Source organism: Actinomadura sp. KC345, assembly GCF_004348515.1.
Lineage (GTDB): Bacteria > Actinomycetota > Actinomycetes > Streptosporangiales > Streptosporangiaceae > Spirillospora.
Genome location: NZ_SMKH01000022.1, coordinates 1 through 47406, shown reverse-complemented (window position 1 = coordinate 47406; position 47406 = coordinate 1). Strand labels below are relative to the sequence as shown.

Sequence of the window (47406 nt, the reverse complement as noted above, 5' to 3'; positions counted from 1 at the left end):
GGCCAGTACGCCGCGCGGCCGAACAGGGCCAGCACCGCGGGCAGGTAGGTGAGCGCGCTCAGCAGCGCGCAGGCGATGCCGAGGGCTCCGACCGGTCCGAGGGCCCGGTTGTTGGACAGGTCGCTGAGGAGCAGGGCGAGCAGGCCGAGGGCCACGGTTCCGCCGCTGGCGACGATGGCGCCGGCGGACCGCCGCCACGCGGTCTGCACGGCCGCCAGCCGGTCGGTCCCGAGGGCGAGTTCCTCCCGGAACCGGGCCGACAGCAGCAGCGCGTAGTCGGTGGTGGCGCCGATCACCAGGATCGACAGGATGCCCTGCACCTGGCCGTCCACCGTCACCAGGTCGTTCCTGGCCAGGTGGTAGGCGATCGCGCTGGCGAACCCCAGGGCGAACACCGCGCCGAGGATGATCAGCAGGGGGAGGAGCACGCTGCGGTAGACCAGCAGCAGGATCACCAGCACGACGCTGAGGGCGACGAGGACGAGCATGGTGTCGATGCCGGCGAAGGCGTCGGAGAAGTCCGCCTGGGTGGCGGCGGGCCCGCCCACATGAGCGCTGGCCCCCGGCACCTGCTCCGCCGTCTCGCGGATGCGGTCCACGATTTCGGGGCTTTCCTCGCCGGCCTCGGAACCGACCTGCACGACACCGCTCAGCGCCGCCCCGTCCTGCGACGGAATGACCGGGGAGGGGGGACCCGAGATGAACGGGTCGCCCTGGAGCGAGGCCAGCGCGCGGCCCGCCGCCTCCCGCTGGTCCGGTGAGATGCGGCCGTCGCGGGCCTCCCACACGACGATGGCCGGGATCGTGTTCCCCTGCTGGAACGCGTTCTGCTGCTCAAGCACCCGCGTCGATTCGGCGCTGCTCGGCAGGAACGAGGACTGCTCGTTGGTGGCGACCTCACCGAGCTTCCCCGCGTACGGGCCGAGCGTGCCGCCGATGCCCAGCCAGACCAGGGCCAGGACGACCGGAACGACCCAGCGTGCGGCTCGTGGTGTGGACATACCCTTCCCAGTCGGTCGCGTGGAGGCGGGTGCGCTCTCGTGGATTTCCCCCAGCCGGCGATCGAAACGCGAAGAGGCGGCCGCCCCGCTACGGGACGGCCGCCTCCTCCTCGTCGTCAGGACTCCGAGGTCGCCGTCTTGATCGTGGTGAGGGCCTGGTCGAGGGAGAGGACGTCGGCGTACTTGGCCCCCAGGTCGAGCAGGTTGGCCTCGTGCAGGCGGCGGTCGCGGTCACCGCACGCCTCGTCCACCACCAGCGGGCGGAACCCGTTCTGGAGGGCGTCGGTCGCGGTCGCCCTGATGCACCCGCTGGTCGTGAGACCGCAGATCAGCAGGGTGTCGATGCCGGACGAGGTCAGCGTGGCCGCCAGCGACGTCCCGTGGAACGAACTGGCGTACTGCTTGGTGACCACGGTCTCCCCCGGCTCGGGCACGGCCCCCTCGGCGAAGTCGCCGAGGGGACTGCCCTCCTCGAACACGTGCAGCGCGGGCACCTTGCGGGCGAACAGGCCCCCGTCGGCGCCCCCGGGCTGCAGGACGACCCGGGTGAACAGCACCGGCAGGCCGGCCGCCCGCGCCGCCTCGATCAGGTCGACGGACGCGGCGACCGCGCCCTCGACCGGGGCGCGCAGCGGCGAGCCGTCCACCAGGTAGGCGCGGGCCAGGTCGACGACCAGCACGGCGGGCGAGTCGCCGCAGCCGAGGCTCGCGCCGAAGCCGGAGCCGCGGTAGTCCTCCGCGAGATCCTTCGCCCCGCTCATCGGCGGCCCCCGAGAGCGGCGGCGGAGCGGACGTCGACCGGCGGGCTCGGCGCGGGCAGGCCGGTCTCCTCCTCGCAGCGGGCGAGGATCTCCTCCAGCGGCGGGCCCATGTCGAACACGGGGATCTCGGGCCGTTCGGCGGTCATCGTCGCCCGCAGCGACTCGGTGGCCCCCTCGTCGAGCTCGCCTTCGGCGGTGCAGACGACGCCGTAGTCGCGGGCGCCCTCGGCGGTCACCAGCCCGCGCCGCACCTCCAGCGCGACCTGATCGGCGGGACGGGCCAGCGGGTCGCCCCATCCGCCGCCGCCCCACGTGACGAAGTGCAGCACGTCGCCGGGGGCGACGACCACGTCATGGATCTTGCTGGGCAGCACCTCGCGGGTCCCGTCGGCCCGGTCGATCCACTTGCGGCCCCGCTCCCCCGGACGCCCGCCGTTCACGCCCCACGGATAGGTGAGCCAGCGGTCGTCGTGGATCGCGATCGTGCCCGGCTCCTCGAAGCAGTACGCCACGTCCACGCCGTTGCCGCCGCGGTGCAGGCCCGCGCCGCCGGAGTCGGCGATCGTCTCCCACCGCTCGATGCGCAGCGGGTAGTACGACTCCAGGTACTCGCAGGGGATGTTGACGAACGACGGCCACAGCGAGTGCCCGTCCGGGCCGTCCCCGACCGGGCGTCCCGGGACGCCGCCGAACCCGATCGAGTACAGCTGGAACCACTCGCCCTCGCGCGGGCCCGAGGTGTAGTGCCCCGAGTACATGAAGTGCGGCGAGGACGAGAACCCGGCGGCGTTCAGGATCTCCGGGTTGGTCTGCCCGAGCAGCCCGCCGAACAGGTCGAACACCCGGCCGATGCCGTGGTTGCGGGCGTTCAGCGCCGCGGGGTGGCGCGGCTTCCAGAACGAGTCCTCGGGGATCGTCACGTCGATCAGCGGATAGAAGCCGTCGTTCCAGAGGATCTGCGGGTCGGCGACGGTGATCACGTAGATCCCGAAGAACATCCGGACGAGGTTCTCGTTGATGAAGTAGTTGACCGGTCCCACGGCCTGCGGCGCGGCGTGCGAGAAGTCCAGGTGGATCTTCTCTCCGTGCCGGGTCAGCGAGATCTTCAGCTCGTAGGGGCCGTAGCCGCAGCCGTCGTCGCAGATGTAGTCGGCGAACTCCAGCGTCTGGCCGTCCTCGAACAGCGTGGCCAGCAGGACCTTCATGGCCTTGTAGTTGCGGTCGAGCAGGTCGTCCAGCGCGGACAGGTACGTCTCGGCGCCGAACCTGTCGCACAGCTCGGTCACCCGGCGGGCGGCGGTGGTGCAGGCGGCGGTCAGCCCGTTCAGGTCGGCGCGGTTCCAGTCGGGCATGCGGACCTGGTTGAGGATGATGCTCAGCGCCGCCTCGTTGAGCACGCCGCCCTCGTACAGCTTGAAGGGCGGGACGATCACGCCCTCCTCGTAGATCGTGCGGGCGTCGGCGGGCATCGAGCTGGGCGTCTTGCCGCCGACGTCCGACATGTGGCCGAACATCGAGGCCCAGCCGACGAGCCGGCCCTCGTGGAAGATCGGCACGACCAGCAGCCAGTCGTTGGCGTGGCTGATCGCCGCGCCGCACGCGTACGGGTCGGACGTCATCAGGATGTCGCCCTCGCCGATCGTCCCGTCGAAGTTCTCCAGGAAGTCGGGGACGGAGAGGCCGAACTGGCCGACGACCATCTTGCCGTCCGGGTTCGCGATCAGCGGGAACTCGTCGTGCTGCTCGCGGATGCCCGGGGACAGCGCGGTGCGGAAGAGCACCTCGTCCATCTCGTACCGCGCGTTGCGCAGCGCGTTCTCGATGATGTCCAGGGTGACGGGGTCGATGTCCACCCGGCCGATCGGCTCGGTGTTGGTCTGCAGGATCTCGGCCATCAGCGCTCCTCGGTCGGACGGATCACCAGGCTGCCGCTGGGGTGCACGCTCGCGGCGTGCCCCGGCAGCACGAGCGTGGTGGAGTCCATCTCGACCACGATGGCCGGTCCGGTCACCACGTCCCCGGCGAGCAGTTTGGAACGGTCGAAGATGCGGGCGGGCGTGGTCGCGCCGTCCATCCACACCTCGGTCTCGCGGACCAGCGCCGCGGACGGGTCGCCGGTCCCCTCGGGCAGCGTGCGCCAGGCGACCTGGGGGCGGGGGCCGCTGACGGTGACCCGCAGGTTGATCACCTCGCGCTCGTTGTCGAGCAGGAAGGAGAACAGCCGCTTGTGCTCGGCGTCGAACGCGGCGCCCAGCTCCGCCAGCAGGTCGCCGTCGACGGCCTCGCGGTCCATCTCGACGGGGATCTCGAAGCCCTGCCCGTGGTACCGGAGGTCGACCTGGTAGCTCTGGGTCTGCGTGTCGCGCGGCACGCCCTCCGCCTCCAGCCGGGCGGCGGCGGAGTCGGCGAGTTCGTGGAGCGCGGTGCGCAGCTCGGCGTCGTCGAGGGTGGAGAACCGGCGCACCATCGTCCGGGCGGCCTCGTCGCGGGCGCAGGTCGTCGCGTCCCCGTAGGCGCAGAGCACGCCGGGCGAGGGCGGGACGATCACCGGCCAGGAGCCGGTCAGCCGGCCGAGCGCGTTGGCGTGCAGCGGACCGGCGCCGCCGAACGACACGAGCGCGAAGTCGCGGGGGTCGAAGCCCTGCTGGACGCTGATCAGCCGCAGCGCGCCGAGCATGTTCTCGTTGACGATGTCGACGATCCCCGCCGCCGCGGCCTCCACGCTCGGCAGCCCCATCGCGTCGGCGACGCCGCGCACGGCCTTGCGGGCGGCCTCGACGTCCAGCGAGATCTCCCCGCCCGCGAGGTCCTGCGGCAGGTGGCCGAGGACGACGTTGGCGTCGGTGACGGTCGGCTCGGTGCCGCCCGCCCCGTAGGCGGCCGGGCCCGGGTCGGCGCCCGCCGACTGCGGCCCGACGCGCAGAGCCTTGGTCAGCTCCGGCACGTGCGCGATCGAGCCGCCGCCCGCGCCGACCGTGCGGACGTCCACGCTCGTCGCCCGGACGGTCAGGTCCCCGACGCTCGTCTCCCGCCCGATCCGCGGCTTCCCGCCGAGGACGAGCGCGACGTCGGTGGACGTCCCGCCCATGTCGAAGGTGAGGAAGTCGCGGTGGCCGGCCTGCTCGGCGAACCACACCGCCCCGGTCACGCCGCCGGCGGGGCCCGACAGCAGCAGCGCCACCGGGTCCTCGGCGGCCTTGGCGGCCTGGGTGAGCCCGCCGTCGCTGCGCAGCACCGACAGCGGCGCGGTGATCCCGCTGCCGGTCAGCGACCGGTCGAGGTTGCTCACGTACCGGGACACCTCGGGCTGCACGTAGCTGTTGGCCACGGTGGTGACGGTGCGCTCGTACTCGCGCATCTCCGGCAGGACGTGGCTGGACAGCGACACCGGGATCCCGGGCAGCACCTCGGCGGCCAGCTCGGCGACCCGCCGCTCGTGCGCGTCGCTCGCGTACGAGTTGATCAGCGCGACGGTCAGCGCCTCGATCCCGGCGCCGGCCAGCCTGCGCAGCTCGGCGCGGACGCGGTCCTCGTCCAGCGGGGCGACGACCCCGCCGTCGGCGCCGATGCGGCCGGGCACCTCGACGGTGTGCTCCAGGCGGGCGAGCGGCTCCGGTTTCGGCCAGATGATCCAGCCGGCCAGGCCGCCCGGCACGTACGACCGGGCGATCTGGAGGACCTGCCGGAACCCCTCGGTCGTCACGAGGCCGACCCGCGCGCCCCTGCCCTGGAGGATCGCGTTCGTCGCGACCGTGGTGCCGTGCAGGACGTGCGCCACCTCGGTCAGGTCGATCCCGGCGTCCCGGCACACCTTGCGGATGCCGTTGAGGACGCCCTCGGACTGGTCGGCGGGGGTGGAGGCCGTCTTCGCCCGATGGCTGACGCCGGTCTCCTCGTCCACGAGCAGCACGTCGGTGAACGTGCCGCCCACATCAACGCCTAGGCGATATCCCATAGGGGCCTCCCGATGGTGGTGAAGGTGTCAGATGACTCCGCGCTCCGACAGCGCGCCGATCTCGTCCCGCTTCAGGTCCAGGAGGCCGCCGTAGACCTCCTGGTTGTGCTCGCCGAGCCCCGGGCCGGGGTGCCGGACGGCGCCGGGCGTCTCGCTGAGCTTGGGGAACGCGTTGTGCATCGGCAGCTCGCCGAAGTCGGGGTGGGCGAGCCGCACGATCGCGTCGCGGGCGGCGAAGTGCGGGTCGTCGAACATGTCCTTGGCCGTGTAGATGCGGCCCGCCGGGACGCCGTTCTCGTGGAGGATCTCCAGCAGGTCGGCGGTCTCGATCCCGGCCGACCACGCGGAGATGATCTCGTCCAGCTCGTCCATGTTCGCGCCGCGGGCGGCGTGCCCGGCGTAGCGCTCGTCGTCGCTCAGCTCCGGGCGGCCCATCGTCTTGGCGAGCCGGGCGAAGACGGTGTCCTGGTTCGCGGCGATGAGGATCATCTCGCCGGACGCGGTCGGGTAGACGTTGCTGGGCGACACGTTCGGCAGGACCGAACCGGTGCGTTCACGCTGGTAGCCCGCCACGGACCACTCGGGCAGCAGCGACTCCATCATCGCCAGCACCGCCTCGTAGATGGCCGAGTCGACCACCTGGCCGCGTCCCGTCCGGGTGCGGTTGTGCACCGCCACGAGCGTGCCGATCGTGGCGAACACCGCGGCGAGCGAGTCGCCGAGCGAGATCCCGGCGCGGGACGGCGCGTTGCCCGGATCGCCGGTCACGTACCGGATGCCGCCCATCGCCTCACCGATCGAGCCGTACCCGGCGCGCGGAGCATAGGGCCCGCTCTGCCCGAAACCGGAAACCCGCACCAGCACCAGCCCGGGGTTGGCCTCGCGGAGGCTCTCGAAGTCCAGGCCCCAGCGCTCCAGCGTCCCGGGGCGGAAGTTCTCCACGACGATGTCGGCCTCGGCGATGATCCGGCGGGCGAGGTCCTGGCCCTCCGGGGTGCGCAGGTTGCAGGTCACCGACTTCTTGTTGCGGGCGACGACCGGCCACCACAGCGACTTTCCGTGCGGCTTCTCCCGTCCCCACTGGCGCATCGGGTCACCGGCGCCCGGCGATTCGAGCTTGATCACCTCGGCGCCGAAGTCGCCGAGGAGCTGCCCGCAGAACGGGCCGGCGAGCAGCTGGCCCATCTCCACGACGCGCAGGTCGGAGAGCGGGCCTCGGGCGTCCTGTGCGGCGCCGTCTTGCGTGGACATCTGGCGGGTCCTCGTTTCGTGTGTCAGTCGTGTTCGGGGAGCGCCGGTTCGGTGCGGGCGGCGCGCAGCAGCACCGCCTTCGCGGCGAGCACATGGGCCCGCGTCACGGACTCGGCCCAGGTGCCGTCCCCCGCGCGGAGGGCGGTGACCAGCTCGCGGTGGTGGGCGAAGCTGCGGCCGAGGTCGTCCGGCGAGTAGCGGTGGAAGGTCCGCATCACCAGCGGAAGCTGCGTGACGGTGTTGAGCATGGACACCAGCCGGGCGCTGGCGGCCGCGGCGCGGACGATCCCGTGGAACTCGGCGTTCAGCTCGGCGACCTGGTCGAGGTCCTGCGCGTCGCCCGGCTCGGCGGCCTCCTCGATGAGGTCGCACAGCTCCGCCATCCGGTCGATGTCCTTGGGCTCGATCCGGTCGGCGGCCCGCCGGGCGGCGGCGGCCTCCAGCAGCATCCGCAGGTCGTAGATCTCCTCCAGGTCGTCGGGCGTCCAGCCCGGGACCCGCGCGCCGCGGTGGGGCAGGATCTCCACGAGCCCCTCGACCTCCAGCTTGCGCAGCGCCTCCCGGACCGGCGTCCGGCTGGAGCCGGTGGCCTCGGCCAGTTCGGCCTCGCCGATGCGCGCCCCGGGCGGGTGGACGCCGTCCAGGATGTCGGCGCGCAACCGCGTGTACACACGGTCCACGGCACGGACCATCCGAACCTCCCCCGGGTCGATTGCATGCAACATAAGCAATGAAGGTCGCTTGACACAAGCGGTGACCTGAGTAAATTCGTCATATCGCCCACGGATTGCATACAAGGGGAGCCAGATGCCGGACGTCGAAGTGATCGAGGTGGGACCCCGCGACGGGCTGCAGAACGAGTCCGCGATCCTCCCGACCGCCGACAAGGTGCGCCTCATCGAGCGCAGCATCGCCGCCGGGCTCCGCCGGATCGAGGCCGTCAGCTTCGTCAACCCCAAGCGGGTCCCCCAGATGGCCGACGCCGAGGCGGTGATGGAGGCCCTCCCCCGTGTCGACGGCGTCAGCTACGCGGGCCTGGTCCTCAACCCGCAGGGCCTCGGCCGCGCCGTCGCGACCAGCGTCGACGAGATCAACGTCGTGGTCGTGTCGACCGACGAGTTCAGCCTGCGCAACCAGGGCTGCACGGTCGAGAGGGGCATCGCCAACTGGGGCCTCATCGCCGAGAAGGCCCACGAGGCCGGGCTCTACCGCACGGTCACCCTCGCCGCCGCGTTCGGCTGCCCGTTCGAGGGCGAGGTCCCCGCCGACAAGGTCCTCGACATCATCCGCCGGATCATCGAGAACGGGCCACCGGACGAGATCTGCATCGCCGACACGATCGGCGTGGGCGTCCCCGCCCAGGTCCGCACCCTCCTGGAGGGCGCCAGGGGGATCGCTCCGGACATCCCCCTGCGCTGCCACTTCCACAACACCCGCAACACCGGCTACGCCAACGCGATGGCCGCCCTGGACCACGGCGTGAGCGCCCTGGACGCCAGCACCGGCGGTTTCGGCGGCTGCCCCTTCGCCCCCGCCGCGACAGGCAACATCGCCACCGAAGACCTCCACTACATGCTCGACCGCACAGGCATGGACACCGGCATCGACCTGAGCACGGTCACCGAAACCGCAGCCTGGCTATCCGACCGCCTGACCAACCCGGTCCAGGCCCTCCTGGGCCGAGCCGGCCCCTTCCCCGCGTAGTCCGTCCACCCGGCACGTTCACGCACCCACGACGCGCCGCCGCGTCCTTGATCAGGCGACGCGGCGTATTCTGCGTCCGTGGAAATGCGCTTCGGGTCACGCGAGTCCGACTCGCCGTGGATCGACACCGTCTGGACCTGCACGAGCGAGCAGGTCACGGAGATGACGTCCGTGGCGGGGGTGCGCTGGGGGCTGGTGTTCTGGGAGCAGGACGGCCGGGCGTACACGAGCATCACTGGTCCCGAGACCCGCACCGGCATGGCGCCGGTGCCGGAGGGCGCGAACTTCACGGGTATCGAGTTCGCGGTGGGGACCTCGTTGCGGGCCGTGCCCACATCGGCGCTGGTCGACGCGGGCGTCGAGCTTCCCGACACCACGCGCCGGACGTTCCGGCTGGACGGCGCGCGGTGGGAGACGCCCGGCCCCGACGACGCCGAGGCCCTGGTCGGGCGTCTCGTCCAGGCCGGCATCGTGGTCGGTGACCCGCTCGTCGCCGAGGTGCTGCGGGGTCACCGCCCGGACGTCTCGGGGCGCACGGTCGAACGCCGGTTCCGCGCCGCGACCGGGCTGACACGGGGCGCCATCCGGCAGATCGAGCGGGCCCGCACGGCGGCGGGGCTGCTGGCGGCCGGTGATCCGGCCGCCACCGTCGTCGCCAAGCTCGACTACTTCGACGAACCGCACCTGGCCCGGGCTGCGCTCCTACGTCGGACGGACCGTCGGGCAACTGCGCAAGGGCGCCGGCGGCGCGATCGGCCTCGACCTCGATCAGCGCTCGACGCCGTAGACCAGCTTCAGGATCCCGTTCGGGTAGCTCTCCGACTCCCGGAGCTTCAGCATGTGCTTGTCGCGGTCGGCCCGCCCGAACAGGCTCTTCCCGGCACCGAGCAGTACGGGGAAGACGAGCAGGTTGTACCGGTCGATCAGGCCCGCGTCCGACAGCCGCCGGGCCAGCTCCGCGCTCCCGTGGATGAAGATCGCGCCGCCCTCGCCCTCCTTGAGCGCGGCGACGTCCTCGGTCGAGCGCAGGATCGTCGTCGGCCCCCACCCGTCGACAAGGGCGTCGTCGGCCAACGTGGTCGACACCACGTACTTGGGCAGTTCCTTGTAGTCGGCGTGGTCCTCCGAGCCGGGCCAGACCGCGGCGAACGCCTCGTAGCTGCGGCGTCCGAACATCAGCGCCGTCGTGTCGGCGAGCTCCTCGGCCTTCAGCGACCAGGCTTCCGGGACGAACTCGAGGTCCTTGAACACCCAGCCGCCGCTGCGGTGCTCCTCCTCCGGCCCGCCGCCGGGGGAGTCCACAACACCGTCGAGCGACATGAAACCGGTGTAGACCAACTCACGCATAGTGCCTTCTCCTCATGTTCGGGCGAGCTACCAGGCTCACACTAGAACGGGGACGCGGCGCCGTCTTGGACGGAATCGACACCGGGCCCAGCACGCATGCCAGGGCGTCTCACCAGCGCCCTCACACGGACGGGTTCTCAAGGTCGGTGAGGAGTTCATCGAGGGCCTTGGTGAGGGCTTCGGCGTTGGCCGGAGTGAACCATGTGGTGCGGATGCGTTCGTTGCTTCCCTTCGGGGTCTCGTGGTCGGCGGCGAGCCGGTGCAGGGAGCGGGTCTCGTCGGTCAGGGCGCGGCCGACTCCCAGGAAGAGGCTGCGGACGTAGTCGCCAGCGTCGCCGGAATCGATGCCGTGGCCGACGGCCCACGAGGTGAGCGTGGCGAGATACGCGTAGTGCGTGGTCAGCGTTCCCGTCAGCGCGGAGAGAACGTTGAAGGCCGCCTCGTCCTCGACCGGGAGCACCCCGCCCAAGCGCTCGAAAAGGGAGTTCACCGCAGGGTGCGACGGGTAGGTGACCGTGATCGAGCGGCGTTCGCGTACGGCAGGCAGGGGGATGGCCCGTACCAGCGGGGCGTCGGTGGCCAGTGTCCGGCGCAGGTCATCGATGCCGACGCCCGCCATCACGTTGACGACTGGCTTGCCGGGGTCCACCCTCAAGCCGGCGAGTGCGTCGTGCCGGTCCTCGCGGCGCACGGCGATGACCACCACCTCGGAACGGTCGATCACCTCCTGATTGCGGGCGCACACCCGCACGCCCTCGAAGCGCTTGGCCAGGTTCGCGACCGTGCCCGCCCCCCGAGGGGAGAGGAACACCTCCGGCGACGTGCGGGCCCCGTCGCACAGGCCCGTCACGATGGCCCGGCCGATCTCGCCGACTCCGATGATGCCGATGCGCTTCACTGCGTCCACCATCCCAGCGTCACCGACCGGTTCAGCGGCGGATGCGGTAGCGGATGTGGGTGGCCTCCGGTGTGTCGATCACCCGGACGATGTCCAGCTCCACGCGCGACGGCAGCACGTCGAACAGCCGCCGGCCACGGCCGAACAGCACCGGGACCAGATGGATCCGCACCTCGTCCAGCAGCCCGGCCTCGATCGCCCGCTGCGCCGTGTAGGCGCCGATCACGTGCACGTGCCGGTCTCCGGCGGCCTTGGCCTGTGCCATCGCGCTCTCGATCCCTTCGGTCACGTAGGTCACCAGCGGATGGTCCGCCACGGACGGGGCGGGCGGCCGATGGCTGGCCACGAAGACCGGGATCCCCTGACCGTGGTGATCACCACCCCAGTGATCGACCTGCTCCGCGGTGCGCCGTCCCGCCAGGACCGCGCCGGCCGCCGCCATTTCGCCGAGCACCTCACCGGCCTGACCGGACCGGTGGAATTCGCCCTCCGGCGTGAGGCCCCATTCGTGCAGCCGGGCGAAGCCGTCACCCCCGGGGTTGCCGGGCTTGTCGTCCGGGCCCGCGATATACCCGTCGAGCGACATCGACATGTCAAGCACTGAAACCGCCATGACCTGCTCCCCTCCTCCAAGTCGCGGCTCCGTCGCAACGTCCAGATCCATGCGCGCCGCCTTTGCTCGGGTGCTTCCAGGCCTGGCCGAGGCTAATCGAACTCCCGATCGAAGCGATTGAGAATTCTTGTGCCGCAACGCAATAATCTTGCGTGCCCGAATCACCGCCACCGCAGCTGGACGAAATCGACGCCCTGTTGCTGGACCTGCTCCAACACGACGCCGGACGTACCCTGCACGACCTCGGCGAACAGGTCGGGCTCTCTCTGAGCGCCGTCCAGCGGCGGATCGCCCGCTATCGCAGGGACGGCCTCATCGCCAGGCAGGTCGCCGTGCTCGACCCGCACCGCTTCGGTCCCACCGTCCTGGCCGTGGTCCTGGTGACCCTGAACCAGGAGTCGTTCGAGCATCACGACGCCTTCGCCGAACGGCTGCTCGCGAGCCCGCAGGTCCAGCAGTGCTACCGGGTCGCGGGCCCGTGGGACTACGTGGTCGTCTTGGCCGCGCGGAGCACGCGGGAGTGCGGCCGTCTCGGCGATCGCCTGTTCAAGGCGGACGACAACATCAAGCGTTACGAGACCCTGGTCGTCTTCGACACCGTCAAGACCGGGCTGGCCCTCCCACTTCCCGCGCCCCAGCCCCCTCGCCCACAGGACAGGCGGCCATAAGGCCATCCTCCACAGCGGCCGGGTCGAGGACCTCCGGGACGGCGCTCACCCGGTCGGCATGGCAGGCTGCCCTCATCCTGGAAGCGCGGTGAGGAGCGGTGATGGGGCGGTCGTGGTGGGGTTGGGGCAATGTCGAGGACGCGGTGCGGGGGAAGGAGCTGGATGCCCTGCTCTCGCGGGTGCGGGCGCTGACGTCCGGGGAGCTGGTCGGGCATGAGGCGCCGGACGTCGACGCGCTCGGCCTGGCCGCCTCCCGGGTTCGGGCGCCGGAGGCGCTTGCCGGGTTGTGTTCCGATGAGCCGGGGGATCGTGCTGCGCACGCGCATGGGAAGGCCTTCCGGGACGTGGTGCGCAACCTGCATGGGAATCTGCGGCATGTGCCGGATCTCGTTGCCCGGCCTCGCGACGAGCGTGACCTTGTCGACCTGCTCGACTGGTGCGGGCGGGACGGGATCGCCGTGATCCCCTATGGCGGTGGCAGTTCGGTGGTCGGGGGCGTCGAGCCGCGGTTCGACGACCGCCCGGTGGTCACCGTCGATCTTGAGCGGCTGGACCGGGTGGTGGAGATCGACCCGGTCAGCCGGGCCGCTCGCATCCAGGGCGGGGTGTTCGGGCCTCATCTGGAGGAGCAGCTCCGGCCGCACGGGCTGACGCTGCGGCACTTCCCGCAGTCGTTCGAGTTCTCCACGCTCGGCGGCTGGCTCGCCACCCGGTCCGGTGGGCACTACGCGACGCTCTACACCCACATCGACGACATGGTCGAGTCGATGCGCGTCGTCACGCCGAGTGGGGTGAGCGAGTCACGGCGGCTGCCGGACTCCGGCGCCGGGCCGTCCCCCGACCGGCTCTTTCTCGGTAGTGAGGGCGCCCTGGGGATCATCACCGAGGCGTGGATGCGGGTGCAGGAGCGTCCGCGATGGCGGGCCAAGGCGTCGGTGCGGTTCGCCGACTACGGCGCGGCGGTGGCGGCGACCCGGGCGGTCGCGCAGAGCGGGTTGTATCCGGCGAACTGCCGGCTGTTGGACGCCGCCGAGGCGCTGATCAACACCGGGGTCGCCGTCGAGGGCGGTGTGCTGCTGCTCGCGTTCGAGTCCGCCGATCATCCTGTGCAGGCGTCGCTGGACCGGGCGTTGGAGCTGTGCCGGGACCACGGCGGCGAGGTCCGGGACGAGTCCGGTGGGGCGGGCACGGGCGACACCTGGCGGTCGTCGTTCCTGCGGATGCCCTACCAGCGGGACGCGCTGGCCAGGCACGCGATGATCGCCGAGACCTTCGAGACCGCGTGCACCTGGGACCGGTTCGAGGAGCTGCACGGCGCCGTCACCGAGGCGGCGCGGAGGGCGATGCAGGAGGTCGCGGCGGACGGTGTGGTGACCTGCCGGTTCACCCACGTCTACCCGGACGGGCCCGCGCCGTACTTCGGCGTCTACGCGTCCGGCCGCTGGGGCAGCACCGTCGCGCAGTGGGACGAGATCAAGGCCGCCGTGTCCGAGGCGATCGCGGCGAACGGCGGCACGATCACCCATCATCACGCGGTCGGCCGCGATCACCGCCCCTGGTACGACCGGCAGCGGCCCGACCCGTTCGCCGCCGCGCTGACCGCAGCGAAGACCGCCCTCGACCCGGCCGGGATCCTGAACCCCGGTGTCCTGATCCCTTAGCGCGGTGCCTGCCAGCGGGTGGCAACCCGTCCGTGCCGCATCCGGCCCACCAGGCGGACGTGCAGCGTCGCCGGTGTGCCGTCGCCCGCGTCGCTGGTGATCTCCAGGGAGCCGTGCCGTACCGACAGGTCGTTGGCGTCCACCACCATGTCCGGCGCGAGGACCAGTTCCACGTTGCCGCCGTTCACCCGCAGGTCGATGACCAGCTCGGGTGCGCTGCGCACGGCGTTGGTCAGGTCCAGCATCACCTCGCACCACGCGGTGCGCAGCGCCAGCCGGTGGGGCAGCGTCCACCGGCCTTCGCGGCGCACCGGGCCGTGGCGTTCTTTGATGGTGAGCCGTTCGGGGGCCGGCTCGGCCAGTGTCCCGGCGGACGGGGGTGCGAGTGCGCCGCCGCCCGGCGCCGCGATCAGGTCGGCGACGAGGGGGGTCAGCGCCTCGATGGTGCGGGCGGCCAGGGCCGCGTCCAGCCGCTCGTCGAACTCGACCGGGTCGAGGCGGCCGTCGGCGACGGCGGCGCGCAGCAGTTCGATGACCCGATCGCGGTCAGCGTCAGACGCGCGCTGCGCGGGTGGTCTGGGCGGGTCTGCCGACATCCGTCCTCCTTGGCGGCGAGCTGCCGACCCAGTTTCTCATCTGCCGTCCCTAACTTCGCGCCATGATCTTTGGAAACGCCACCCTGCCGACCGGCTCCGGCAACGCGGCGGCACCGGCCGCCGCGCCCCGGCCGCCGTCCCCCCTGCGGCGTCCGCTGCTGGTCGCCGTCGGCGCGACCGCGTTGCTGCTCGCCGTGGATTTCGCCCTCCGGGCCTACCACGAGTACGTCGAGCCGATCCCCGCCCTCAGGCGGCTGTTCAACATCGGGTCCGAGGGCAACCTCGCCACCTGGTGGAACAGCACGCTGTTGCTCTCGGTGGCGGGCATGGCGGTCCTCGCCGCGCTGCTCACCGGCCCCGGCGCCAGGCCGGGACGCCTGTCGTGGCTCTCGCTCGCCGCCGCCGCGGCCTGGCTGAGCATCGACGAGACCGTGCAGGTCCACGAGCGCCTCGCCGGGCTCGGCAAGCAGTGGGCGAACGGCGTCGGCATGTCCCTGCCGACGTTCGCGTGGGTGCTGCCGGGTGCGGTGATGGCCCTGTGCGGCGTGGTGGCGGCCGTGCTGTGGGCCCGCGGCCTGCCGCGCGACCAGCGCGTCGGCCTGCTCTCGGCACTGGCCGTCTACATCTCGGGCGCGCTCGGTGTGGAGGCCGTCAACGGATGGATGAACAGGCAGGGGGCCGACGCGGTCTACGCGCTCGGCACGAGCCTTGAGGAGGGCATGGAGATGGGGGCGTGCCTGCTGGCCGTCGCCGTCCTCGCCCGCATCGTCGTCTTCGGGCGGGAACCCGAGTCCGGTCGCGTCGTCGCGCATCTGCGGCCGACCCCTTTGCCATGATCGGCCCCGTGATGCCCCTCTCGGGTGCTTGAGTGACTTCCCATGGACCGCGAGGAACTGACAGCGACCGTGCACCGCCTCATGGAGGCGAAGGCCGGTGACCTGACATGCGCGCAGCCGGGACACGGGGACGGGCACACGTGCGTGCTTGTCTCCGACGACGGCATCGGCGCCGAATTCGGCAGGTGGTACCCCGGTGTGTACTGGAGGGGCGAGCCGCCGATGGACCTCCCGGACGGGCACGACTGGGACCACGCCTGGGCACACGGCATGCGGGCGGTGGCGGTCGGGCAGGACGCGGAGGACCGCCTGGTCGTCGCCGTCGCGAGGCGGACCATCCCGGAGCCGGTCGAGCCGCCCGCGGAGCTGACGTGGGTGGAGCGGCTGGTCGCGGTCACGGGCGGGCCGTCGTCGCCCGTCCCCGCGCCCGACTGGGGCGCGGTCGAGACGCGGCTCGGCACACCCCTGCCGGACGACTACAGGCGGCTCGTCGAGACGTTCGGCTGCGACGGCGATTTCAACGGGTTCTTCAATGTCTTCCACCCCGAGGAACTCATCTGGCACACCGAGTACCACGCCGGCGACGACCTGGCGTTCGGCGGCGATCATCCGCCGTTCCCGGCCCCGGGCGGGCTGATCCCCTGGTCGAACAACGAGCACGAGCAGAACTACTTCTGGATCACCGAGGGCTCCGACCCCGACCGGTGGCCCGTCTACGCCGTGGACAGCCTCGACGAGGGCAGCCGCTTCGACTGCACGGCCACCGAGTTCCTGTATCGGCAGATGACCGACCAGAAGCACCCGTTCCACACCGCCGCGGAGAACGTCCGCGGGCACTGGTTCCTGGAGCGCTCCCGGAAGAGCGCCCCGGCCTGAGATGAAAGCGGGATGAAAAGGCTCTCATCTTCGTTCGGACCGGTCGAGGCGGTTCTTGGAGTGGGCGGCGCGGTGGGCGGCCATGCGGACGGGGGCGTTGGCGGTGCCGTAGCCGGTGTAGCCGGACGACCGCTGGACGATCTCGAAGAAGACCCGCGACCCCAGGATCTCGGTGCAGAGGTGGAAGTACTCGGCGTCGCCGTCCCGGTCGTAGAAGACGTTGTGCTCGCGTAGGGCGGCGAGCAGGCCGGGGTCGGGGGCGAGCCGGGCGTCCAGGTCGTCGTAGTAGTTGGCGGGGACCTCCAGGACCGGCGCGCCGCGATCCCGGAGGGCCCGTGCGGTGCGGAAGATGTCGTCCGTCGAGAACGCCACGTGCTGGGGGTCGGGGACGGCCGGGGCCCACGCGCCGCGGCGGAGCACGGTGCCGTCGAGCAGGAGGCGCAGCCTGCGGCCGGGGTCGGAGACGGCCCGGCTGCGGACGAGCCCGAACGGCGCGGCGAGCTCGGCGTCGTGCTCGGGCGCGAGGCCGAACAGGGAGCGGTAGAACAGCGTCGCCTCGTCGAAGGCGTCGAAGGGCTGCGACAGGGCGAGGTGGTCGATCGCGGTGACGCCCGTCCGGTCCGGGCCCGGTGCGCCGGAGAGGATGAAGTCGCCGAGCCAGCCGTCCGCGGCGCCGGTCCGGCAGAAGAAGACGGCCGTGCCGTCCGGGGCGGCCACCGAGGTCAGGTCGGCCTCGGCCGCGCCGCGGGTCCTCGGCAGGACGGGGGCCAGCAGCGCGGTGGCGCGCCGCGCCGCGCGCTCGGGGTCGCCGGTCTCGACGGCGAACGCGCCGATGGCGGCCCGGGGCGCGCCGGTGGCGTTGAGCAGGACGCGGGCGTCCCCCCGCTGCCAGAGCTGCACGGGTTTCGACCGGTGCTGCCCGACATGGGCGAACCCGGTGGCGGCCAGCGTCCGGGCCACCTCGGTGCCGGACTCGGCGTCGACCGCCAGTTCCACGAAGGCGAAGCCCTCCGGGGCGGGTGCGGGCGGCGGGGCCCGGTGGGCCGCCGTCCCGGAGGCGGCGCGGACGAGCCCCTCCTCCAGGACGGTCAGGGAGCGCATCGCGTCGACGGCCGCGCGGTCGGGGGGCGCCTGCCGGAAGACGTCGTTGAAGACCTCCAGCGACAGCGGGCCCGGGTACCCGGCCGCGAGCACCTTCGAGGTGAAGCCGACGAGGTCGAAGGCGCCCTGTCCGGGGAAGAGCCGGTGGTGGCGGCTCCACTGGAGGACGTCCATGCGCAGATGCGGGGCGTCGGCGAGTTGGAGGAAGAAGAGCTTCTCGGCGGGGAACTCCGTGATGCCCGCGATGTCGCCGCCGAGTGACAGCACATGGAAACTGTCGAGGCACAGGCCCAGCGCGGGGTGGTCGGCCCGCAGGACGAGGTCCGCCGAACGCTCCCACGTCCGGACGAACTTTCCCCAGGCCAGCGCCTCGTAGGCGACACGGAGACCGTGGTCGGCGGCGAGGTCGGCGAGGTCGCGCAGTTGCCGGGCGGCCAAGGCGTCGTCGTCGACGGCCTCGGGCGCGACCGACGAGCACACCAGGACGGCGCCGGCGCCCAGCCGCCGCGCAAGCGCGAACTTGTGCCCGGCCCGGCGCAGGTTGCGCCGGTGCAGCTCCTCCGGGACGGCCTCGAAATCGCGGAACGGCTGGTAGAGGTCGACGGCCAGCCCGAGCCCCGCGCAGCGTTCGGCGATCTCCTCGGGGCCGAGCGGGCACGCGAGCAGGTCGTTCTCGAAGATCTCGACGCCGTCGAATCCGGCGGCGGCGGCCGCGACCAGCTTGTCCTCCAGCGTGCCTGACAGGCACACGGTCGCGATCGAGCGTCGCATGGCGTTCCCTCCCATTCCCGGGGCGGCCGGTCTCACGTCCATGCCCGGCTCGCCGGGCGCCGCACGGGCGGGCCTCGGCGAGCCGGGCGCGGGCGGGTCAGGAAGCGGTGGAGCGGATCGACGTGAACAGTTCCGCCTGCTCGCCTTCGAGGTTCTCGGTGAAGTACTTCCTGGCCTTGTCGGAGAACGCCTTGGTGTCGACGTCGTCGACGATCGTCGGCTCGCCCTTGCTCTTCCACTCGGCGACGATCTTCGCCTCGTCCTGCTCGATGCACTTCCGGTTGGCGGCCCGGGTGTCCTTGACGGCCTTCTGGAGTGCCTGCTGCTGCTCGGACGAGAGCTTCTTCCAGGTCTCCTCGTTGATGACGATGAGCTGGGAACCGGTCTGGTGACCGGTGAGGCTGACGTGGCTCTGGACCTCTTCGAGGCTCTTCTCCGCGATCGTCGGGATCGGGTTCTCCTGCCCGTCGATCGTCTTGCGCTGGAGGCTGAGGTACAGCTCCTCGAACGCGACCGCGGTGGGCGTGGCGCCGACGGCCTTGGCGTTCTCCAGGTAGATCTTGGAGTCGGGGAACCGCATCCGCAGGCCCTTGAGGTCGTCGGGCTTGCGGATCGCCTTGTTGGCGGAGAAGTGCCGCATCCCGAAGTACCAGACGCCCAGGACGCGGGTGCCGGTCGCCTTGCCGAACTCGTCCTTCAGCTCGGTGCCCTGCTGCCCGTCGAAGAAGGCGAACAGGTGGTCCGGCCCGTCGAACACGTAGGCCATGTCCAGGACGCCGATGGGCGCGTAGGCCCCGGCCAGCGCGGACGATCCCTGCACGTCCATGTCGAGGTCGCCGGACCTGACGGAGGTGAAGCGCGTGTCGTCGTTGCCGAGCTGGCTGTTGGGGAAGGTCTCGACCGTCACGCCGAGGTCCCGGCCGTTGACCGTGTCGGCGACGGCCTTGATCCCGCAGCGGGTGTGCGGGTGGTTGTCGGTGTAGCTGTTGGCGAAGGACAGCTTGACGTCTCCTCCGTCGTCTCCGCTGTTCATCGCGGCGCAGCCCGTCGCCAGGACGGCCGCCGTGGTCAGGGCCAGCAGTGCTTTGTGGGGGGTTTTCGGCATGTGCCTTGCTCCTCACAGGGGGTGGGGGTCGAGTCGCTACAGGCCGAGCAACTTGGGCAGGAAGGTGACGATCGAGGGGACGAAGGTCACCAGCATCAGGACGACCAGGAGCGGGAGCAGGAACGGAAGGGTGCCGCGGAAGACCTCGTGCACCGGCATCCGCGCGACGGGGCTCATGACGTACAGGACCGCGCCGATCGGCGGCGTGAGCAGCCCGATCATCAGGTTCATGATGATGATCACGCCGAAGTGCATGGGGTCGACGCCGAACTCGGCGGCGATCGGCAGCAGGATCGGGACGGTGATCACCAGGACCGAGATGCCCTCCAGGATGGCGCCCAGCAGGATCATCAGCAGATTGACCAGCAGCAGGAAGACGACGGCGTTGTCGGTGAGGCCGAGCATCGTCTCGGAGATCTTCTGGGGGACCCGCTCGCGGGCGAGGATCCAGGCGAGCAGCCCGGACGCCCCGATGATCAGGGTGATCGACGCCGTGGTGGCGACGGTCTCCTTGGCGATGGTGAACATGTCCCGCCAGGCGATGCGGCGGTAGACGGCACCGAGGACGATCACGTACGCCGACCCCACCGCCGCGGCCTCCGTGGGGGTGAACCATCCGCCGAGGATGCCCCCGAGAATGATCACCGGGGCGCCGACCGGCCCCAGGACGCGCACCGCCGCCCGGCGCCACCGCTCCCAGGAGAAGGGGTCGCCGCGCAGGTCGTCCCGGCGGCGGACCAGGAAGGCGACCATGGCGGCCAGTCCCGCCGCCATGAGGAACGCCGGGGCGACCGAGGCCGCGAACAGCGCTCCCGTCGAGACGCCGGCGATGCCCGCGTAGACCACCGCCGGAATGCTGGGCGGCATGACCGGTCCGAGCAGGCTGGACGAGGCGCTGAGGCCGACGGCGAACCGCCGCGAGTACCCGTTCCGGACCATGTGGGGGATTTCGATCTTGCCGAGGCCGGCGGAGTCGGCGAGCGCCGAACCGCTCATCCAGGAGAACCCGAGGCTCACCCCGATGTTGACGTAGCCGAGGCTGCCCCTGATCCGGCCGAGGCAGGCGAGCGCGAACCCGAACAGCCGGTCGCCGATGCCGGCGTGGTTGGCGACGACGCCGAGGAGGATGAACAGCGGGACGGCCAGCAGCGGGAAGCTGTTGACCGCCTCGGTGGCCTGCCGGATGCTCAGGCCCGCCGAGTAGCCCTCGAACGAGACGTAGGTGAGGCAGGGGCCGAGCAGCGCGAACGCCACGGGGACGCGCAGCAGCAGGAGCACGGCGATGGCCGCGCCGAGCAGCGCCATGGTCATTTCGGCTGCCGCTCCTCTCGGTCGTCGGGGCCGGCGGGGCCGTCCTCGCCCGTCCCATCCGTCTCGTCTGTCTCGTCCCCGTCCGCCTCGGGTTCCGGGTGGAAGACGGCGACGACCGAGCGGACGGTGGTGAGCGCGAGTCCGGCGATCGGGATCACGTAGAAGAGGCGCATCGGCATGCCGAGCGAGGGCGAGGTCTGCCCGTCGTCGTCCATGACCAGGGCCCACGCCTCGTAGAGGAGGTTGAGGCAGACGATCGCGACCGTGATGTTGGCGGCGGCGCCGATGAGGCGCAGCAGCCGGGGCCCGGCCACGATGTCGATGAGCTTGAGGGTGATGTGGCCGTCGCGTGCCGCGAGGTAGCCGGCCATGGCGAAGGTGAGCCAGACGAAGGAGAACCGCGCGAGCTCACCGGTCCAGACCCAGCCGCCGCCGGGCAGGTAGCGCTGCGCGGCCTGCAGCAGCATCAGCGAGCCGATCACCGCGAGGAGGAGGGCGCCCGTGACCGCCTCGGCGAGGGACAGCGCCCTCAGGACGCGGCCGGGCCGGCGTCCCGGGGGCGACGCGGTGGCAGAGGTCATCGGTCGTCCTCCCCCCATCCGGACAGGTCGATCCAGGACTTGCCGGGGGCCGTCCGGGCCTCGGCGAAGGCGCGCTCGGCCTCCCACGGCGGGACGCCCGGCCGCAGCAGCCCGGCGAGCCGCGGTGCCGCGCCCGCGGCCGTCGCGACCGTCGCGGCGAAGTCGTCCGGGTGGTCGTAGATGAGGGAGCCGCGCACCTGGAGCTGCCGCCGCGTCAGCTCCATGGTCGACAGCCCCACCGGTTCGTTGCTCATGCCGATCACCATGACGGTTCCGCCGGTCGCGACCCGGTGCGCCGACGTCTCCCAGGCGGCGGGGACCCCGGCGGTGTCGAAGACGAACGGGAAGGAGCGCCCGTCCGCGGCGTCCGGCCCCGACGCGACGGGCTCGGCCCCGAGCCGCTCGGCGACCGCGACCCGGTCGGCGCGGGGGTCGGTGACGAACACGCGGGCCCCGGCCTCAAGGAGGGACAGGCAGGTGAGGAGGCCCTGCGATCCGGCGCCGACGACCAGGCAGTCGGTACCGGGGACCACCCCGGCCCGCCGGACCGCCGACCGCGCGACCGCAAACGGTTCGACGCAGGCCAGCACCTCGGAGCCGACCGGGTCCGGCAGCGGCCAGGCGAACCGCGCGGGGACGGCGACCCGCTCGGCCAGCAGCCCCGGCACCGTGATGCCGGGGCTCACCCTGTTCTCGCAGCCGGACGTCATGCCGCGCACGCACGGTGAGCAGGAGAAGCAGCAGTAGTTGGGCTCCACCACGACGTGCTGCCCGACATGGCGGTCGCGCACGGCCGAGCCGACGGCGACGATCCGTCCGCCGCCCTCATGGCCCGGCACCCAGGGCAGGGCGGGCGTGGGACGGGTGCCGTCGTGGACGCCGAGGTCCGACCCGCACAGCCCGACCGCGCTCATCGCGACGACCACGTCGTGGCGACCGGGCTCCGGCTCCGCCCAGGAGTCGACGACCTCCGTACGCCGGGGTCCCGTCAGGACGATTGCCCACATGAGATCCGTTCTTCGCTCGGGCGGCGGCGTTCCGCTGTGACCCCCGCCACATGTCTCGAATGTGTCGTTGACCCTAAAATCACTGTTCGGGGGATGGCAAGCGGTTGCCAAAACTTTCCATCATGGAAGACTGGGCCGGTGCGGCAGGGCGAGCGGAAGGTGGCCGGGTGGCGGACGGCAAGGCGGGCGGCGGGCGGCCGACGATCTACGACGTGGCGAAGGAGGCCGGGGTGTCGCCGTCCACCGTGTCGCGCGCGATGTCCAACCCCGGACGCGTCAACGCCACCACCGCGGCACGGGTGGCCGACGTCGCCGCCAGGCTCGGCTACCGCACGAACACCCTGGCCCGCGCGCTGCCCTCCGGCCGGACCGACACCCTCGCGCTGTTCGTCTCGGACATCACCAACCCCCACTTCTTCGGGGTCATCCGGGGCGCGGAGCACCAGGCGCGGGCCGCGGGCTGCACGCTCATCGTCGGCGACACCGAGGAGTCACCCGAGGTCGAGGCGCGCAACATCGAACGGCTCGGGCCGTCGGTGGACGGGTTCGTGATCGCGGCGAGCCGCATGTCCGACGAGGAGATCACCGGGCTCTCGGCCGGTCACCGGCTCGTCCTGATCAGCCGCGAGGTCGCGGACGTGCCCAGCGTCATCGTCGACCACGCCGAGGGCACCCGCCAGATCGTCGAGCACCTCGCCTCGCTGGGGCACCGCTCGATCGTCTTCCTCGGCGGACCGCCCCGCTCCTGGCTGGGTGCGCGCCGCTGGGAGTCCCTGGCGCCGGCCGCCGGCCGGCACGGCATCGCGGCCCGCCGGATCGGCCCCTTCCCCCCGACCATGGCCGGCGGCGCCGCCGCGGCCGACGCCGCGCTCGGGACCGGCGCGACCGCCGCGGTCGCGCACAACGACCTGCTCGCCATCGGCGTCCTGCGCCGCTGCGCGGAACGGGGCGTGTCCGTACCCGGCGACCTCAGCGTGGTCGGCTACGACGACATCTTCGGCGCGGACTTCTGCTCTCCCCCGCTGACCACGCTCGCGGGCCAGTTCGAGGAGTCCGGCCGTACCGCCGTCGACATGCTCCTGGCCATGCGCGACCGCCACGGCGTCCGCCCGCCCCGGGACCGGGTGATCCTCCCCTCCCACCTGGCCATCCGCCACTCCACCGGCCCCGCCCCCGAGCGCTAGGAGGCGTCCGTCTCCGGGTCGGGGCCGCGCGGTGCGGTCAGCCCTTGCCTTCGATGGCGTCGAGGATGTACTCGGCGATGGCCATGGACGAGGTCGCGGCGGGCGAGGGGGCGTTGCGGACGGCGGTGACCGGGCCGAGCCGGTGGACGCGGAAGTCGTCGACCAGGCTCCCGTCGGGGTCGAGTGCCTGCGCCCGCACCCCGGCCCCGGCGCGGACGACGTCTCCCGCCCCGATCTCGGGGACGTACCTCCGGGCCGCCTTCATGTAGGCGCGCCTGGACAGGGAGCCGTGCATCTCCCGGACGCCCGTGCGCCAGTGCCGCCGTGCCATGCGCCAGGTGCCGCCCCAGCCGGCGATGCCGCGCAGGTCGCGCAGCGACACGTCCGATCGGCGGTAGCCCTCACGGGCGAGGGCCAGGACGGCGTTGGGCCCCACCTCGACCTCGCCCGACACCCGCCGGGTGAAGTGCACGCCGAGGAAGGGGTAGCGCGGGTCGGGGACGGGGTAGATGAGGCCGCGCACCATGGGCGCCTTCTCCGGAACGATGGTCATGTACTCGCCGCGGAACGGGATGATCCGCGGCCCGGGGTCGTCGCCCGCCAGGCCGGAGACGACGTCGGCGTGGATTCCCGCGCAGATGATCAGGTTGTCGACCCGCACGGTCTCGTCGCCGGAGGCGACCTCCAGCCCGCCACCCACGCTCGTGATCCCGGTGACCGGAAAGGAGAACCGGATCTCGCCGCCCGCGGCGGCGATGTCGTCGGCGAACGACCGGGCGATCCGCGTGAAGTCGGTGATGGCGGTGTGCGGGGAGTGCAGCGCCGCCAGTCCCGTCGCGTGCGGCTCTATCTCGCCGATGCCCGCCGCGTCCAGGCGCCGCATGCCGGGGACGGCGTTCACGCCCGCCCGCGCCTCCAGGTCGTCCAGGCGGGCGACGTCCTCCGCGTCGACGGCGACGACGAGCTTGCCGCACTCGTCGTAGGGAAGCCGCCGTTCCGCGCAGTACTCGCGCAGCATGGCCTTGCCCCGCGTGCACAGTTCCGCCTTGAGACTGCCGGGCTTGTAGTAGATGCCCGCGTGGACGACACCGGAGTTGTGCCCCGTCTGGTGGACGGCGACGCGGTCCTCCTTCTCCAGGACGACGACCCGCGTCCCCGGTCGCCGCCCGGCGATCTCCCGGCCCAGCGCGAGCCCGATGATGCCCGCCCCGACGATGCCGGTGACCTCGTCAGCCATACATGTGCCCGCCCGTCGGTACTTTCCTCCAAGTATGGCGGGCGTTCTCCCTCAGGCCTGCTCAGGGGTCATCCGGCCTCGTGACCCGGAGGACGGGTGACGGGGTCGATCCGGGGCGTGCCCGGTTCCAGCATGGGGACGAGGAACCGCTGGGCGACCGCGGCGAGCTGCTCGTCGTCGTCGAGGTCGATGAGGTGGCTGGGGATCGCGAGGAAGGAGGCGGAGATCCGGACCATCATCTCGGCCACGAAGTCGGTGTCCAGGTCGTCCGACACGTTGCCCGCGCGTTGCTCCTGGCGGAGCTGCCCCGCGACGAACCGGCCCACGGTCGCGAGCGTGCGCCCGCCGTCCCCGATCATGGACGGCACGACCAGGTCCGGTTCCGTCTCCATCAGGCCGCCGATCAGGGGGTTGCGCCGGATGGCGCGCAGCGAGCTGACGAACCCCAGCACCACCCGGTCGGCGGCGGTCTCGGCCTGCTTGATCTCGACGAGGAACCGGTCGAAGTACCGGCGGAACTCCCGCCGCACCACGTGCTCGATCACCGCATCCTTCGTGGCGAACCGCCGGTAGACGGTGATCCGCGAGATGCCGGCGCGCCGGGCCACGTCCTCCATCGTGGACCGCTGGAGGCCCATCCGGGAGAACTGCTCGTAGGCCGCGTCGAGTATCCGAGCACGGGTCTCGTCCATCTCGTCGACCTGTTCGACGGCGTCGACGTACGCGCGTTCCAGCAGCGAATCCGGGCCGGAGTCGGCCATGAGCACGGAGAGTACAGGTTCCACGATCCCTCCCGAGATGACCGATTCTGCCGCACTCCCCGGCTATCGGCACGCTAGGTCTTGCCAGGGTCGGGACAGTGTGCTGACAATGTGTCCAGCAACCGATGATACACAGATGCGATCCACGTTTCAGTGTATCAGCCGGTGCTCTTCCACCCCGAGGAGGCGCAAGTCATGGAAACACCCAGCAGGCGCAACGTGCTGATGACCGGCGGGGCGCTGGGCGCACTCGGTGCGCTGAGCGCGGCGGCTCCCGCCCAGGCGTCCGCGCTGTGGACGTGGTCCCCCAAGGGCTCGGTGGCGGGCGCGGGCGCCGGCGCCGACCCCAAGGGCGTGTGGGACCCGGAGGTCGACCAGCTGGTCGCCTCGCTGCTCGACGGGGGCGGCGTCCCCGCCGTCAACGAGAAGCTGAGGGCCTGGAGGACGAACGGCCAGACGCTGCCGAGCGGGCTGCCGGCCGAACTGCGCAACTGGATCGAGCAGGCCCGGCAGATGCCCTCCTGGACCGACCAGGGCAAGCTCGACGCGGCGGTCGACTTCAACGAGAGGCGGGGCCTCTACCTCGGGGTGACCTACGGGTTCGCCAGCGGGATGATGAGCACGGTCATCCCCCGCGAGGCGCGCGCCGTGTACTACTCCAAGGGCGGCGCGGACATGAGGGACCGCATCACCAAGACCGCCAAGCTCGGGTACGACATCGGGACGGCGAACGCCTTCAAGCCCAACGGCGAGATGATCGTCACCTGCGTCAAGACCCGGCTGGCGCACGCGGGCGTGCGCCACCTGCTGCCGCAGTCCCCGCACTGGCAGAAGGTCGCCGACGAGGAGAAGCCGATCAGCCAGGCCGACATCATGGTCACCTGGCACAGCCTGCCCACGACGGTCATGCAGAACCTCGTCAAGTGGAAGATCCCGATCCCCGCCGACGACTCCGCGGCCTTCCTGCACTCCTGGCAGGTCACCGCGCACCTGCTCGGCGTGCTGGACGAGTACATCCCCAACTCGTGGGACGAGGCCAACGCCCAGGCCAGGCAGGTCCTGGACCCGATCCTGGCCCCGACGCCCGAGGGCATCAAGCTGGCCGACATGCTGCTCAACCTGGCCACGATCGTCCCGGGCGGCCCCCTCAAGTACGTCACCAAGCCCATCCTCGGCGCGCTCACCCGGTACGTGCTCGGTGACGAGATCGCCGAATGGCTGCACATCCGCAGGTACCCCTTCTGGGACACGGTCTTCGAGGTCGCCTGGGAGCCCTTCATCCGGGTCCGCGAGGGCCTGCTCGAACTGGAGGACGGGCCTGGGCTCCTGCAGCAGTTCTACTGGCTCTTCGACGAGATCCTCCGCGTGGCGGCCCTGCTCGTCCTGTCCGGAGGAAACCTCCCCATCAGCATCGAGATCCCGACGGGCAACAACCCGGACTACCCCGACGACTGACGAGCGGCTCCCCCGACCGGCTCCCCGTGAACGCGGCACCGCAACGAACCGGGCTCGGAATTCCACCGGATTCCGAGCCCGCCCCGTTTCCCGTGCGACTTCTCGCGGAGACCGGTGACCTACCGGGGCGCGCGGGACCGGATGGCCCGATGTGGCCGGTGGGCGGGTCTGGGCAAGATTGCGAATGCCGTTCATATTCCCGGGCATGGGCAAGCGCACCGCAGTCGTCGCAGTCGTGTTCGCCGTGGTCCTGGGGCTGATGACCGCCCCGGCACTCGCCCACGCCGAACGCGAGGTCAGGTTTCCGGCGGGGACGGGGAAGGTCCCCGCCTACCGCGAGGCGCCGGCCTCACCCCGGCTGGTGGTGTGCAAACCGGAGTCGGCCCGGCTGATCGAGGGCTACACCGGCCGGCTGAAGACGCTCAACGAGCGGCTCCTCGCCGAATGTTCGTACCGGCACATCCAGGCGGCGGTGAACGACGTCACCGAGCGCGGCACGACGATCTACGTGCTGCCCGGCACGTACCGCGAGGAGCCGAGCCGGGCCGCCCCGAGCCCGGAGTGCGCCCCGCTGGAGGGGCAGGACCTCCTGACCTACGCCCAGCAGTACGCCTGCCCGAACCTCCAGCAGCTCGTCGCGGTCTTCGGAGACGAGACCCCGGACGACGACGACTACTCGTGCGACAGCCCCCGCTGCGATCTCCAGCTGGAGGGAACCGGCCGTGAGATCACCGACGTCGTCATCGAGGGCGGGTTCAGGCCCGACGGGACGTGGGCCAAGCTCAACGGGATCCGCTCGGACCGCGCGGACGGCTTCTACCTGCGCAACATCACCACGCAGCTGTTCGAGTTCAACGGCGTCTACATCCTGGAGCAGGACGGCTTCGTGATCGACCGAGCGCTGGCCCGGTGGAACGAGGAGTACGGCTTCCTCACCTTCGCCAGCGACCACGGCCTCTACACCGACTGCGAAGGCCACCACAACGGCGACGCCGGGATCTACCCGGGCTCGGCCTCACCGCTCAACGGCCGCCGACACTCCATCGAGATCCAGCGCTGCGACTCCCACCACAACGCACTGGGCTACTCGGGCACCGCCGGGGACTCCGTCTACGCGCACGACAACACGTTCCACCACAACTCGGCGGGCGTCTCGATGGACAGCGCCTTCCCCGGCCACCCGGGCCTGCCGCAGAACCACGCGACGTTCGAGAACAACCTGATCCACAGCAACAACGTCAACTACTACGGCAACGTCTGGGACGGCACCTGCGCCAAGCTCCCCAGGGACCGGGGCCACGAACGCGGCGTCGTCTGCCCCGCCCCGCCCGTCCCTGTCGGCACCGGGCTCCTCCTGGGCGGCGGCAACGACAACGACTACGTGCACAACCGCCTGTACGACAACTGGCGCAGCGGCTTCCGGCAGATCTGGGTACCGGCCCCGCTCCGCGGCGAGAACGACCTGCTGAAGTTCCGCGACACCTCGCACCGCAACCGCTACACGAACAACACCTTCGGCGTCGCGCCGGACGGCCGGACCCTCCCCAACGGCCTGGACGTGTGGTGGGACGAGCAGGGCGACGGCAACTGCTGGCAGGACAACACCTCGTCCTGGGGCACGGTCAGATCCGACCCGGCCACCCTCCCGGACTGCGAGCATCCGTCCGGCTGGACGATCTTCTCCCCCTTCGGCAACCTCATGAAGGTCCTGGCCGCCCTCCCCTGCTCCGAATACGGCCGAGACAAACCCCGCCCCGAAGGCTGCACCTGGTTCGACACCCCCGCGCAGCCTGCCCCGTGAGCCGGTGAAAAGGCCGCCGGCCCGGCTGCTCGGGCAGCCGGGCCGGCGGTGGGGTGGCGTGGGTGGTCACTCGCCGACCGGGCCGAACTGCTTGCGGGTGTCGATGACCTCGCCGGTCAGGGACCAGCGCTCGTCCTTGAACTCCATCATCTGCATGGACTCGATCGGGAAGCCGTCGCCCTCGCCGGTCTGCATGGTCACGCCGGGCAGCAGCATCGGCACCTCGACGTTGTTCAGGCTGCGCACCGAGTCGCGCAGGCCCTCGCGGGTCTTGCACTCGGCGGCGTCCATCGTCTTGTGGAAGCTGCTGGCCACCGCCCAGCCGAAGGCGTGGTACGGAACGGCCGGATCGGCGCCCGGCGCGTACTTCTTCATCTTCTCCTTGTAGAGCTTCATCTCCGCGTCGTCCGCCCACTGCGGGTCGTTCGGGTCCTTGTAGTACGTGGAGGACACGACGCCCTGGACGTTCTCGAATCCGACCGGCTTCAGCACCGTGACGGACGCGGCGACGTTGTTCAGGATGTGCAGCGGGTTCCAGTCCGTGATCTTGGCGTCGGCGGCCAGGGCCTGGGAGCCGAACTTCGGCGTGGTGATGTTGAGGAACACGTCGGCGCCCGAACCCGCCAGGTCGCGCATCTGCGGCTCGACGCTCGGGTCGGTGACCTCGTAGCTCTTCTCCTGGACGATCTTGATCTTGCTGCCCTCGATCGCCTTCTTGAAGCCGCCCAGCAGGTCCTCGCCGAAGTCGTCGTTCTGGAACAGGACCGCGACCTTGGCCTCCGGCTTCTCCGTCTTCAGGTGCTGGGCGTAGACCCGCCCCTCGGAGACGTAGTTCGGCTGCCAGCCGATGGTCCACGGATGCTTGTCGTCGCTGCCGAACTTGGAGGCGCCGGTGGCCACGAAGACCTGCGGCACCTTCCGCTGGTTCGCGTAGTCCCAGGTCGCCGTCGTCGACGGCGTGCCGAGGGTCTGGAACAGCGCGAACACCTGCTCCTGCTCCACGAGCCGGCGGGCCTCCTCGACCGCCTTGGGCGGCTGGTAGCCGTCGTCGCGGACGACGAACTCCACCTTGCGGCCGTCGAGCCCGTTCTTCTCGGCGTTGACGTAGTCGAAGTAGGCCTTGATGCCCTTCGGGATGTCGCCGTAGGCGGAGGCCGGGCCGGACAGCGGGTAGATGCCGCCGAGCTTCATCGTGGAGTCGGTGATACCGGTCGTCTGCTGCCCCTCGCACTCACCGGAGGCGGTGCCGCCGCCGTCGTCGCCGCGCCCGCCGCAGGCCGCCGCGGTCGTCGCCGCCAGCAGCACGGCCGCCGACACCGCCGTTCCCCGCCGCAGCATCCCCCGGTTTCGCACTGACCCGCCGCCTCGCAGTGACCGGCCGCTTCCCGTTGATCGACGCATGCCCTTACCCTTTCCGGAGGATCCTGCCGAGCTTCTTCTTGAGCCATTGCTCGGTACGTCCGCCCAGTCCGGCCAGCCCGGTCGGGGCGACGTACATCACCGTGATGATCAGCAGCCCGAAGATGACCCCCGGCGCCGCCTTGTTGAGGTCCTGGGACAGGCTCGGCACGAACATCACGAACAGGCCGCCGAGCAGCGGCCCCCAGGCCGAGCCGAGGCCGCCGATCACCATCCCGGCCAGCAGCGTGATCGAGAGGTTCACGGTGAAGGAGTCGGGCGAGACGAACCCGATCGTCCACGTGTAGAGGCAGCCCGCCGCGCCCGCGAACATCGCGCTCCAGGCGAACGCGAGCCGCTTGTAGGAGGCGGGCTTGACGCCCATGACCTCGGCCGCCGCCTCGTTGTCGCGGACGGCGTGCAGCGCCCGGCCGACCCGCGAGCGCAGCAGGAAGTACGCCGCCGCGGACGCGAGGAGCGTCCCGGCCAGGGCCAGGAAGTACAGCCACTGGTCCGGCGCGAGTCCCGTCCATCCGGGCGGTTCCGGCTTCTCCAGCGTGAGGCCCATCGACCCGCCGGTCACCGACTCGAACCGCTTCAGCAGCGGGACGAGGAAGATCGCTATGGCGAGCGTGACCAAGGCCAGATACAGCCCGTGGAGCCGGGTCGCCGGAATCCCGAACGCCAGCCCGATCACGAACGCCAGCGCGGCCGCGAGCGGGAACGTCAGCAGGTAGGGCAGTTCCCAGTGGAACATCATGATGGCCGCGCCGTACGCGCCGACCGCGAAGAACGCCCCGTGGCCCAGGGAGATCTGCCCGGCGTGGCCGACCAGCAGGTTCAGCCCGATCAGCGCGACCGCGTAGACCATCACCATCGTGAGCTGGAAGACCCGGAACGGGACCAGCTGGAACGGCGCCGCCACCGCCAGCAGCAGGAAGACGCCGAACAGGATCCGCCGCCATTGGCTCACGCCTGACGCGACGATCCGTTCCCGTGGCGTCTCCGGCCCGGTCCGCCGCCCGGCGGGCTCTGCCGCCTCCGCCCGCGTGGTCTGCGTGGCTTCCACGGACTCGCTCATGCTCTCTCCACCGCCGCTCGTCCGAACAGGCCTTGGGGGCGCAACAGCAGGACGCCGAGGATGATCGCCAGCGGTACGCCGATCTTCAGGTCGGAGCCGATGGCGTCCACGTACGACCCGGCGAGCGTCTCGGCGACGCCGACGATCAGGCCGCCGACCACGGCGCCGAGCGGGCTGTCGAAGCCGCCGAGGGTGGCCGCGGCGAACGCGTAGATCAGGACGCCGCCCATCATGTTGGGCTCCAGGAACAGCAGCGGCGCGACGAGGACGCCCGACACCGCGCCGACCATGGCGGCCAGGCCCCAGCCGAACGCCAGCATCCAGCCGACCCGGATGCCGACCAGCCGCGCCGAGTCGGGGTTGGTGGCCACCGCGCGCATGCCGAGGCCGACCTTGGTGTAGCGGAACAGCAGGTAGAGCAGGCCCATCACGCCGCCCACCACGGCGAGCACGCCGAGCGTGGAGTAGCCGAGGCTGACCCCGCCGGCGCGGAACGCACCGGACGGGAACGGGTTGGGGAAGTCCTTGATCAGGAACGTCCAGATCCAGCCCGCCGCGGCGTTGACGAAGATGAACAGCCCCACGGTGACGATCACGAGGGTCAGCACGGGGGCGCCCTCCACCGGCCGGATGATCACCCGTTCGATCAGCATGCCTCCGGCGAACGAGATCGCCAGCGTGAGGACCAGCGCGAGCCAGAACGACATGCCGGCGTTGACGAACGTCCAGGCGATGTAGGTCGCGAACATGGCCAGCTCGCCCTGGGCGAAGTTGACGATGCCGGTGAACTGGTAGATCAGCACGAGCGCGAGGGCCAGGCTCGCGTAGATCGCGCCGGCGCCCAGCCCCGCCACGAACTGCTGCAGGAAGTCGGCCATGTCTAGATCCGGTATCCGAGGTAGGACTGGGCGACCTGCTCGTCGGCCTTGATCTCCGCCGCCGACCCCGACAGCACGATCCGGCCGCTCTCCAGCACGTGCGCCTGCCCGGCGATGCCCAGGGCCAGATGTGCGTTCTGTTCCACGACGACCACGGTGGTCCGCTCCTCCTGGTTGATCGATTGGACGATGCCGAACAGCTCCCTGACCACCAGCGGGGCCAGGCCGAGGGACGGCTCGTCCAGCAGCAGGAGCCGGGGCCGCGACATCAGCGCCCGCCCGATCGCGAGCATCTGCTGCTCGCCGCCGCTGAGGCTGCCCGCCTCCTGCTTGAACCGCTCCTTCAGCACCGGGAAGTAGCCGTAGACACGTTCCATGTCGGCCTGGACCTCGGCCCGGTTCCGCCGTGCGTACGCGCCGAGCCGCAGGTTCTCCTCGACCGTCAGCGGCATGAACGTCCCGCGTCCCTCGGGGACGTGCGCCACCCCGCGCCGCGCCACGGCGTCCGGTGAGCGCGCGGGCAGCGGGCTTCCGTCGAGGCGGACGGCGCCGCGCCCGCGGATCATCCCGCACAGCGCCCGCAGGAGGGTCGTCTTGCCCGCCCCGTTCGGCCCGAGGATCGCGCAGATGTCGCCCCTGCCGACCCGCAGGCTCACCCCGTGCAGGACGCGCACGTCGCCGTAGCCCGCATGGAGGTCGTCCACCTCCAGGTAGCCCTGGCCGGCGCCTTCGGCCGCGGTCTCCGTCGATTCCTTCGCCTCGCTCATGCTGTGCTCCCCGCTCGCCTCCGGGGCGCTCTTCGGCTCCCTCATGCCGCGGTCCCCAGGTAGGCCTCGATGACGGCGGGATCGCGCTGGACCTCCTCGGGCGAGCCCTCGGCGATCTTCTTGCCGAAGTCCAGGCAGACGACCCGGTCGCAGGTGCCCATCACGAACCCCATGTGGTGCTCGACGACGATCACGGTCACGTCGAAGTCGTCGCGGATCGACTGGAGCCAGCCGGCGAACTCGTCGATCTCGCCGTGGCTGAGGCCGTTGACGGGCTCGTCCAGCAGGAGCAGCCGCGGTTTGGCGGCCAGCGCGCGGGCCAGCTCGACCCGCTTGAGGATGCCGAACGGCAGCCCGGCGGCGGGATGGTCGGCGATGCCGGCCAGGTCCAGCCGCTTGAGCAGCTCGCCGGCCTCGCCGCGCAGCCTCCGCTCCTCACCGCGGACGGACGGCAGCCGCAGGCTCGCGCCGACGAACCCGGCCCTGCCGTGGGGGTGCGCGCCGACCATCACGTTGTCCCGCACGGACATCCGCTGGAACAGCCCGAGGTTCTGGAACGTGCGGGCGATGCCGAGCGCGGCGATGGCGTGCGGAGGGACGGTCAGGAGGTCCCGCTTGTTCTGGGCGCCGTCCTCGTAGGTGACCGTGCCGCCGTCCGCGTCGTACCGGCGGGTCAGGCAGTTGAACAAGGTGGTCTTGCCGGCACCGTTGGGTCCGATCAGGCCGACCATCTCACCGCTCCGCACGGCGAAGCCGACACCCCCCAGTGCGGTGATGCCGCCGAAGCGGACGGTAAGATCGTGAACGTCCAGCATCCGGCCTCCTGAGCGCGGGCGGTCACCACAGAACGGTGTTCTGGTGCAGGGCCCTCACCGTAAAATCCGCCGCTCAGGACGCACATTGGGCACGGGAACCCAAGATGCGACCTGGGTATTGTCCGTGCCGCACAGCGTGCATCTCGGACATGTCACGGACCGTTGACGCTGGGGAGATAGCCAGCAATCATCCGCACATGTCCGCTGCATTCGGCACGGGAACGCTCAGCGGTACGGAGACTCTCCGTACCGAACGCTCACGAATACTCGCCGAACTGCTCGATGTCGTCGGCGATCTGGCGGACAAGGCCGTCGAGACCATGCGGCGGGAGATCCCCGCCTACGAGGCGAGGGGCGCCGAGTTCCGCGCCGACGTCCGCGAGCAGGTGGTCAGGCACTACCGCACCAAGCTCGCCGTCCTCCTTGAGGAACGCACGGTCACGTTCGAGGACATCGCCTTCACCCGCCGCGCGTCGATGCGCCGCGCCCAGGCCGGATTCGACCTGGCCGACTACATCAACGCGTTCCGCGTCGGCCAGCAGGTCTTCTGGGAGGCGGTCGTCGAGCACGCCGGCCGGTCGTACGCCGGGCACGAGGCGGCGCTGACGCTGGCGTCCCCGCTGATGCGGTACTGCGACTTCGCCAGCACGCACGCCGCCAACGCCTACGCCGAGTTCCACCAGTACGCCGCCGCGGAGACCGTCCGGGAGAGCCGCGACCTCGTGGAGCTGCTGCTGGACGGGGAGGCGCCCACCCGCGGGCCGCAGCTCGCGACCGCGCACGCGCACGGCCTGAACCCCGACACCCGCGCCCCGCTGGTGGTGGTGGCGGCCGTGCTGGTCGGGGCCGACATCAAGGCGGACGCCCGGCACGCCGCGTGCGCCGCGATCGCCCGGACCGGGATCACCAAGCACCGCACGCTCTCGGTCGTCCGGCAGGCGGAGATCGTCGCCGTGCCCGCGCTCGGGCCCGGCGGCGACCCGGAGAAGCTGTGCGACCGGCTCCAGTCCGTCCAGAAGGACCTCCTCGCCGAGGGCATCGTGCTGGCGATGGGCATCAGCACGGTGGTCGAGGGGACGGGGCAGATCCCGCGCGCCTACCAGGAGGCGCGGGGGATACTGGAGTTCCTGCCCGAGGACGGCGGCGTGGCGGCGCTGCCGCGGATCTCCCCGTTCGAGTACATGGCGCTGCGCGCCGACGACACCGCCCGGCATCTCGTCGACCCCCGGGTCGCGGAACTGCTGTCGGAGGACCGGATGCGCGGCGGGGTGCTGACCGCGACGATCCGGGCGTTCGCCGCCGCCGACCTCAACCTGCGCGCCGCCGCCGAGCAGCTGCAGATCCACCACAACACCGCCCAGTACCGGCTCCGCCGCATCCAGGAGCGGACCGGGCGCAACCTCCGGCACTTCACCGACCTGGTCGATCTGCTGGTCGCCATCGCCCTTCAGGACGTGCTGCCACCGGTCACCAAGTCACCGAGCACCCGGCCACCGAGGACCCGACCAGCAGCCGCCCGGCCACCGGCCACCAATCCCGGGCGGGAAAGACTGGTCTCCGCGACCAATGAGACGGACGGGGACGCCGACGTACCGTCGGCCCATGAACCTCGCTGAGCGGCTCCGGGCCGCCGCCGAACGGCTCGGCGGGCGGACGGTTCTCACGCTTGACCGGGAGGAGCTCAGCTATCACGCGCTGGAGCTGATGAGCGCGCGGATGGGTGTGCTGCTGCGGCGGCGCGGGATCCGGCCGGGCGACCGTGTCGCGGTGATGCTCCCGAACGTCCCCGAATTCGCCGTCGTCTACTACGGCGCCCTGCGGATCGGGGCGGTGGTCGTCCCGCTCGATCCGCTGCTGAAACGGCGGGAGATCTCCGCGTACCTCGACGACAGCGGGGCCCGGCTGGTGATCGCCTGGCACGCCTACGCCGAGACCGTCGAGGCGGGGACGGCCGACGCGCGCACCGACTACATGTTCGTGGTGCCGGGCGAGTTCCGGCGGCTGCTGCGCACGATGCCGGCCGACCACGAGGTCTGCGCGAGGGACGCCGGCGACACCGCGGTGATCCTCTACAGCGCCGGGACGACGGGACGGGCCAAGGGGATCGAGCTGACCCACGCCAACCTCCGCGGGAACGCCGCGACGGTGGCGCGGATGCTCGCGCTCGGGGTGGACGACGTCGTCCTCGGCGCGCTTCCGCTGTACCACGCGTTCGGCCAGACGTGCGCGCTCAACGCCACGATCCACGCGGGCGGGCGGCTCACGCTGCTCCCCCGGTTCGACGCGGGCCGCGCCCTGGAGATCATCCGGCGGGACGGCGTGACGGTGTTCCAGGGCGTCCCGGCGATGTACATCGCGCTGCTCGACCAGCCGGGCGTGTCGGACCTGTCGCTGCTGCGGATCTGCGTGTCCGGCGGCTCGGCGATGCCGCTGGACGTGCTGCGCGAGTACGAGACCCGGTACGACTGCCCGATCATCGAGGGCTACGGGCTGAGCGAGACGTCCCCGCTGTCGGCGTCCAACCGGGGCGGCGAGGGACGCCGCCAGGGGTCGATCGGGCGGCCCGTCCGCGAGGTGGAGATGCGGGTGGTCGGCGACGACGGCCGGGAGCTGCCGTGCGGCGAGATCGGGGAGATCCTCGTGCGCGGGCCCAACGTCATGAAGGGCTACTGGAACAACCCGGAGGCCACCGCGGAGGCGATCCGCGACGGCTGGTTCCACACCGGCGACCTGGGCCGGGTCGACGACGACGGGTTCTTCTTCCTCGTCGACCGCCGTCGCGACGTGATCATCCGGGCGGGCTACACGGTGTATCCCCGGGAGGTCGAGGAGGTCCTGTACGAGCACCCCGCGGTGCGCCAGGCCGCCGTCATCGGCTTCCCCCATCCGGAGCTCGGCGAGGAGATCGCAGCGGCCGTGGCGCTGCGCGCCCCCGCGGGCGCGGACGAGCTGCGCCTGTGGGTCCGGGAGCGCGTCGCCGCCTACAAGTACCCGCGGCGGATCTGGTTCGTGGACGAGATGCCGACCAGTCCCACCGGCAAGATCCTCAAACGCTCGCTGCCCATGCAGTAACGGCCCACTGCGCTCGGAACCCCGGGGCGTGTGGTCAGGGCACCGTGGCGGGTTGGGTGAGGTAGCGGTCGAACCAGCGGGCGGCCATGTTCGTCACCTGTTCGAGCGTGCCGGGTTCCTCGAACAGGTGCGAGGCGCGCGGGACGACCTCCAGCTTGTGCTCGGCGGCGTGCATCCGTCCGGCCGCGTCGTCGTTCAGGCGCAGGACCTGCGGGTCCCGTGCGCCGACGATGAGCAGCACCGGGGCGCTGACGCGTTCGAGGGCGTCCCCGGCCAGATCGGGGCGGCCTCCGCGGGACACCACCGCGCCGACGCGTCCAGGACGTCGCGCCGCCGCGGCCAGGGCGGCGGCGGCCCCGGTGCTCGCGCCGAACAGGCCGATCGGCGACCCGGCCGTCGGCGGCGCGGCGGCGAGCCAGTCGATCGCGCCGACCAGGCGCCGGGTGAGCAGGGCGATGTCGAAGCGCAGCTCGCCGGTGGCGACGTCGACCTCGTCCTCCTGCGCGGTGAGGAGGTCGATCAGCAGGGTGCCGATCCCCGCGTCGTTGAGGCCGGCCGCGACGGCCCGGTTCCGCGGGCTGTGCCGCGAGCTTCCGCTGCCGTGCGCGAACAGCACCACACCGCCGGGCTCGTCCGGAAGGGCCAGATCACCCGGCAGCGCCGCATCTTCAAGATCGATGGTGACGTCGGCGATGTTCATACCGCGGGGGCTACCCCGTGGGCCGGGCCGCATGCGGCTCACCGGGCCGCGCCGGCGGTGCGCGGCCGCTGGCCGCTATCGGTCGCCTGACGATCATGGTGTGGTGTTCGGGAACGAGTCGGGAGATGGTGGTCACCAGGCGACAGGGAGGCCGCACGTGGGCGTGGAGTTCAATCCCTACGATTTCGTCCAGGCCGACGCGGACCCCTACCCCGTGTACGCGCGGCTGCGCGAGGAGGCGCCGCTCTACCGGAGCGAGGAGCTGGACTTCTGGGCGCTGTCCCGCCACGCCGACGTGGTCTCCGCGTTCCGCGATGCCACGCGGTTCTCCAGTGCCAACGGGCCGCTGCTGGAGCAGCGGGCCTGGGGACCGCAGGCGCGCAAGGCGATGTCGTTCATCGCGATGGACCCGCCCGAGCACACCCGGATGCGCCGGCTGGTGTCGCGCGCGTTCACGCCCCGGCGGATCGCGGAGCTGGAGACCGGCATCCGGGCGATCGCCCGGCGCCATCTCGAGGCGGCGCTGGAACGCGGCGAGTTCGACCTGGTCACCGACATCGCGGCGCCGCTGCCCACCGACGTCATCTCCGAGCTGGTCGGCGTCCCCGAGGCGGACCGGCCCGAGCTGCGCCGGCTGGCGGACGCGGCGCTGCACCGCGAACCGGGGACGCAGGAGATCAGCCAGGAGGGCGCCACCGCGCTCCTGGAACTGGTGGGGCATTTCGCCGAGATCGTGGCGGACCGGCATCGGCACCGGCGGGACGACCTGGCCTCCGCGCTGCTGGACGCCGCCGTGGACGAGTCCTCGCTGACCGACGAGGAGATCATCGCGTTCCTCCACCTGCTGGTCGGGGCGGGGAACGAGACGACCGCCAACCTCCTCGGCAACGCCGTGTACTGGGCGTGGCGGCACCCCGACCAGCGGGCCAAGGCGTTCGACGGCCGGGTCGCCGGGTGGGTCGAGGAGACTCTGCGCTACGACACCCCCGCGCCGACCCAGCTGCGGACCCTCACCGAGGACGTCGAACTGCACGGGACGCGGCTGACCGCCGGCAGCCGGATCATGCTGCTCCCCGGCGCGGCGAACCGGGACCCGAGGGTCTTCGAAAGGGCAGAGGAGTACGACCTGGACCGGGACACCGCCGAAATGGCGAGTTTCGGCAGCGGCCCGCATTTCTGCCTGGGTGCGGCGCTGGCCCGGCTTGAGGCGCGGATCGTCCTGGAAGAGATCGTGGACCGGGTGGCCGACTACGATCTGAACCCTTCCGCCGGACGGCGCCGCCAGTCCATCCACATCCGGGGGTTCGCGTCCCTCCCGATGACGGTCACCGCCCCCTGATCAGGGCTTGCGCGCCACCGCTCCGAGCCAGGTGTCGCGAAGGTCGTCCCGGATGACCGAGGGGGCCGGCGCGGCCCATTCTGAAATGCACGCGAGACCCGGATCGAGCTTTTCCAGGCCGTCCAGGAACCGTTCGATATCGGGGACGTTCCTCGGATGCATGGGGGCGTTGCTCTTCGCGAACACGTCCATTCCCGTCCGGTTGTCGTCCGGCCTCGTCCGGCGCACCTCCTCATCGGTGATATGGGAGATGACCAGATGGCTTCCCGGGCACATCGCCTCGGTGAGGACCCTGATCGACCGGTGCGGATCATCGGTGTCGGCAATGAAATGCAGGACGGCCGTGACAAGCACGCACAGCGGCTCGTCGAAGGCGATCAGGCGGCGGGTCTCGGGATGGGCGAGAATCGCCTCCGGACGCCGCAGGTCCTCCTCGACGACCGCGACGGTACCGGGATCGTCGGCCAGCAGCGCACGGGCATGGGCGCACACGTTCGGGTCGTTGTCGACGTACACCACGTGCGAGCCGGGCACCTGCCGGTGGGCGATCTGGTGAACGTTGTCCATGGTGGGCAGACCGGTCCCGACATCGAGGAACTGGCGGATCCCGTACCCGGCCACGAGCCGCACGGCCCGTCCGATGAACTCCCGGTGCTGGCGCGCGTACAGGGGCGCCAGCGGCTCCACCTCGGTCAGCCGGTCGGCGGCGTCCCGGTCGGCGGCGAAGTTGTCCTTGCCGCCGAGCATCGCGTCGTAGATCCGGGCGATATTGGGGACGCCGGTGTCGAAATTCGGTGGCATGGGACTCTCCGCGGGCCAGGAGACGCAACGATATCCACTGTCCCCTGCGGGCGCCCTCGCATCCGGCGGCATGCGGCCGGATGCGGCCTTCCGGCGTCCACTCCACCGGGCGTCACGGGTAGGGAACGGGTTCCGCTTCCCGGTCCCGCGTCCGCTTGACCGTGAAGAAGCCGATGAGCGCCGCGAGCGCCGCGACGCCCTCGCCCGCGAGACTGATCGTCTTGTCCATGTACCAGGACGGGTCGTACATGTTCTGCAGCGGGCCCAGCTGCCCGACATCGACGAAGTAGTAGAGGATGACGGCGCCGGCCGCGCTCGCGGCGACCAGGAACGCGATCGCGTACGTCCACCTGCGCGCCCACACCAGGACGAGCACGGCCGCCGCGGCGGCCGCGGCGGCCTGGCCGTAGAACAGCGTGTCCCCCGGGATGGTGTCGGTGGGGGTGTTGGGTCCCGGTGCCATGTCAGGCGCGAAACGCCAGTGGATGACGGCGTCCGCCGCGAGTCCCGCGGCGACGAGGAGTCGAAGAACAATGCCCATACCCATTGCACGGTCATACCCCGCCGCCCGGATCAATTCCGCGGCGTGAAACTCGGCGCGGCGGAGGTCAGCCGGGCCGCCGCGCCCTGACGCGCCGGAAGCTCCAGTACATGAGGGCGAAGATGATGATCCCGGACAGGATCAGGCCCGATCCGGTGCTCCATCCGCCGAGCGGCAGCCGCCACCCGACGCTCGGCAGCCGCGGATCCAGACCCCACACCACGCCCGCGCCGATCAGGGCCAGCCCCGTCAGCACCGAGCCGGTGAGGCGCCACCACGAGGTCACACTCTCCTCGGCCGCCTGGATCGCCCGTACCCGGACCGGCTCGACGAACCGTTCCACGGACGGGATCGCGCGCGCGAGAATGAGCAGCCCGGCCAGTACCAGGAGCATCCCCGGCCCCGGCAGGACGAGCAGCGCGATACCGGTCAGCAGAACAGTGCCGCCTATGACAGCCAGCACACCACGCTTCGCGTGACTCCCGTACCCCATGCTCCCCCTCCGACCGACCGCGCCCCGCACTACGTTACCGACGCGGTGCCAAGCAATAGAAGATCTTGAGAGCGCGAGAGCCGCCGAGCCCGCCGGCCGCGTCCGCTCCTGGATCAACGCCGCGTGACCCGCGGCGGTCTGCGTCGTCTTATTGGCGATACGCCAATAAAGTCTTCAAAGGAGGGCGGCGGTATGCCATGCTTGCCGCGTTCCCTAGTAAGCGGGCAGTTACATCCCGCCCCGACCGCCCGGAGGCCCCATGGAGCACGATCCTCCACGATCGAACGAACCCGGCGAGGGGCCGCGGCGCCGGAGGTTCCTCGGCTATCTGATCACGGCGCCGACACTGGCCGTCGCCGTGCAGTGGACCGGTGATCCGGCCGAGGCGCGGGGGCCGTCCCTTCCCCAGCCGGAGGAGGTCTTCGACGTCGGTGACCTGGTGCGGCTCGCGTCGGCGCCGACGTCGGGGCTGGTGGCCGTCCAGGTGCACGAGGACGGCACGGCGTCGTTCGCCCTGCCCCGTGCCGAGGTGGGGCAGGGCATCACCACGACCGTGGCGATGCTGATCGCCGAGGAGTTGGACCTCCCGCTGGACAAGGTCACCGTCAGCCTCTCCGACGCCCGGCCCGAGTTGCTGTTCAACCAGTTCACCGGCGGCTCCACATCGGTCCGCTCGCTCTACACGCCGGTGCGGACGGCCGCGGCGATCGCGCGGAGGCGGCTGGTGGCGACCGCCGCGCGAGCCTGGCGCGTGGACGCGTCCAAGCTCACCACCGAGGACGGTGCGGTGCTGGGCGGAGGCAGGCGGGCGTCCTACGGGTCGCTGGCGAAGGCCGCCGCGGTGTCGCGCACCACCCGGGTCTCGGCGTCGCCGAAGACGATGTCCCGGTTCACCGTCGTGGGCAAGCCGACGAACCGGGTGGACGCCCTGGCCGCCGTGACGGGACGCAAGAAGTTCGCCATGGACCTGGACGTCCCGGACGCCCTGCCGACGATGGTGCGGCGACCGCCGACCATCGACGGGACGGTCGAGTCGGTGGGCAATGCCGCGGCCGTGCGGGCCATGCCCGGGATCACCGACGTCGCGGCGCTCAAGCACGGGGTGGCGGTGCGCGGGCGGACGTTCGGCCAGTGCATCGACGCGGTCAGGGCCCTGGAGGTGACCTGGCGTCCCGGTCCGGTGGCCGGGGAGTCCGACGACACGGTGCTGGCCAAGCTGCGCAAGGCGGTGCCGAGGGTGTCGGGCCCGCCGCTGTTCAGCAAGACCGTCGACGCCGAGTTCGCCTTCATGTTCGCCAGCAACTCCCCGCTGGAACCTGACGTCGCGGTCGCGGACGTGCGCGCCGGCGGTGCCGAGATCTGGGCCAGCCTGAAGGTCCCGGGCGACGCGCAGAGCGAGATCGCCAAGCGCCTGGGCCTGCCGGTGTCGGCCGTCAAGGTGCACGTGGTGGAGGGTGGCGGTTCGTTCGGGCGGCGGCTGCACACCGACGCGGCGGTGGAGGCGGCGGATATCTCCAAGAAGATGGGCAAACCGGTCAAGCTGTCCTGGTCCCGGACAGACAGCGTCCGCCAGGGACGCACGCATCCGATGAGCGTCTCCCGTGTCCGCGCCGCCTACCGCGGCGGGGACGTGGTCGGCTACGAGCAGCGGCACGTCAGCACCCAGACCAGCTTCAGCCACGGCTTCGGCGACATGGTCACCGCCAACGCGGCCGACATCCCGATCGTCGTCAACGACGCCATCGCCCAGGTCTTCTTCCATCTGAGCCAGTCGACGCCCTACAAGTTCGGCCAGACCAGGCAGACGCTGACCGAGGTGCCGCTGAAGTTCAAGACCGGGAGCATGCGCAACGTCTACTCACCGAACGTGGTGTGCGCACGGGAACTGGTCGTGGATCGGCTCGCCGCCGAACTGGACGAGGACCCGGTGGCCTTCCGCCGTCGGTTCCTGGAGCACTCCAAGACGCGCGCCGTCCTGGACAAGGCGGCCTCCGAGGGCGACTGGGGGCGGTCCCTGCCCGACGGAGTCGCCCAGGGCATCGCCCTGGCCGCCGAGTACCGGTCCGCCTGCGCGGTCCTCGTCGAGCTCGACTGCCGTCCCGAGACCGTCGACCGCCCGATCAGGAACGGCGTCACCGGGCCCCGCGTGACGCGCGCCCTGGTCGTGGTGGACGTGGGACTGCCGATCAACCCGCGCGGGCTGGACGCCCAGATGATCGGCGGCCTGAGCGACGGCATCGCGATGGCGCTCACCTCCAGCCTGCACATCAAGGACGGCATCCCGCTCGAAGGCAGCTGGGACAACGACTTCTACACCCGCCAGTGGAACACCCCGCTGGAGACCCGCGTGATCGTCATGCCGCCCAGCGGCGACGAGCCCGGCGGCGCGGGCGAACTCGCGGTGGCCCCGGCCCTGGCCGCCGTGGCCTGCGCGTACGCCCGCGCCACCGGGACGATGCCGACCCGGTTCCCCATCAACCACGCCACGCTCTCCTTCGATCCCTTCCCGCTGGAGCCGTCCACCCCGCAGTCCCCGACCGACGGCCTTGACCGCGCCTTCTAGAGGAGCCCGACGTGCCGACTCACACCTTCAGGCTCAACGGCGAGCAGATCACCGTGCAGGCCGAGGACGACGTCCGCCTGCTATGGGTGCTGCGCGACCTGCTCGGCGTCACCGGCCCCAAGTACGGCTGCGGCATCGGCGTCTGCCAGGCCTGCACCTCCCACGTCAACGGCAAGGCGGTCAACATCTGTTCTGTGCCGGTCTCCCAGGTCGGCCCGGACGACGAGGTCGTCACCATCGAGGGCCTTCCCGCCACCGTGGGCCGCGACCTCCACCCCATGCAGGAGGCCTGGCTGGAGCGGGACGTCGCCCAGTGCGGCTACTGCCAGCCAAGACAGATCATGTCCGCCGTGGCCAAGGTCCGCCAGGTCCGGTCCGAAGGCCGCGACATCACCGACGCCGATCTCGACGAGCTCCGCAACATCTGCCGCTGCGGCACCTATGCCAGGATCCGCGACGCGATCAGATCCGGCGCCCGCAACATGTGACCGAGCCCCGCCCCGGGGCGGGGGGCGGGGCCGCGGACCGCGCGGAACCGGGCGACGGTCGCCCGCGCGGCGGGTCCGGGTGGACCCTGTTCCTCCTCCGGGCAAGGGGTGGGACGCGCGGAGGAGAAGGATTCAGTGTTTGGTCGCCTTTTCGGCGCCCGCGCCCGTGAGGGAGCGGACCTCGATCTCGGCGTACTTCTGCGCGTTGTACTCCTTGCTGAGAATCGTGCCGATGTAGCCGCACAGGAAACCGAACGGGATGGAGATGAGCCCCGGGTTGCTGAGCGGGAACCAGCTCCAGTCGGAGTCGGTGAACAGGGCCTGCTCGTCGCCGGAGACGACCGGGGAGAAGGTCACCAGGAAGAGCGCCGCGCCGAGGCCGCCGTAGATGGCCGAGACGGCGCCCGAGGTGTTGAACCGCTTCCAGAACAGGCTGTACAGGATCGCGGGGAGGTTGCCGGACGCGGCGACCGCGAACGCCAGGGCGACGAGGAACGCGACGTTGAGGCGCTGGGCGAAGATGCCGAGCACGATCGCGACGGCGCCGATGACGAAGGCGGAGATGCGGGCGACACGGACCTCGTCCCGCTCGGTGGCCTTGCCCTTGCGGAACACGTGGGCGTACAGGTCGTGCGCGAAGGACGAGGACGAGGCCAGCGTCAGGCCGGCCACGACCGCCAGGATCGTCGCGAACGCGACCGCCGCGATGACCGCGAGGAGGATCGTGCCGCCGGCGTCCCCGAAGATGATCTCACCGATGCGTTCGGCGAGCTGCGGTGCGGCGGTGTTGCCGGCCGGGTTGGCCGCGGCGATCTCCTCGCTGCCGACGAGGGCCGCGGCGCCGAAGCCGAGGACGAGGGTGAACAGGTAGAAGGTGCCGATGAGGCCGATGCCCCACATCACGGACCTGCGGGCGTCGCGGGCCGTGGGGACGGTGTAGAAGCGGATCAGGATGTGCGGCAGTCCGGCGGTGCCGAGGACGAGGGCGAGGCCGAGGCTGATCAGGTCGAGCTTGCCGGACAGGCCCTGCTCCTCGGTGCCGTAGCGCAGCCCCGGGTCCAGGAACGCCTCGCCCTTGCCGCTCTGCTCGGCGGCGTCGTTGAGCAGGCTGGACAGGTTGAAGCCGAACTCGACCAGCACCAGCAGCGTGACCAGGGCGGCACCGGTCATCAGCAGGACGGCCTTGACGATCTGCACCCAGGTGGTGCCCTTCATCCCGCCGAACACCACGTACACGATCATCAGCACGCCGACCAGCGCGATCGTGGCTCCCTTGGCGAACTCGCTGGTGAAGCCGAACAGCAGGGCGACCAGGGCGCCCGCGCCGACCATCTGCGCCAGCAGGTAGAAGATCGACACGGTGATGGTGGAGACCCCGGCGGCGGTGCGGACGGGACGCGGGCTCATCCGGAACGCCAGGACGTCCGCCATCGTGAACCGGCCCGAGTTCCGCAGCAGCTCGGCGACGAGCAGCAACGCGACGAGCCAGGCGACCAGGAACCCGATGGAGTACAGGAAGCCGTCGTAGCCGTACAGCGCGATCAGGCCGGCGATCCCGAGGAAGGACGCGGCGGACATGTAGTCGCCGCCGATCGCAAGGCCGTTCTGCGCGCCGGAGAAGGAGCGGCCGCCGGCGTAGAAGTCCGTGGCGTCCTTGGTGTTGCGGCTCGCCCACACGGTGATCGCGAGGGTGGCGGCAACAAAGGTGAGGAACAGGAGAATCGACAGGGTTTCGTTACTCATCGGCCGTCCTCCGCGGTTCCGGAGTTCTGCGCTTCCTCCGCCTCGATGTCGCCACGGATCTTGTCGGCGACGGGATCGAGGTTGCGCCCGGCGTGCCGCGAGTACAGGTACGCGATGCCGAACGTGCTGACGAACTGCAGGAGCCCGAAGATGAGCCCGTAGTTGACGGCGCCGAAGAGCTCCGTGCCCATGAAGCCGCGCGCCCACCCCGAGAGCACGACGTAGAGCAGGTACCAGGCGAGGAACGCGATGGTCATGGGGAATGCGAACTTGCGGAATCTGCGCCGGAGTTCTTGGAACTCCTCGGTGCCCTGGAACCGTTCATAGACGGTGCCGGAGGCGTTCTTATCGACGGACACGACCGCCCCTCCTCTGTTGTGACGCCGGTCACGCGCCACGCTATGGAGGTGCCCGAGAACGATCGAGGGGGCGGGCGGAGGGCTGCGGTCAGCTGCCGTTCATCGTCGCCGGTCTGCGCTCCCCGTCGACGAACGGTTCATTTCGCACGATGAACGGTCAGACCCGTTTGGGACGCCACGTCCCGCGGTCGACGGCGAGCGACTCCGGAGTGTGCAGGCGCACCATCATCCGCGCGACACCGGGCGGTACCCGTCCCGGCGTGCACAGCGACACGACGATCATGGTGGTGAACGCGATCGGGACCGTCCACGCGGCGGGCTCGGCCAGCAGCGCGCCGATGAGCCCCTCCGGCGGGCCGGCCGCGATCGTCACGATCACCGCGGTGCCCGCCGAGGCGCCGCCGGCGATGAGGCCGGCGAGCGCGCCCGGGACGGTCAGCCGCCGCCACCAGACCCCGAGGACGAGCAGCGGGCAGAACGTGGACGCGGCGACGGCGAACGCCAGCCCCACGACGTCGGCGACGGGGAGCGAGCGCGCCGCGACGGCCAGCGCCAGCGGGACGATGAGGGCGAGCAGCGTCCCGGCGCGGAACGACCGCACGCCGCCGCGCAGGATGTCCTGGGCGATCACCCCGGCGACGGACACGGTGATCCCCGACGAGGTCGACAGGAACGCGGCGACCGCGCCCCCGGTCACCAGCGCGCCGAGGAGGTCGCCCCCGATGCCGCCGATGAGCCGTCCGGGCAGGGTGAGGACGACGGCGTCGGCCCGTCCGGTCATCAGCAGTTCCGGGGTGTACAGGCGTCCGAGCGCCCCGTACACGGCGGGCAGCAGGTAGAAGGCGCCGAGCAGGGACAGGACCATCACGGTGGTCCGGCGCGCGGCCCTCCCGTCGGGGTTGGTGTAGAAGCGCACGAGGACGTGCGGGAGCCCCATCGTCCCAAGGAACGTCGCGAAGATCAGCGAGTACGTGGCGTAGAGCGAGTGGGGGTGGCCGTCCAGCGGCATGGCCCATTGGCGGTCGGTGGCGGCGGGCCTGTCGCTGACGTGGGGCACGTCGGCGCCGGCGGGGAAGGTGACGGACGTGTTCTGCGCGATGTGGTGCCGGCCGGGGTGCAGGGTGAGCGAGGCGTTCTCGTGGGACCGCCCGTCCACCCGTCCGTCCACGACGACCTGGACGGGGTCGGCGACGTCGACGGTGACGGCGAGGCCGACGGAGACGGTCGTGCGGTCGGAGAACTGCGGCGGCGTGTCCGCCTTCAGGCCGGGCGCGCCGTCGTACTGCCAGGCCAGCAGCAGGAAGACCAGCGGGACGGCGAGCGCGGTGAGCTTCATCCAGTACTGGAACGCCTGGACGAGCGTGACGCTGCGCATGCCGCCGACGAGCACGTTGACGGCGACGACCACGGCGACGAGGACGCCGCCCGTCCACACCGGCGCGCCCGTGACCGTCCGCAGCACCAGCCCGGCGCTCTGGAACTGCGGCAGCAGGTAGAGCCAGCTGATCAGCACGACCAGGATGCTGGCGACGCGGCGCACCGCCATGGACTCCAGCCGCGCCTCCGCGAAGTCGGGCAGCGTGTAGGCGCCCGAGCGGCGCAGCGGCGCCGACACCAGGACGAGCAGGACCAGGTAGCCGCCCGTCCAGCCGACGGGGAGCCACAGCATGTCGGCCCCGTGGGCGAGGATCAGCCCGGCGATGCCGAGGAAGGACGCGGCCGACAGGTACTCGCCGCCGATCGCCGACGCGTTGCGCAGCGGCGTGACCGTGCGGGACGCCACGTAGAAGTCGGAGGTGGTGCGGGAGATGCGTCCGAGCACGCCGATGAGGATCGTGGCGACGACGACCAGCACGACTCCGGCGAGCCCGTACGCGGTGTTCATTC

43 protein-coding genes are annotated in these 47406 nt (G+C 71.2%); 13 read left to right on the top strand and 30 right to left on the bottom strand.

Going from position 1 to position 47406, the window contains the following annotated elements; all coding sequences use genetic code 11:
* The 6 genes from E1281_RS06185 to E1281_RS06160 form a co-directional block, all read right to left on the bottom strand.
* The coding region (locus E1281_RS06185; protein WP_165958805.1) for an MMPL family transporter at positions 1-1001 on the bottom strand (1001 nt) is incomplete at its 3' end.
* A gap of 116 nt (positions 1002-1117) precedes the next feature.
* On the bottom strand, positions 1118-1762 hold the full coding sequence (locus E1281_RS06180) for an isochorismatase family protein (RefSeq protein ID WP_131876169.1): 645 nt from the start codon (positions 1760-1762) through the stop codon (positions 1118-1120).
* On the bottom strand, positions 1759-3657 hold the full coding sequence (locus E1281_RS06175) for a hydantoinase B/oxoprolinase family protein (protein WP_131876168.1): 1899 nt from the start codon (positions 3655-3657) through the stop codon (positions 1759-1761). Before E1281_RS06175 ends, E1281_RS06180 begins: the two co-directional genes overlap by 4 nt.
* Positions 3657-5717, bottom strand: a complete 2061-nt coding sequence (locus E1281_RS06170; RefSeq protein WP_131876167.1) for a hydantoinase/oxoprolinase family protein — start codon at positions 5715-5717, stop codon at positions 3657-3659. Before E1281_RS06170 ends, E1281_RS06175 begins: the two co-directional genes overlap by 1 nt.
* 27 nt (positions 5718-5744) lie before the next feature.
* Positions 5745-6968 carry a CoA transferase gene (locus E1281_RS06165; RefSeq protein WP_131876166.1) on the bottom strand — a complete coding sequence of 408 codons (1224 nt, stop codon included), beginning with the start codon at positions 6966-6968 and terminating at the stop codon, positions 5745-5747.
* Positions 6969-6991: 23 nt separating this feature from the next.
* Positions 6992-7648 (bottom strand): GntR family transcriptional regulator, encoded by a 657-nt coding sequence (locus tag E1281_RS06160; RefSeq protein WP_207943127.1) that lies wholly within the window; start codon positions 7646-7648, stop codon positions 6992-6994.
* 127 nt (positions 7649-7775) lie between these two features.
* On the opposite strand from E1281_RS06160, the gene E1281_RS06155 reads away from it, so the two are divergent.
* On the top strand, positions 7776-8672 hold the full coding sequence (locus E1281_RS06155; RefSeq protein ID WP_131876164.1) for a hydroxymethylglutaryl-CoA lyase: 897 nt from the start codon (positions 7776-7778) through the stop codon (positions 8670-8672).
* 509 nt (positions 8673-9181) lie between these two features.
* On the opposite strand, the gene E1281_RS41085 is transcribed toward E1281_RS06155, so the two are convergent.
* The 4 genes from E1281_RS41085 to E1281_RS06135 form a co-directional block, all read right to left on the bottom strand.
* The gene (locus tag E1281_RS41085) at positions 9182-9331 is read right to left on the bottom strand and encodes a hypothetical protein (RefSeq protein WP_207943126.1); all 150 of its coding nucleotides are present in this window, start codon (positions 9329-9331) and stop codon (positions 9182-9184) included.
* Positions 9332-9440: 109 nt separating this feature from the next.
* Positions 9441-10019 (bottom strand): dihydrofolate reductase family protein, encoded by a 579-nt coding sequence (locus E1281_RS06145; protein WP_131876163.1) that lies wholly within the window; start codon positions 10017-10019, stop codon positions 9441-9443.
* A 121-nt stretch (positions 10020-10140) separates the two neighbouring features.
* Complete coding sequence (locus E1281_RS06140) at positions 10141-10929, bottom strand: NAD(P)-binding domain-containing protein (protein ID WP_131876162.1); 789 nt, start codon at positions 10927-10929, stop codon at positions 10141-10143.
* 19 nt (positions 10930-10948) lie between these two features.
* A complete protein-coding gene (locus tag E1281_RS06135) occupies positions 10949-11530 on the bottom strand; it encodes a dihydrofolate reductase family protein (RefSeq protein ID WP_131876161.1) in 582 nt (193 codons plus the stop codon).
* Positions 11531-11682: 152 nt separating this feature from the next.
* Between E1281_RS06135 and E1281_RS06130 the strand changes: the two genes are divergently transcribed.
* Both E1281_RS06130 and E1281_RS06125 read left to right on the top strand, forming a co-directional pair.
* On the top strand, positions 11683-12198 hold the full coding sequence (locus E1281_RS06130) for an Lrp/AsnC family transcriptional regulator (RefSeq protein WP_131876160.1): 516 nt from the start codon (positions 11683-11685) through the stop codon (positions 12196-12198).
* 101 nt (positions 12199-12299) lie between these two features.
* Positions 12300-13859, top strand: coding sequence for an FAD-binding oxidoreductase (locus E1281_RS06125; protein WP_131876159.1), 1560 nt, complete (start codon positions 12300-12302; stop codon positions 13857-13859).
* Here E1281_RS06125 and E1281_RS06120 read toward each other — a convergent pair.
* Positions 13856-14455 carry a DUF1707 domain-containing protein gene (locus E1281_RS06120; RefSeq protein WP_131876158.1) on the bottom strand — a complete coding sequence of 200 codons (600 nt, stop codon included), beginning with the start codon at positions 14453-14455 and terminating at the stop codon, positions 13856-13858. The genes E1281_RS06125 and E1281_RS06120 overlap by 4 nt on opposite strands.
* A 62-nt stretch (positions 14456-14517) precedes the next feature.
* Between E1281_RS06120 and E1281_RS06115 the strand changes: the two genes are divergently transcribed.
* Together E1281_RS06115 and E1281_RS06110 are read left to right on the top strand one after the other, a co-directional pair.
* Entirely contained in the window at positions 14518-15291 is a 774-nt protein-coding gene (locus E1281_RS06115) for a hypothetical protein (protein ID WP_207943125.1), read from the top strand.
* 42 nt (positions 15292-15333) lie between these two features.
* Positions 15334-16167, top strand: a complete 834-nt coding sequence (locus tag E1281_RS06110) for an SMI1/KNR4 family protein (protein ID WP_131876157.1) — start codon at positions 15334-15336, stop codon at positions 16165-16167.
* Positions 16168-16191: 24 nt separating this feature from the next.
* Here E1281_RS06110 and E1281_RS06105 read toward each other — a convergent pair whose 3' ends face one another.
* From E1281_RS06105 to E1281_RS06085, 5 genes are all read right to left on the bottom strand, one after another.
* Positions 16192-18039 (bottom strand): sugar phosphate isomerase/epimerase and 4-hydroxyphenylpyruvate domain-containing protein, encoded by a 1848-nt coding sequence (locus tag E1281_RS06105; RefSeq protein WP_131876156.1) that lies wholly within the window; start codon positions 18037-18039, stop codon positions 16192-16194.
* A gap of 97 nt (positions 18040-18136) precedes the next feature.
* Positions 18137-19144, bottom strand: coding sequence for a DctP family TRAP transporter solute-binding subunit (locus tag E1281_RS06100; RefSeq protein ID WP_131876155.1), 1008 nt, complete (start codon positions 19142-19144; stop codon positions 18137-18139).
* A 36-nt stretch (positions 19145-19180) separates the two neighbouring features.
* The gene (locus E1281_RS06095; protein WP_131876154.1) at positions 19181-20455 is read right to left on the bottom strand and encodes a TRAP transporter large permease; all 1275 of its coding nucleotides are present in this window, start codon (positions 20453-20455) and stop codon (positions 19181-19183) included.
* Positions 20452-21036, bottom strand: coding sequence for a TRAP transporter small permease (locus tag E1281_RS06090; protein WP_243716645.1), 585 nt, complete (start codon positions 21034-21036; stop codon positions 20452-20454). Before E1281_RS06090 ends, E1281_RS06095 begins: the two co-directional genes overlap by 4 nt.
* Complete coding sequence (locus E1281_RS06085) at positions 21033-22043, bottom strand: alcohol dehydrogenase catalytic domain-containing protein (RefSeq protein WP_131876152.1); 1011 nt, start codon at positions 22041-22043, stop codon at positions 21033-21035. Before E1281_RS06085 ends, E1281_RS06090 begins: the two co-directional genes overlap by 4 nt.
* Positions 22044-22210: 167 nt before the next feature.
* Between E1281_RS06085 and E1281_RS06080 the strand changes: the two genes are divergently transcribed.
* Positions 22211-23227 (top strand): LacI family DNA-binding transcriptional regulator, encoded by a 1017-nt coding sequence (locus E1281_RS06080; RefSeq protein WP_243716644.1) that lies wholly within the window; start codon positions 22211-22213, stop codon positions 23225-23227.
* A gap of 37 nt (positions 23228-23264) precedes the next feature.
* Here the strand turns inward: E1281_RS06080 and lhgO are convergent, their stop codons facing one another.
* Both lhgO and E1281_RS06070 read right to left on the bottom strand, forming a co-directional pair.
* Positions 23265-24464 (bottom strand): L-2-hydroxyglutarate oxidase, encoded by a 1200-nt coding sequence (gene lhgO / locus E1281_RS06075; RefSeq protein ID WP_131876150.1) that lies wholly within the window; start codon positions 24462-24464, stop codon positions 23265-23267.
* Positions 24465-24532: 68 nt separating this feature from the next.
* Positions 24533-25225, bottom strand: a complete 693-nt coding sequence (locus E1281_RS06070; protein ID WP_131876171.1) for a TetR/AcrR family transcriptional regulator — start codon at positions 25223-25225, stop codon at positions 24533-24535.
* A 195-nt stretch (positions 25226-25420) separates the two neighbouring features.
* Here E1281_RS06070 and E1281_RS06065 point away from each other — a divergent pair, with 195 nt between their 5' ends.
* Both E1281_RS06065 and E1281_RS06060 read left to right on the top strand, forming a co-directional pair.
* The gene (locus E1281_RS06065) at positions 25421-26680 is read left to right on the top strand and encodes an oxygenase MpaB family protein (RefSeq protein ID WP_131876149.1); all 1260 of its coding nucleotides are present in this window, start codon (positions 25421-25423) and stop codon (positions 26678-26680) included.
* Positions 26681-26885: 205 nt separating this feature from the next.
* A complete protein-coding gene (locus E1281_RS06060) occupies positions 26886-28481 on the top strand; it encodes a right-handed parallel beta-helix repeat-containing protein (RefSeq protein WP_131876148.1) in 1596 nt (531 codons plus the stop codon).
* A 66-nt stretch (positions 28482-28547) separates the two neighbouring features.
* Here E1281_RS06060 and E1281_RS06055 read toward each other — a convergent pair whose 3' ends face one another.
* Genes E1281_RS06055 through E1281_RS06035 form a run of 5 tightly spaced genes read right to left on the bottom strand, consistent with a single transcriptional unit; the run spans position 28548 to position 33420 of the window.
* Positions 28548-29834, bottom strand: coding sequence for an ABC transporter substrate-binding protein (locus E1281_RS06055; RefSeq protein ID WP_243716642.1), 1287 nt, complete (start codon positions 29832-29834; stop codon positions 28548-28550).
* Between the two features lie 52 nt (positions 29835-29886).
* Positions 29887-30960 carry a branched-chain amino acid ABC transporter permease gene (locus E1281_RS06050; RefSeq protein WP_131876147.1) on the bottom strand — a complete coding sequence of 358 codons (1074 nt, stop codon included), beginning with the start codon at positions 30958-30960 and terminating at the stop codon, positions 29887-29889.
* A complete protein-coding gene (locus E1281_RS06045) occupies positions 30957-31838 on the bottom strand; it encodes a branched-chain amino acid ABC transporter permease (RefSeq protein ID WP_131876146.1) in 882 nt (293 codons plus the stop codon). Before E1281_RS06045 ends, E1281_RS06050 begins: the two co-directional genes overlap by 4 nt.
* 2 nt (positions 31839-31840) lie before the next feature.
* A complete protein-coding gene (locus E1281_RS06040) occupies positions 31841-32605 on the bottom strand; it encodes an ABC transporter ATP-binding protein (protein WP_131876145.1) in 765 nt (254 codons plus the stop codon).
* 41 nt (positions 32606-32646) lie between these two features.
* Positions 32647-33420, bottom strand: coding sequence for an ABC transporter ATP-binding protein (locus tag E1281_RS06035; protein ID WP_131876144.1), 774 nt, complete (start codon positions 33418-33420; stop codon positions 32647-32649).
* A gap of 197 nt (positions 33421-33617) precedes the next feature.
* Between E1281_RS06035 and E1281_RS06030 the strand changes: the two genes are divergently transcribed.
* Together E1281_RS06030 and E1281_RS06025 are read left to right on the top strand one after the other, a co-directional pair.
* Entirely contained in the window at positions 33618-35036 is a 1419-nt protein-coding gene (locus tag E1281_RS06030) for a helix-turn-helix domain-containing protein (protein WP_131876143.1), read from the top strand.
* Complete coding sequence (locus E1281_RS06025) at positions 35023-36492, top strand: long-chain fatty acid--CoA ligase (RefSeq protein WP_131876142.1); 1470 nt, start codon at positions 35023-35025, stop codon at positions 36490-36492. Before E1281_RS06030 ends, E1281_RS06025 begins: the two co-directional genes overlap by 14 nt.
* Before the next feature lie 34 nt (positions 36493-36526).
* On the opposite strand, the gene E1281_RS06020 is transcribed toward E1281_RS06025, so the two are convergent.
* Positions 36527-37192: a dienelactone hydrolase family protein gene (locus tag E1281_RS06020; protein WP_131876141.1), complete on the bottom strand. Its 666-nt coding sequence runs from the start codon at positions 37190-37192 to the stop codon at positions 36527-36529.
* 157 nt (positions 37193-37349) lie between these two features.
* Between E1281_RS06020 and E1281_RS06015 the strand changes: the two genes are divergently transcribed.
* Complete coding sequence (locus E1281_RS06015) at positions 37350-38531, top strand: cytochrome P450 (protein ID WP_243716639.1); 1182 nt, start codon at positions 37350-37352, stop codon at positions 38529-38531.
* Here E1281_RS06015 and E1281_RS39990 read toward each other — a convergent pair whose 3' ends face one another.
* From E1281_RS39990 to E1281_RS06005, 3 genes are all read right to left on the bottom strand, one after another.
* Entirely contained in the window at positions 38532-39332 is an 801-nt protein-coding gene (locus E1281_RS39990; protein WP_165958804.1) for an SAM-dependent methyltransferase, read from the bottom strand.
* A 112-nt stretch (positions 39333-39444) separates the two neighbouring features.
* The gene (locus E1281_RS39985; RefSeq protein WP_165958803.1) at positions 39445-39873 is read right to left on the bottom strand and encodes a hypothetical protein; all 429 of its coding nucleotides are present in this window, start codon (positions 39871-39873) and stop codon (positions 39445-39447) included.
* 67 nt (positions 39874-39940) lie between these two features.
* Complete coding sequence (locus E1281_RS06005; RefSeq protein WP_243716637.1) at positions 39941-40336, bottom strand: PGPGW domain-containing protein; 396 nt, start codon at positions 40334-40336, stop codon at positions 39941-39943.
* Between the two features lie 289 nt (positions 40337-40625).
* Here E1281_RS06005 and E1281_RS06000 point away from each other — a divergent pair, with 289 nt between their 5' ends.
* Positions 40626-42929, top strand: a complete 2304-nt coding sequence (locus E1281_RS06000) for a molybdopterin cofactor-binding domain-containing protein (protein ID WP_131876137.1) — start codon at positions 40626-40628, stop codon at positions 42927-42929.
* An 11-nt stretch (positions 42930-42940) separates the two neighbouring features.
* The gene (locus E1281_RS05995) at positions 42941-43417 is read left to right on the top strand and encodes a (2Fe-2S)-binding protein (protein WP_131876136.1); all 477 of its coding nucleotides are present in this window, start codon (positions 42941-42943) and stop codon (positions 43415-43417) included.
* 132 nt (positions 43418-43549) lie between these two features.
* Here E1281_RS05995 and E1281_RS05990 read toward each other — a convergent pair whose 3' ends face one another.
* From E1281_RS05990 to E1281_RS05980, 3 genes are all read right to left on the bottom strand, one after another.
* Entirely contained in the window at positions 43550-45160 is a 1611-nt protein-coding gene (locus E1281_RS05990; protein WP_131876135.1) for a cation acetate symporter, read from the bottom strand.
* Positions 45157-45519: a DUF485 domain-containing protein gene (locus E1281_RS05985; RefSeq protein WP_131876134.1), complete on the bottom strand. Its 363-nt coding sequence runs from the start codon at positions 45517-45519 to the stop codon at positions 45157-45159. The genes E1281_RS05990 and E1281_RS05985 overlap by 4 nt, the downstream gene beginning before the upstream one ends.
* A 157-nt stretch (positions 45520-45676) precedes the next feature.
* Positions 45677-47404: a cation acetate symporter gene (locus E1281_RS05980; protein ID WP_131876133.1), complete on the bottom strand. Its 1728-nt coding sequence runs from the start codon at positions 47402-47404 to the stop codon at positions 45677-45679.
* Between the last annotated feature and the right edge of the window lie 2 nt (positions 47405-47406).

Bases quoted from the DNA above. Each gene is read 5' to 3' on its own strand.
- E1281_RS06140 (WP_131876162.1), bottom strand. From the start codon at position 10,929: ATGGTGGACGCAGTGAAGCGCATCGGCATCATCGGAGTCGGCGAGATC.
- E1281_RS06020 (WP_131876141.1), bottom strand. From the start codon at position 37,192: ATGAACATCGCCGACGTCACCATCGATCTTGAAGATGCGGCGCTGCCG.
- E1281_RS06085 (WP_131876152.1), bottom strand. From the start codon at position 22,043: ATGTGGGCAATCGTCCTGACGGGACCCCGGCGTACGGAGGTCGTCGAC.
- E1281_RS06095 (WP_131876154.1), bottom strand. From the start codon at position 20,455: ATGACCATGGCGCTGCTCGGCGCGGCCATCGCCGTGCTCCTGCTGCTG.
- E1281_RS06090 (WP_243716645.1), bottom strand. From the start codon at position 21,036: ATGACCTCTGCCACCGCGTCGCCCCCGGGACGCCGGCCCGGCCGCGTC.
- E1281_RS05980 (WP_131876133.1), bottom strand. From the start codon at position 47,404: ATGAACACCGCGTACGGGCTCGCCGGAGTCGTGCTGGTCGTCGTCGCC.
- E1281_RS06030 (WP_131876143.1), top strand. From the start codon at position 33,618: ATGTCCGCTGCATTCGGCACGGGAACGCTCAGCGGTACGGAGACTCTC.
- E1281_RS05990 (WP_131876135.1), bottom strand. From the start codon at position 45,160: ATGAGTAACGAAACCCTGTCGATTCTCCTGTTCCTCACCTTTGTTGCC.
- E1281_RS06110 (WP_131876157.1), top strand. From the start codon at position 15,334: ATGGACCGCGAGGAACTGACAGCGACCGTGCACCGCCTCATGGAGGCG.
- E1281_RS06100 (WP_131876155.1), bottom strand. From the start codon at position 19,144: ATGCCGAAAACCCCCCACAAAGCACTGCTGGCCCTGACCACGGCGGCC.
- E1281_RS06145 (WP_131876163.1), bottom strand. From the start codon at position 10,019: ATGCGTGAGTTGGTCTACACCGGTTTCATGTCGCTCGACGGTGTTGTG.
- E1281_RS06170 (WP_131876167.1), bottom strand. From the start codon at position 5,717: ATGGGATATCGCCTAGGCGTTGATGTGGGCGGCACGTTCACCGACGTG.
- E1281_RS06000 (WP_131876137.1), top strand. From the start codon at position 40,626: ATGGAGCACGATCCTCCACGATCGAACGAACCCGGCGAGGGGCCGCGG.
- E1281_RS06105 (WP_131876156.1), bottom strand. From the start codon at position 18,039: ATGCGACGCTCGATCGCGACCGTGTGCCTGTCAGGCACGCTGGAGGAC.
- E1281_RS06120 (WP_131876158.1), bottom strand. From the start codon at position 14,455: ATGTCGGCAGACCCGCCCAGACCACCCGCGCAGCGCGCGTCTGACGCT.
- E1281_RS06165 (WP_131876166.1), bottom strand. From the start codon at position 6,968: ATGTCCACGCAAGACGGCGCCGCACAGGACGCCCGAGGCCCGCTCTCC.
- E1281_RS06070 (WP_131876171.1), bottom strand. From the start codon at position 25,225: ATGGCCGACTCCGGCCCGGATTCGCTGCTGGAACGCGCGTACGTCGAC.
- E1281_RS06175 (WP_131876168.1), bottom strand. From the start codon at position 3,657: ATGGCCGAGATCCTGCAGACCAACACCGAGCCGATCGGCCGGGTGGAC.
- E1281_RS06125 (WP_131876159.1), top strand. From the start codon at position 12,300: ATGGGGCGGTCGTGGTGGGGTTGGGGCAATGTCGAGGACGCGGTGCGG.
- E1281_RS06135 (WP_131876161.1), bottom strand. From the start codon at position 11,530: ATGGCGGTTTCAGTGCTTGACATGTCGATGTCGCTCGACGGGTATATC.
- E1281_RS06045 (WP_131876146.1), bottom strand. From the start codon at position 31,838: ATGGCCGACTTCCTGCAGCAGTTCGTGGCGGGGCTGGGCGCCGGCGCG.
- E1281_RS06065 (WP_131876149.1), top strand. From the start codon at position 25,421: ATGGAAACACCCAGCAGGCGCAACGTGCTGATGACCGGCGGGGCGCTG.
- E1281_RS39985 (WP_165958803.1), bottom strand. From the start codon at position 39,873: ATGGGCATTGTTCTTCGACTCCTCGTCGCCGCGGGACTCGCGGCGGAC.
- E1281_RS06040 (WP_131876145.1), bottom strand. From the start codon at position 32,605: ATGAGCGAGGCGAAGGAATCGACGGAGACCGCGGCCGAAGGCGCCGGC.
- E1281_RS06155 (WP_131876164.1), top strand. From the start codon at position 7,776: ATGCCGGACGTCGAAGTGATCGAGGTGGGACCCCGCGACGGGCTGCAG.
- E1281_RS06115 (WP_207943125.1), top strand. From the start codon at position 14,518: ATGATCTTTGGAAACGCCACCCTGCCGACCGGCTCCGGCAACGCGGCG.
- lhgO (WP_131876150.1), bottom strand. From the start codon at position 24,464: ATGGCTGACGAGGTCACCGGCATCGTCGGGGCGGGCATCATCGGGCTC.
- E1281_RS06180 (WP_131876169.1), bottom strand. From the start codon at position 1,762: ATGAGCGGGGCGAAGGATCTCGCGGAGGACTACCGCGGCTCCGGCTTC.
- E1281_RS06035 (WP_131876144.1), bottom strand. From the start codon at position 33,420: ATGCTGGACGTTCACGATCTTACCGTCCGCTTCGGCGGCATCACCGCA.
- E1281_RS06050 (WP_131876147.1), bottom strand. From the start codon at position 30,960: ATGAGCGAGTCCGTGGAAGCCACGCAGACCACGCGGGCGGAGGCGGCA.
- E1281_RS06060 (WP_131876148.1), top strand. From the start codon at position 26,886: ATGGGCAAGCGCACCGCAGTCGTCGCAGTCGTGTTCGCCGTGGTCCTG.
- E1281_RS39990 (WP_165958804.1), bottom strand. From the start codon at position 39,332: ATGCCACCGAATTTCGACACCGGCGTCCCCAATATCGCCCGGATCTAC.
- E1281_RS06025 (WP_131876142.1), top strand. From the start codon at position 35,023: ATGAACCTCGCTGAGCGGCTCCGGGCCGCCGCCGAACGGCTCGGCGGG.